Genomic DNA, 57,671 nt, shown 5'->3' with positions numbered 1-57,671 from the left:
GGAACATCGACAGGTACGTCAGCCACTGCATCCGCAGCGGGTGGCCGGCCGTGGACAACAGCACCGCCACGATGACCGTCACCCACCAGTGCCGACGGGTGATGGCCGCGATCGAGACGAACAGCGGCAGCAGCAGGGAGAAGGCAACCTCCCACGTGAGCGACCAGAGCGGGCTGTTGAGGCGCGTCGGTGCCAGCAACGTCAGGTCGCCGGCGAGACCGTGCAGGGTCAGGGGCTCGGCGTGCCGGAGCACCCAGGCGGACTGCCCGGCTTCGGGCGTCCGGGGGATCAGGAGGTACAGCGCCAGCGCGAGCACCACCGAGGCGACCACCGGCAGGTAGAGGCGGACGAACCGGCTGGGGAAGTACGCGACCCAGTCCTGTGTGCGGCGGAGTGCGGGCAGGGTGAGGACGAAGCCGCTGAGCACGAAGAAGACGAAGACGGCTTCGCCGCCGGCCCAGACGACGTGCAGCGGACTGTAGACGAGCCACGATCGACTGTCGGGCACCGGCAGGTGCATGTTCCCGTTCGCGAACGACGGGATCGTGAGCAGGGAGTGGTGGACCAGCACCACGGCCGCAGCGATGCCTCGCAGGCCGTCGAGCGAGCCGATCCGGCCGGCAGGACGATCGCGCATGACGTCGATCATACGGAAGGCCTGCGCACGCGGCGGGGCCGTGCCTGAGCAGTGGGCCCCGTGGGGCTCGAACCCACGACCCTCGGATTAAAAGTCCGGTGCTCTACCAACTGAGCTAGAGGCCCTCACCCGCAAGGCTACCGGCCGCGGCACCGGGAACGTCACCGGTGCCGCCTACACTGCTGCGGTGCCTCGCGATCACCACCGTCCCGTCCACTTCACCGACGCCGAGTTCGCCGCGCTGCAGGGCGGCGAGGACCCGGCGCTGGTGAACCGCGTCGCGCACGAGACCGCCAACGCGCTGCTGCACCGCGTGCGCCAGGACCCGGACCCGCAGGTCGTCGAGCGCCTGGTCACCTACACGGACGTGCACGGCATCGAGGCCGTCGCCGAGCTGTGGGCCCGCGTCGGAGCACACACGCTGCCCGGTGCGCTGTGGCGGATCTACCTGATGCGGACGGTGATCCGGCAGAACCCGGACGAGATCGCGTACTTCTTCACGCGAGGCACGGAGCGCATCGGCACGATCGACCAGGCCGTCGCGGGCGCCGAGCAGCCGACGGGCCCGGCCGAGATCCTGTCGCTGGCGGACAGCATCCTGCACGGGCTGTACACGGGCGACTTCGCGGTGGCCCTCGACCGCGGTGCTGCGTTCTGCCGACTGGCGGCCGCCGGGGCGACGAGCGTCGCCGACGACTCCGACCTGACGGCCGAGGAACGCGCGAGCGTGCTGACGGTCCGCGCCTTCCGGCTGGCGGAGCTGGCCGAGGACCTGTCGGCCGCGGCGGCGCTCTGGCGTCGCGACGCCCTGGACTGAGCAGCGGTGGAGCGCGACCCGGCAGACGGGCCGGCACCGAGCCTCCAGTCCGACAGCGGCGACGCGCCGGGAGCCAGTGGCAGACGCATCCGGGTACAGAAGCGCCGGGCCGCAGAAGCGCCTCTCGGCGCGAGGCCGCTCGAAGCGGCGAATTTTGGAGCCCGGGGCTTGCTGCGGCCCGGCGAACACGAGTCTACGAGATCGATCCCGAACGCGCTGCCGTGTTCACTCACGGTGGACACCGACCCGGCCGGGCGTGGCTGGCCCCATCCGATCCGGCAGCCCGAGCAAACCGACTGGGCAAGGGCACCGAATCATCACCGTGAGACGAACCCATGGTTCGTCACACGGCGAGGGTCATCCCGTGCGACTCGACCCGACCCGCCCGGTCGGAGTAATTCCCTGCGAGTCGTGCGGGACCCTCGTCCCACCCAGTTCCCGACGGACACACGGCGGATCGCCAGGCGTTCACCGGACCACCTGAGAACAGGAAGGAGGGAAACCTGCAATGCTTGCCATCGTGGAACGCGACACGGACCGTTGGAGCTCGACCGAGCCGCCCCCCGTGTCCGCCGACGCCCTCCTCCTCCGAGTCGCCCAGGGCGACCAGCAGGCCTTCTCCGAGCTGTACGACGAGCTCGCCGGCCGCGTCCTCGGACTCATCACACGACTCCTGCGGGACCGTGCACAGTCCGAAGAGGTCGCACAAGAGGTCTTCCTCGAGGTCTGGCAACAGGCCGCCAAGTTCGACACCGCCCGCGGCAGCGCGTCCAGCTGGGTCCTCACCATGGCCCACCGCCGTGCCGTCGACCGGGTCCGTGCCGCACAGTCCTCCCGTGACCGCGACACCAAGATCGGCATCCGTGACTTCGAGTCCGGGTTCGACCAGGTGTCCGAATCGGTCGAGATCCGCATCGAACACGAGCGGGTCAGTCGCGCCCTCGGTCGTCTGACCGAGTTCCAGCGCCAGGCAGTCCAACTGTCCTACTACGGCGGCTACTCGCACAGCGAGATGGCCGAGATGCTCGGGGTGCCGATCGGCACCGTGAAGACCCGTCTCCGCGACGGGATGATCCGTCTGCGCGACGAGATGGGGGTGACGTCATGACCCAACGACACGACGACCCCGCACTGCTGACCGGCTCCTGGGCCACGGACGCCCTGTCCGAGGACGAGCGCCGCGAGTTCGAGGCCGCCCTCGCCGAATCCCCCGACCTGCGTGCCGAGGCCGACTCGCTCGCCGAGACCGCCCGGGCCCTGGCCTACGCGGTCGAGTCCGTCGCACCGCCCGCGTCGCTCAAGGCCTCGCTGATGGCCGCGATCCAGACGACGCCCCAGGCCCCGGCGGCTCCGGTCGCTCCGGCCCGGCACGTCGCCGAACCGTCCGAACCCGTCCAGGAGGCCCCACTCGCCTCGGTCACGTCCGTCACCACCGGTGGTGGTGCGGCCAGTGCCGCGGCTCGCCGCCGGTGGTTCCAGCGTCCGGCAGCGTTCCTCGGTGCCGTCGCGGCGGTCGGTGTGGTCTGCGTCTCGATCGGGCTCGGTGCCGGTGGTGCCCTGTTCGGCACCGGATCCGGCCCCGGACCGAGCACCTCGCAGGCAGCATCGGGCCTCGACCAGATCTACGCAGCGCCCGACTTCGCCCGCAAGAGCGCCTCGGTCTCCGGCGGTGGCAAGGCCACGGTCGTGTGGTCGGACCAGCTCGGCAAGTCGGCCGTGATCCTCGACGGTGTCAAGGCCGCGCCGAAGGACAAGACCTACGAGCTCTGGTACATCGGCTCCGGTGGCACGATCGAGTCCGCTGGTCTCATGAACGACGTCGACGGCGGCGTGCGCTCGGCGGTGCTGAGTGGCTCGAAGTCGAGTGGTGCGACCATCGGCATCACGGTCGAGCCGGCCGGCGGGTCGAAGCAGCCGACGACGACACCGATCGTCGCGGTCCCCACCGGGTCGGCGTAGACCGCTCCCGCACGAACCAGTACGACGAAGCCGCTGTCTCCGGACGGCGGCTTCGTCGCGTGCGGGGTTCTGGGCGGCGCGGCCTGCCGGCGGGGCGACAGGGACGTTGTCGTACGACGTCGGACTCGTCGCGGGCGGCGCGGCCTGCCGGTGGGGCGACAGGAACGTTGTCGTACGACGTCGGACTCGTCGCCCGAGGTGGCGGCCGCAACCACGGGAGGCCCGGTGCGGTCCGTGACGGACGTGCACCGGGCCTCCAGGCGGTCCGTCAGCAGACGGACCGGGCGCCGATCAACCGAAGCGACCCGAGACGTAGTCCTCGGTGGCCTGGACGGACGGGTTCGAGAACATCGTCGCGGTGTCGTCGTACTCGATGAGCTTGCCCGGAGCGCCCGTGCCCGCGATGTTGAAGAACGCGGTCCGGTCGCTGACGCGCGAGGCCTGCTGCATGTTGTGCGTCACGATGACGATCGTGAAGTCCTTCTTGAGCTCACCGATCAGGTCCTCGATGGCCAGCGTGGAGATCGGATCGAGCGCCGAGCAGGGCTCGTCCATCAGCAGCACGTCGGGCTGCACGGCGATGGCGCGGGCGATGCACAGACGCTGCTGCTGCCCACCGGACAGGCCCATCCCGGGCTTGTCCAGGCGGTCCTTGACCTCGTTCCACAGGTTCGCACCCTGCAGCGACCGCTCGACGATGTCCTCGGACTCCGAGCGGCTGATGCGCTTGTTGTTGAGCTTGACGCCCGCCAGCACGTTGTCCTTGATGGACATCGTGGGGAACGGGTTCGGGCGCTGGAACACCATGCCGACCTGACGGCGGACGATGACCGGGTCGACGCCCGGGGCGTACAGGTCGTCGCCGTCCACCTTGACCGAGCCCTCGACGTAGGCGCCGGGGATGACCTCGTGCATGCGGTTGAGCGTGCGGAGGAAGGTCGACTTGCCGCAGCCGGACGGGCCGATGAAGGCCGTGACCGTGCGGGGCTCGATGATCATGTCGACGCCCTCGACGGCGCGGAACTTCGAGTAGTAGACGTTGAGGCCGTCGACCTCGATGCGCTTGGACACGGTGATCCTTACTGTGTTCGGGTGACTCGCGCTAGCGCGAGAGCTTGGGGGCGAAGAGGCGGGTGATGAAGCGGGCCAGCAGGTTCAGCAGCATCACGATCAGGATGAGCACGAGCGCGGCGGTCCAGGCCCGGTCGACGAACGGCACCGGGTTGGCGCCCTGCTGCGAGTACTGCGTGTACGCGAACACCGGCAGGGTCATCATCGGGTTGCCGAACAGGTCGTAGTTCATGCTCGACGTGAAGCCCGCGGTGACCAGCAGCGGAGCGGTCTCACCGATGACGCGGGCGATGGCGAGCATGACACCCGTGGTGATGCCGGCGAGCGACGTCGGCAGGACGATCTTCACGATCGTCAGCCACTTCGGCACACCGAGGGCGTAGGACGCTTCGCGGAGTTCCATCGGGACGATCTTCAGGACCTCTTCGGTGGAGCGCACGATGATCGGGATCATCAGCACCGCCAGGGCCACCGAGCCGACCAGGCCGAAGCGGGCGCCCGGGCCGAGGAACAGCGCGAACAGCGAGTACGCGAACAGACCGGCGACGATCGAGGGGATGCCCGTCATCACGTCGACGAAGAACGTGATGCCGCGGGCGAGCGCGCCGGTGCCGTACTCGACCAGGTAGATCGAGGTGAGCAGACCGATCGGGACGCTGATCACCGCCGCGAAGAGCGTGATCTCGATGGTGCCGACCAGGGCGTGCAGCGCGCCACCACCGGTCGAGATGACGCCGCGCATCGAGTACGAGAAGAACGCGACGTCGAAGCGTGCGAGGCCGTCCGCCAGCACGGTGTACAGCAGCGAGACCAGCGGCAGGACCGCGATCACGAACGCCGTGATGACCAGCGAGGTGACCAGCCGGTCGACGGCCTTGCGGCCACCCTCGACGATGCGGGAGACGACGACGATCAGGACGTCGAACAGGACCGTGCCCAGGAACAGCGCGGCGACGACGTTGAAGTCCTTGACGGCGCCGCCCGCGTTGAGCAGGGCGAAGACGAGTGCCAGGACGACCCAGCTGCCGCCGAGCAGCAACCACGGGACGGACTTGTGCAGCTTGCCGTTGGCGAAGACGTTGCCGGCGGACTGACGGAGTGCGAGGGACATCGGGGTGCGACCTCTCAGCTGACGCGCTTGCGCACGATGTACCGCGCGAGCATGTTGATGACCAGGGTGATGACGAACAGGATCAGGCCCGACGCGATCAGCGCGTTCAGGGCCGTTCCGGACGCCTCGGCGAACTGCAGGGCGATGTTCGCGGCGATGGTCGACGGGTTGAGCGACGTCAGCACCTGGAACGTGATGTTGGTGGACACCGACAGCACGAGCGCGATGGCCATGGTCTCGCCGAGGGCACGACCCATGCCGAGCATGATCGCCGAGACGATGCCGGACTTGGCGAACGGCAGGACCGACAGGCGGATCATCTCCCAGCGCGTGGCGCCGAGGGCGAGCGCGGCCTCTTCGTTGAGGGTCGGCGCCTGCAGGAAGATCTCGCGCATGATCGCGGTCATGATCGGGATGGTCATCACTGCCAGCACGATCGACGCGGTCAGGATCGTGCGCCCCGTGCCCGAGAGCGATCCGGAGAACAGCGGGATCCACGAGAAGTACTCGTTGAGGAACGCGTAGAACGGCTTCACGAAGCGCGCCAGCACGACGATGCCCCACAGGCCGTAGACGACCGACGGCACCGCGGCCAGCAGGTCGATCACGTAGCCGAGCAGCGGGGCGATGCGGCGGGGCGCGAAGTGCGAGATGAACAGCGCGATCCCGAGGGCCAGCGGGACACCCATGACGAGGGCGAGGAGCGCGGACCAGACGGTGCCGAAGACCAGCGGGCCGACGTAGGTCCAGAAGTTCGACGCGGAGTTCGGCAGCTCGCCGGCCTTCGCGGAGAAGGCGGGGATGCTCTGCCACACCAGGAAGGCCGCGACGAGCGCGAGGACCACCAGGATGAGGCCGCCGGAGATGACGGAGGCGGCGGAGAAGACACGGTCGCCGACGCGGACGACGGCCTTCGGCTTCGGTGGGGTGAGCGATGACGCTTGCTGCGCGGTCGTCATGGGGAGTGGGACTCCTGTCGGGAGACGGGGAAGTGCCCGGACGCCGGTCGGGTGGTGGGTGGACCGGCGTCCGGGCTCTCGATGAGGAGTTACTTGATGGAAGCGACCGCGGTGGCGGCCTTCTTGGCGAGGTCGCTCGACAGCGCGGCCGACTTGGCCTCGGTCGCAGCGGACTTCTGGGCGTCGTCCGAGACCACGTAGGTCAGGTACGCCTTGACCAGGTCGGCCTTGGTCGAGTCCTTGTACTCCTGGCACGCGATGGCGTAGGAGACGAGCACGAGCGGCCAGGCACCCTTGGCGGTGTCCTTGCGGTTGATGTCGATCGCGAGGTCGTTCGAGTCGCGGCCGGACACCATCTCGGAGTCGGCGACCACCGTGGCGGCACCGTCGGCGGAGATCGTGGTGGCGGAGTCGCCGACCATGAGCTTCGCCTTGTCGAGGTCACCTGCGCCGGAGTCGTCGATGTAGGTGATCGCGTTGGACGCACCGGCCATCGCCGAGGCGACACCCGAGGTCTTGGCAGCGGCGTCGCCGACCTGGAACGGGAAGGTCTGGCTCGGGTCCTTGCCCCAGACGTCGCCCGCGTTCGCGTCGAGGTACTCGGAGAAGTTCTCGGTGGTGCCCGAGTCGTCCGAGCGGTGCACGACGGTGATGCTGGCGTCGGGGAGCTTCGCGTCCTTGTTCAGGTCAGCGATCTCCGAGTCGTTCCACTTGGTGATCTTGCCGGAGAAGATGCCCGCGATGGTCTTGGCATCGAGCGTCAGGTCCTTCACGCCGTCGATCTTGTACGCGATCGCGATCGGCGAGATGTAGACGGGGATGTCGATCGCCTTGGAGTCCGCGGCGCAGTTGCCGAACGTGCCCTTGAGCTCGTCGTCGGACAGTGCGGCGTCCGAGCCGGCGAAGTCCGCCGCGCCAGAGATGAAGTTCTTGCGGCCCGCGCCGGAGCCGTCGGGCGAGTAGTTGACCGTGACGCCGGAGGCCTGGTCCTGGAAGCCAGCGGCCCAGGTGGTCTGCGCGGTCTGCTGGGCGGAGGAGCCCGAGCCGGTGAGCGTGCCCTTGAGGTTCGAGTAGTCGACACCCGAAGCCGAGGCCGACGAGGTGCTGCCCGCGCCGCCTTCGTTTGCCGCGCACGAGGAGAGCACGACCGCGCCGGCGATCGCGATTGCCGCGACCGTGCCGATTCGCTTGATGTTCACAGGGGTCCCTTCGGGAAGTGAGTGCAGGTGGGACCGCTGTTCAGTCCCGTGGGCCGGTGCCGACCCGCGAGTGACTGTAGGGACGCGAAGTGACCGGTTTGGTTGCCGCCGGTGAACGGAAGGTGAACGAGGGGTTGTCGCGGCGCGGAGATCGCGCGGTTGCGCCGTCGCGGGAGCATGCTCGGGAGCAGCGTGCCCACCGCCGGACTGGAGGCTCGGTGCGGCCCCGGCGCGCTGGTTGCTCCGCCGAGACGGGGCCCCGGCGCGGTGGTCGCTACGCCGAGACGGGGTTGCGGTGCGTCTCGACGGCGACGAGCGTGTCGCCCGCGATGTGCATCACCGAGAAGTCGCCGACCGACAGCATCGCGGCACGACGCAGGTCGAACCGGCTGGTGTCGTCCGTGGTGTCGGAGGCGATGTGCGCGACGATGTCGGGCAGCACCGGGCCGTGCGAGCACAGCACGGCGGACTTGCCCTTGGCCAGGCGCTTGCGCACCACGCCCTTGACGTCGTCGGAGCCCTGGTCGTGGGCGTCCTGGCTGATGCCGGGCGTGCTCGAGACACCGAGTCGGGTGGCTGCCGACAGGGGCTCGACGGTCGCCAGGCACCGAGCTGCCGTGCTGCTGAGGATCTTGCGCGGACCGTACGCGGCGACCGGGGCGGAGACCGCCCTGGCCTGGGAGCGACCGACCGGCAGCAGGGGCCGGGTGGCGTCGGGGCCACGCCAGTCGGCGCCGGGCGTGGTCTTGGCGTGGCGCAGGGCGATGAGCGCGAAGGTGTCGTGCTGGCCCCGGTCGACACGCTCGGCGAACCGCTCGAGGATCTCGACGTCGCGGAAGTAGGTCAGCCGTGCACGGGCGTCCTCGATGGACACCCACTCGATCGCGGCGACCTCGTCGTTGGGGTGGAACCGACCAGCGCGTTCGTACTCCTTGGCCGACACCCGAGCCGCCCAGTAGTGCACGACCTTGTCGCGGCCGTTCGGCAGCACGTACTCGGCGACGCCGAGTGGTGCTCCGAGGTGCACCCGGTAGCCGGTCTCTTCGTCGGTCTCGCGCACGGCGGCCGTGGGGACGGCTTCGCCCGGGTCGACCTTGCCCTTGGGGAAGGAGACGTCCTTGTGGTGCTCGCGGTGGACGAGCAACACGAGCGGGACACCGTCCCGTTCACGCCAGACCACCGCGCCCGCAGCGACGACGGGCCCCGTTGGTCCGCCCTTCACCGGGTCGAGCGCTTCCGGGACGAGATCTTCCGCATGAGGACATTCTGCACGTCCTCGAGCGGGCGGCCGTCGTCGTCGGTCGAGTGCCGCGTCCACTCGCCGTCGGACTCCAGGTGCCACGAGCTGGTGGTGTCGGCCATCGCCAGGTCGAAGATCTCGGTGACCTCGCTCACGTGGGCCGGGTCGGACAGGCGCACCAGGGCCTCCACACGACGGTCGAGGTTGCGGTGCATCATGTCCGCACTGCCGATGTACACGTACGGGTCGCCCTCGTTGTGGAAGGCGAACGCGCGGGAGTGCTCGAGGTACCGGCCGACCACGCTGCGCACGCGGATGGTCTCGCTGACGCCTTCGAGCCCCGGCTTCAACGAGCAGATCCCGCGCACCAGGATGTCGATCGGCACCCCGGCCTGGCTGGCCAGGTACAGCGCGTCGATGATCTGCTCGTCGACCATCGAGTTGACCTTGATCCGGATGCCCGACGGCTTGCCGGCCAGGGCGTTGTCGGTCTCGACCTGGATCCGCTTGAGCAGGCCCTTCCGCAGGTGCAGCGGCGCGACGAGCAGCCGCTTGAACTTCTTCTCGATGGCGTAGCCCGACAGCTCGTTGAACAGGCGTGTCAGGTCCTTGCCCACGGTGTCGTCGGCGGTGAACAGGCCCATGTCCTCGTAGATGCGCGAGGTCTTCGGGTTGTAGTTGCCCGTGCCGATGTGGCTGTAGTGCTTGAGCGTGCCGCCCTCTTGCCGGATGACGAGCACGAGCTTGGAGTGCGTCTTCAACCCGACCAGGCCGTACACCACGTGCACGCCGGCCTTCTCGAGCTTGCGCGCCCAGGTGATGTTGTTCTGCTCGTCGAAGCGCGCCTTGATCTCGACCAGTGCCAGCACCTGCTTGCCCGCGGCGGCGGCGTCGATCAGGGCCTCGACGATGGGGGAGTCGCCCGAGGTGCGGTAGAGCGTCTGCTTGATCGCGAGCACGTGCGGGTCGGCGGCTGCCTGTTCGAGGAACGCCTGCACGCTCGTGGCGAAGGACTCGTACGGGTGGTGCACCAGCACGTCGCGCGTGGCGATCGCGCGGAACAGGTCGGGCTTGGTGTTCGGCTCGCCTGGCTGGAACTGCACGGGCGTGGTCGGCACGTGCTTGGGGTAGTGCAGGTCGGGCCGGCTGATCTTGGCGATCTCGAACAGGCACGCCAGGTCGAGCGGCGACGGCAGCCGGTAGACCTCTTGTTCGGTGATGTCGAGTTCGCGCACCAGCAGGCCGAGCGTGACCGGGTCCATGTCCTCGGTGATCTCGAGGCGGATGGGCGGGCCGAACCGGCGGCGCAGGAGTTCGCGCTCGAGGGCCTGGATGAGGTTCTCGGCCTCGTCCTCTTCGATCTCGACGTCCTCGTTGCGGGTGACCCGGAACACGTGGTGCTCGAGGACCTCCATCCCCGGGAACAGGTCGCCGAGGTGGTTCGCGATCAGGTCTTCGAGCGGGATGAAGCGCATCCGCCCGGAGTTGTCGTCGGGCAGCTTGATCAGTCGCGCGAAGTTCTGCGGGACCTTGAGCCGCGCGAACTCCTGCCGCTGTGACTTGGGGTTGCGGACCCGCACGGCCAGGTTCAGCGACAGCCCGGAGATGTAGGGGAACGGGTGCGCCGGGTCGACCGCCAGCGGCATCAGGACCGGGAAGATCTGCTCGGCGAAGTAGTCGCGCATGGTCAGGCGGTCGGCCTCGGCCAGGTCGGACCAGTGTTCGATGTGGATGCCCGCCGCGTCCATGTCCGGCTTGAGCGAGTCGATGAAGGCACGGGCGTGCCGGTCCTGCAGCTCGTGCGCCTTGTTCGCGATGTCGCGCAGGACGTCGCTGGGCGCGCGGCCCACGTTCGTCGGCACGGCGATGCCGGTGTCGATGCGGCGCTTCAGCCCGGCGACGCGGACCATGAAGAACTCGTCGAGGTTCGACGCGAAGATCGCCAGGAAGTTCGCGCGTTCGAGCAGCGGGACCGTGCGGTCCTCGCCCAGTTCGAGCACGCGCTGGTTGAACCGCAGCCAGCTGATCTCGCGGTCGGAGTAGCGGTCCGTGGGCAGCGACTCGTGCTCGATCTCGACGACCTCGTCGAAGTCGTCGAGGTCGTGCGAGACGGAGTCCCCGTCGAGCTGCGGTTCGGTGTCCATGCCCCACATCCTGCCACCAGCGGGTGTCCGGCAAGCGGCCGTTCGGGGGAACTGTGGATGACCCCCGAAATGGGGGATGGATCAACACGATATACAGCCGGTGACATCTGCCCCGGAATCCGGCTAAGGTGAACCCGTCAGAGCCTCCGGGGGGATTCCACTGCGCGGGGGTGCAGCTACGAAATGAAAGAGGTTCACCATGTCACGTGTGCTCTCCACTGAGCAGGCCAAGTCGGCCATCCGCCAGATCCAGTCGATCGTCAACGGTGGGTTCACCGACCAGATCTCCCAGCTCGACGCGCAGGGCCGGATCCTGTCCGACTCCAACGTCTGGGACGGCCCGCTCGCGTCGACCTTCCGTGGGTCGACCTGGCCGGAGACCAAGTCCGCCCTCGACAAGGCGAAGACCGAGCTCGAGCAACTGCGCACGCAGCTCGACAAGATCTCGCAGGACATCTTCACCGCTGGTGGCGGCGCGTAAGCACCGAGCCATCGCCCGGGTCGTCGGAGACGACGGCCCGGGCGTCCGCGGTCCGGGGCGGACCGCACCACGCACGACCAGCAGCATCCTCGGGGGGAACGACCATGGCGCAGATCCACGCCAACACCGACGACATCGCGTTCGACGACGCCACAGCCGCCGCGCTGAAGACCGCGTTGACGACGTCCGCCGACGCGATCACCAGCCAGTCAGGGTCGCGCCAGTCGTACGTGTCGACGGCATCGCAGGAGTTCCGCGGTCGGTTCGCCGACCTCTTCACGCAGAACGCAGCGACCGCCAAGAGCGACGCGCAGTCCATCGCCGACGCCATGACCACGGTCGCGGGCTGGGTCCAGCAGATGCGGGACGCCGCCACCAAGGAGCGCGCTCGCCGCAAGACCGCCCGCGAGTGGCAGGAGCGCGAAGACGAGCGCAACGGCCTGCAGGACTGGTGGAACGACACGTTCCACTACGACCCAATGCCGGACGTCAAGAACGAGAAGGCGCCGTCGTTCCCGTCGCCCGACGTCAGGGCCGGCACCCGTCAGACCCCGAACCCCGGAACGGGCGGCGGTGGCGGTGGCGGGACGTCCTCGGCACGACCGACCGACCTCCGCTCGTTCGCCACCGGTTCGTCCACGCTGAACCGCGAGCTCGACGGCAAACCCGCGGCGCTCCGGGGCAAGCTCGCCGACTTCGCGGCGCAGTGCTCGTGGGGCCACATCGACGCCGGTGGGCTGGTGACGGCGTTCGAGCAGTGGCTCGCCGCCAACGACCAGGACGTCACGTGGGCCACCACGATCGCCGACGCCTTCGCCGCCGCCGGGGGTGACGGCACCGTGTCGAGCGTCGCCGACTCGGCGCTGGCCGCAGCACTCGCGGCCGCCGGTGTCTCGCAGAGCCGGCAGGACATCGAGTTCGACCCGCCCACCGCGTACGGCGCCCAGCCGACGACGGGCTTCTCGATGGACCCGGTCAACACCGGCACGGGCAACTTCCTCGAGCCCGAGCTCGACCTCGCGTTCACGGGCGCGTCCGCTTCGCTCCGGGTCACGCGGATGTACAACTCCCTCGACGACCACGTGGGGCTGTTCGGCCCCGGGTGGTCCTCGGTCCTCGAGACCCGGCTCGTCCTCGACGACGAGGGAGCGACCTTCGTGGGTGGCGACGGCCGTCAGATCCGCTTCCCCCGTGCTGCCGACGGCTGGGCGCGCGGCGTCGGCGAGAACCGTTGGCTCGCGGCCGAGGGTGACCAGCTGGTCGTCCGCGACAACGCAGGCGAGCGCATCGCGTTCACGCCGTCCGGTCTGTGGACCGGGCAGCGCGGTGGCACGGGCACCGGCGTGCAGGTCGTCCGTGACGCCGACGACACCATCGTCCGACTCGTCCACGAGCACGGTCGTTCCGTCGACGTCGACCACGTCGACGGTCGGGTCGCGGTGCTCCGCGCATCCGACGGTCGTCGTGTCGAGTACGGCTACGACGACCGCGGCCGACTCACCACGGTCACCGACCCGGTCGGCACCAGGACCTACGGCTGGAACGACGACGACCTGATCACGACGGTCACCAGTGCTGCCGGCGTCGTCGAGGTCGACAACACCTACGACGATCGCCGCCGCGTCGTCGAGCAGGTCAGTCCGCACGGTCGGCGGGTGCGGTTCGCGTACCTGCCCGGGCGGGTCACCGTGGTGTCCGACCAGGACGGCACCCGGTCGAACTCCTACATCGCGGACACCAAGGGGCGGCTGGTCGGGGTCGTCGACTCGGACGACCACCGCCAGTCGATGAGCTACGACCCCCACGGCAACCTGGTGTCAGCGACCGAGCGCGACGGTTCGGTGACGGTCCACGCGTACGACGACCGCGGCCGCAAGGTCCGGACGGTGACCCCGGCCGGCGCGGACATCACCTACGGGTACGACGACCACGACCGTCCGGTCACCGTCGTGACCGAAGGTGGTGCGGTCGTCACCTACGAGTACTCCGGCGACGACCACGACCCCTCGGTCGTCGTCGACCCGGTCGGCGGTCGGACGGAACTGACGTGGCAGGGCGGTGTGCTGACCCGTGTCGTCGACCCGACCGGTGTCAGCGCCACGCTCGAGCACGACGCGTTCGGCGAACTGGTCGCCATGACGAACGCCGTCGGCGACACGCTCCGCATCGAGCGCGACGCCGCCGGTCGACCGGTCGTCGCCACGAGTCCCTCGGGAGCGCGCACCGAGTACCGCTACGACGCGGCCGGCCAGCTCGTCGCTCGCCAGGACCCGGACGGGGCGGTCTGGCACTTCGAGCACACCGTCGGCGGCCGGATCAGTGCCGTCGTCGATCCGCTCGGCGCGCGCACGACATTCGACCACGGGCCCGACGGCGAGCTGCGCACCACGACCGACCCGCTCGGCCGCACCACGACGCAGACGTACGACGACCAAGCCAACCTGGCACGGATTGAGCTGCCGGGCGGCGCGGACTGGACGTTCGTGCACGACGCCTTGTCGCGCCTCCAGGCCGTCACCGACCCCACCGGCGCGACGTGGCAGCGGGAGTACGACGTCAACGGCGGCCTGTCCGCCGTCGTCGATCCGACCGGTGTACGGCAGGAGTGCTCCGAGGACCCGCGGACCGGAGTCGCGACCCTGCGCGACGCGTTCAGCGCCGCGACGGTGCGCTTCGACGCGTACGGGCGGCCCGTCGAGACGACCTCCGACGAAGCGGGATCCGAGCTCGTCGTCTACGACGCTGCCGGCAGACCTGTCGAACTCGTCGACGGTGAAGGCGGCCTGACCCGGCTGGTGCGTGACCTGGCCGGCCGCGTCACCGCCGTCACCACCCCGTCCGGCGCGCGATCGACGTACGAGTACGACGCCTGCGGCCGCCCGTTCGCGGCCACCGACGCCACCGGCGCGCGCACCACCCTGACCTACGACGCCGATTCCCGGGTCGTGGCGCGCACCCTGCCCACGGGCGAGGTCGAGCGGGTCACGTACGACCTGGTCGGCCGGGTGGTCGCACAGACGAGTCCGGGCGCCGGCACCGCGCGGTTCTGCTACGACCTGGCCGGCAGGCTCGTCTCGAGTCATGACGTCCGCTTCGGTCAGCGGCGTTTCCGGTACGACGTAGCGGGGCAGCTGACGCAGGTCGTCAACGGCCTGGGCGGAGTCACGTCGTTCTCGTACGACGACCGCGGACGGCTGACCACGATCGCCGACGCCGCGGGCGGGGTCACCCGACACGAGTACGACGACGCCGACCGTGTCGTCGCGGTCACCGACCCGCTCGGTCGCCGAACCACCGCCACGTACGACGCCGCTGGTCGGCAGCTGAGCCAGACCGACCCGGAACGACACACCACCACGTGGACGTACGACGCTGCTGGGCGCGAGCACCAGGTCCTCGTCGACGGCACGCTGCAGTCCGAGGTCCACCGCGACCCGCGCGAGCGCACTGTCGTCGTCACCGACCACACGCGGGGCGCGGGTCTGGCCGTCGAGCACGAGTTGCAGTACGACCGTCGCGGACTGCTGGTCCGGCGTACCCGTGCCGGGTCGGCGCTCCGCTGGGAGTACGACGCCGACGGACGTCGCACGGCGCGGATCGACCCGAACGGCACCCGGACGACCTACCGTCACGACGCGGCTGGCCATGTCGTCGGCGTCGAGCGTGACGGGCTCGGCACGGGCACGTTCGCCTACGACGCCTCGGGCCGGATCGTTCAGGCCGCCACGGGTGATGTGGTGCAGTCGTGGTCGTACCGAGCGGGATCGCTCGTCGCACACACGGCGACCACCCCGGATGGTGTCTCGACCACCACGATCGACCGCGATGCCGACGGTCGCATCACGGCAGTCGAGGCGTCGTCCGGTCGTGTCGCGTACGAGTACGACGCTGCTGGGCAGCTCGTGCGCGCGGGTACGTCCACCTGGCAGTACGACGACGGCGGGAGGCTCGTCCGACAGGTCGTCGACGGCGTCGAGACCACGCTCGAGTACGACGTCGCCGGCCAGCTGGTCGCGAGCGTTCGGGACGGTGCCCGCACCGAGTACCTGCACGACGGGCTCGGTCGACGCGTTCGTCGGACGGCTGCTGACGGATCGACGACCGAGTACGGCTGGTCGGCACTCGGCTCCCTGTCCGCGATCGTCGACCGTGACGACGCCTACACCGAGACGGGCCGTCTGGACGTCTGGGCGGATGCGCTCGGTGAGCTGGCCGAGGTCGGTGGCGTGGCGACCTGGTTCGACTCAGCGTCGAGCGTGCCCTCGCTGGTGGACATCGGCGGGACGTCGTTGCTCGACCTGCCCGGCGGAGTGCTGGCGATCGGCGATGCCTGGACGCAGCCGGGGTGGCGGACTGCCCGGGCGACCGATGCGGCCGACCCGTGGGCGGTGCTGGCTGCGGCGAACGACCTCGCGTTGCCCGCGGGGGTTGCGCTGACCGGTTCCGGCGGCCTGTCCATCGGTGGGTTGGAGTGGCTCGGGGCGCGCGTCTACGACCCGGCGGCGCGGGGGTTCCTGTCCGTCGACCCGCTTGCGCCGGTCGTGGGGGCGGCGTGGGCGGGGAACCCGTACTCGTACGCGGGGAACGACCCGCTGCAGGCGCTTGACCCGCTGGGGTTGCGGCCTGCGACGGACAAGGACATGCAGGCGTACCGGGATGCGCACCAGGGGATGTTCGGAGATCTGCGGGACTGGGCGGATGAGCACGCGGATGCCATCTCACGAGTCGCGGTCGTCGTAGGCACCCTGGCGACAGTGGCTGCGATGTTCACGCCTGTCGGTCCCGTGCTGGCAATAGCGCTGCTAGCCGGAGGAGGCGCCGCATTGGCAGGGGGGATGTCAATTCAGTCGAACAAGGGTAAAAACGGCGATGTCGATTGGGGCGCGGTGGGGCTCGATTCTCTCATCGGTGGAGTCGCAGGGGCTGTCGGAGGAGGGACGTCCCTGGGTCTGTCCAAGGCGGTGCCAGCGCTTGCGAGGTCCTCTGTGAGTTGGATGGCCAAAGCGGGAGGATCGCGTTTGCTAGGCAAAGCAGGTCAAGCAGCGATTTCGAGTGGCATCCAAAATGCTGGGTCAAACATGGCGCTGTACGGGACGAAGGCAGGCAGCGACGCAAATCCCATGGGCTATGCGCAAGCCGCGGGCGTTGGCGTCGTCACTGGCGCCGGGTCGAGCGCACTTTCGAGTGCTGTTTCACCGAGAGTCGGTGGCTATTTCGCATCCCGCCTCGGACTCGACGACAGTCTGCTTTCCCTCGGGCGCCACGTTGATTCGACTGCGACGCCGGTGACCCAGCAGACGGTGGGGTTCATTGCCACAAAGACTTTGGACTCCATTGGCGGAGGCGTCGGCTCAGTGGTCAACGAGATGGCGCGTCCGGGCAGCGACGCCAGCAGGGAGAACCTCGTGCGAACATTCTGGAATGGATTCATCAGCGGTGCAGAGGGGCCCGACGTTCACTCGCCCACCGGACGTCACTCAGGGTAGTCTTTGAATATGAAACAGTCGCCGCCGGCAGTCAGCATGGCTGATAGTAGCAAGAAGATTCGCAGACGCGTTTGGCGAAAACGCATAGTCGCACTGTCAATCGCTTTGGTAGTCGTGGGGGTGCCAATAACCATCTTCGGATTCGGCTCCTTGATACTTGGCGCATATGACGATAGTCACCGAATCTCACTCATCTGCAACGTCGATTCCGTTGAATCAGGTACCGCTTCCTCCCAGTCAACGAAGGGAATCGGTAGCTCGCAACCTCAAGTGCTCTTCCACACCGACTGCGGAAATTTGATTCTGATCAAGGGGGTTTATAGAGACAATATGGACACGATTGCGGATCGGATTGAGCAGGGGCAGAAATACAGATTCGAGATTGGCGACGGATCGTACAATATTCGCGGATTCTTGAAGATATTCAAAGTCGCTCCAACTATTTACAACTATCGCAAATTGTAACTACCGTGAATTTCCGCGCAAATCCGGGATCATGCAGGTGACGCTTTCCCCATTGAGCCGTCGTTGATGCGGGGGTAGATGTGGTCCGCGATCTAGTGATAGGTGCGTTTGGACTGTGAAGTGAAGAAACGAGCGCGAGTGTATAGCCCCCTCAGTCGAGTAGGCGTCTTCGGTAATGTGGTCTTGATCGCCCTCGCTATTTCGGTTGGGTTGTTCTTCGGTCTGAACCAGTTGAGCTTTCAAGTTGCTCTGACGAACGTTCTCGTAGCGGTCGTCATTGCTGGTGCCCTGGGGCTGGTTGGCTCCGGCTGGGCGATGGTTGGTCTTGCGACGGTGTTCTTCCTAGGCCCACTAATGACGCGATTCCTGCTGACCGGCGCGGAACTATCAATCAGGGCATGGTTCATGGGTCTGCTCGCCGGGTGGGTGCTCGGCGCGCTTGTTCGGCGACGTTTGGATAAGAACCTACCTGCGCAACGGCGAACCGCGGGTCCTGTCTTGCGGTGGTGGGTGAAAGGCAAACAGTTTGAGCAAGAGTCGCCCACGGCAGCGCAGGTGGAGGCGAAGATCCGAGCCCTCGATGGAGTGCGTCGGACGCTGGTGATGGTGATTCACGATAAACGCGAGATCGATGTGTGTGGAAATGCGAACGACCGCCTCATCGTCTTTCGTACCGAAGATTCAACCGATGAGAATGCGTGGGAGCTACCACATTCGGATGTCTTGCGATCGGGTGAATCCGTTGAGATCGCAATGGGAAACGTGAGTGCGCCCGTATCACGCGGGCTTACCCTAGACCCCCAGTCAGCAATACGCGCAGCTGATACTTTCCTCACGGGAAAGAAGTCTTTGGGGGAGGATTTGGTTCAACGTGGTGTCGACGTCTTGCGGGTCCGACCTTCGTTGCCTTGACGTACGATCCCGAGGCGATACGACTCCCCTAAGTCCGAAAGGGGCAGACCTCGAATATCGCTCCACGTGGGATCAACCACGACGATCTACGAGTATCGAGAGACATGAAGAAGCGCGAGATCAACCACAAGCTCGACCGGTCGCTGCTCCTGGGGTACTTGACACTCCTCGTTGTGGTGCTCTTCTCAGCTGCCGCCTGGGTGACGATCGGACTCGCTCGATCGGCTGTGTTCATTGCGGCATGCGTTGCGGCTGTGGGGCTTGTCGTCGGACTGTTGACCGCGCGGGTGTCGATGAAGTGGGCCTGGCCGGTTGGTATGGTCCTCATCCTGGGAATGCTGCTCGTGCTGGCATCGATTTCCGGTCCGGGCCACTCCTACCAGTTCGCGTGGCTCTTTCCGGCGATCGCTGGCCTGCTTCTGGCAAAGCCGGTGTGGCCCTGGTGGCATCAACGAGACGGACGTGCACCGATGACCAGCAACCGTGGGAGGTCGGATGGCGAGGCCTGAACGGAATCGGGGTGGGACTCCGCAGCCTGTTGGTGTGCTGGTCTCCGCCGTGGTGGTTGCCGCAGTTGGCGTGATCATCCCCGTGTCGATCGGCGCGGAGGTCGGTAACGCGGTCGGAGTGCTGCCATTTGCTCTGTTCGGTTCAGCTCTTGGAGGCCTCGTCGGCGGTCTCGCCCTCCGCTCCACGCCGGCGAGTGTGGGCGTGCCGGTGATGGTGCTGGCTCTGTTCTCGTTCATCCTCGTCGTCTCCGGTGTCGGAGGACCGTGGCGGCTCGCAACGAACGCATACGCGCTTGCCACGTTCGCCGGGTCCTGCATCGGATCCCATCTGCGGTATCGAGCCTGGAGCAAGAGGCAGCCGCATCAGCGTGGGAGCCGTACAGGCCAGTGACGGTTCATCCCCGCGCCGTTGATGCTGATCGTCGTCGACGCACTCCAGGCCTCCGGTCTGCTGCCCGCTCCCACGCGCGGGCAGCGGCCTCATTGTGCGACCTGGGCGCCCGACATCGGCAACTGCTCCATCCAGCGGGTGAACTAGTCGAGCTCAGCGTCGCGCAAGACCGCGGCGGGTCTGGGCAACTCCCCGATGAGCAGCGCGAGCACGCCCGTCGGCAACCCGTTCATCGCCTGGCCGGCCGGTGAGTCAGGTGACGCACTGCCCGAACGGCACAGGTACGCCTCCGGCTCCCAGAGCGACTCCGCGACCTGCAGCCGGCCGCGGGCGAGTTCCCGGACCTCGGCGAGGTGCAGTGCCACGTCGCCCGCGTCGGAGTGGATCCGGATGACGGGCTGCGGCCCGCGCCGCGAGCCGAGCGCGAGGAGCGTCCAGTCCGCAGCGATCCCGGCGCCGCGCCAGGTGGGGACGGCGTACCCGTTCGGGCCCGGGGCGGCTGGCGCCGTGCGTCGCGGCTCGACGACGCGCTCGGCGAGGAACTGTTCGAACTCCGCGTACCCGAGTGCCAGGCCCATCACGGTGAAGAGTCGCCTGCCGTCGGCATCGCGTGCATCGATCCCGCCGTACGCGTTCGCGAGCGGGCGGACAGCGGCGATCGAAGCGATGGGCACCGTCCGCTCTGCACGGAGCCCCTGGCGCATCAGCACGGCGTCGGGAGTCGCCGTGATCCGGGTCCGCCGGAGCGAACGTGCGAGCACGAGTGCTCCGACGCCGGCCAGCAGGATCGCGACGGCGGCGATGGTCGGCGCGGGGTCGTCGGACGGCTCGGTGCCGAGGACGCTCACGATCGAGTAGAAGCCACCGACGATGACGAACAGGGCCCCGAGGACACGCCAGACCACCCACTGCCAGGTGCGCAGGCGGACGACGAGAGGCCCGTCCTCCGGGCGGTTGGATGGGCGCTGCGCGGCGCGACGGAGGTCGTTGCGACGCACCGTGGTGCGGACGAGCAGTGGGATGCAGAGTGCTGCGACGCCGGCGATGCCGACGGACATAATCGTGGTCCACATGATGGTGGTTCCCCCGGAAGACGGCACATGCGCATTGGATCGCATGTCGCGTGCAACGTATCAGAACCGCGTGGGGTGAGGTCCTGCGGCCCGAACGGGGGCCATCGGATCCATCCACAGCCCGTTCTGGGCCGTATTTCAGCGGTAGCATCGATGTGCTCGTGAACGCGGGGTGCTTGTGAACAACCTGGGGGAAGAACGTGATGACTCTGCGCGCCGCAACGGCCGGAGCTCGACTGCACAACGGACGGACCATCGGGGTGGTGGCCGTCGCGGGGATCTTGGCGCTCGTGCTGTCCGGGTGCACGTCTGACGACCAGAAGGTCACCGATCCGTCCCGGGTCCTGCAGACCGTCGACACGCACCTGGCGGCCGACGGCTCGATCACGTCGATCTCGGACACGGCCATCTCGGTCGGCAGCAACCGGTCGTCGTCCGCCACCACCGACCACGACCCGGCGAAGGCCGCCGGCGACCTGCCGCTCCGCATCACGACCCAGTACTCCACCAAGAAGAAGACGGGGACGGACCTGGCCGACCTGGCCGGGTACTCCGGGCGGGTGCAGATCGACGTCACCGTCGAGAACCTGACGGTGACGTCGAAGGACCTGACCTACGACGTCGCCGGATCGTCACGCACGACCCCAGCGCTGGTGGGGGCGCCGTTCAGCATCGCCGCCTCGACCGTGCTGGCCGGTACCGGCGCGAACCGGATCGTCACGGACTCGGCCGACGCCGGCGGCGCCGCGACGGACGGCGTGGTGAGCACGAACGCCGACGGCGACGCTGTGGTGCAGTGGGGCCGTCTGCTCGCTCCGCCGACCTCGGGAGCCAGCAGCACCCTGCACCTGGTGGCCGACGTCAAGGACTTCTCGGCACCGTCGTTCGACATCGCCGCGCAGCCCGGCATCTCGACGGACCTGTCGACGTCGGGCGTGATGAACGCCGCGTTCGGGTCCGGCACGAACTCCGAACTCGCGCTGCAGCGACGGACGATCGACCTGGTGGCGCAGGTCAACGAAGTGCTCGCCCGCGCTGGCGGCACCATCACCGAGGTCCGTTCGAACCTCGAGACGACGTCGAAGACCCTCGGGGTCAGCACCGCCGAGCGCCTCAAGGAGAGCAGCACCCAGCTCGCCGGCACGATGCGGTCGCTGTCCGGTGAGCTCGGGTCCCTGAACGACGACCTCGGCGCCACCGTCAAGACCACGCAGTCGACGGTGCTGCAGCAGCTGCAGCAGACGACCACCAGCCTGGACGGGCTGCTCGGCGACACCTCGGCGACGGCTCCCGCCCCGACGCTCGACGGCGCGGGGTGCGCGGCCACGCCGCAGGCCGGCGCAACCGGCTCGAGCGTGTACGGCAACCTGCTCCGGGTGTCGTCCCAGCTGACCGGCTACGCCGATGCGAGCGAGTCCTGCAAACAGCAGGTGAGCGCGCAGCTCACCGCGGCAGTCGGTCCGGCCACGCCGGATGCGACGACGTGCGCCGCCCAGGAGGCCCGTGGTTCGTTGACCTGTGCGCTCTGGGACTCCTCCAGTGCGGTCAGCGCTTCGCTGGTCGGCCTGGTCGCCAAGGGGCAGCAGCTGGCAGACCAGCTGAACCCCGACCTGGCGGACGAGGCGATCGACCGTTCGAAGGACGTCGATGCGCAGCTCGCGTCCATCGGCCAGGTGCTCGACGGACTGCAGAGCGACGGTTCCGGCCAGGTGGCCGCGTCGCTGCAGTCGCTGCAGGACCAGGTCGGCACGTCGACGAGCGACGTCACCGGTGTGCGCGACGCGCTGGCGACGGTGAACCGGCAGGCGAGCGCCGCACGCGCACTGCTCGGCAACGTCGGTGACGGACTGCTGAGCACGTCGATGCAGGCGCAGAACTCCGCGGTGGCCAACCAGATCTGTGCGCTCGCTGCGCTGGGGAAGCTCGACGACGCCACAGCGGCGGAGCTGCGGGGCTACCTCACGGCGACGACCTGCGACGGCAGTGACACCTCGCTGCGACCCGGCGGTCTGTTCTCGACGCCGATGGACCAGCGGTTGACCGACCAGGCCGCACGCTGGGACGCCGTCATCGCCGCGACCGACCCGAACGCTTCCGACGGTGTGGGTGGTGCGCTCACCACGCTCACCAAGGACCTCGGTGCTGTCGCCACCGCGGTGAGCGCGGTCCGTCAGGCGATCCAGAACGACGACGGATCGGTGGACGGCGCCGCGCAGCGACTGCGGGTCCTGCTCGGCAACGCCACCGCGTCGAGTGCCGTCGTGGGAGACCGTCTCACGAAGGTCCGCGATCAGCAGTCCACCCTGCAGGACGCCGTGCGGGACGCGTTCGCGCAGGCGTCCGACCAGTCCTCGAAGGACGTCACGGCGATCATCGACCAGCAGGTCCGGCAGGTGAGCGACACCGCCGGCAAGAGCCGTGACGCGGTCGTCAAGGCGTTCGACTCGTCGATCGCCGGGCTCCGGTCCACCGCCGACGACGTCACGAGCGGGTCGAAGGGCACGATCGACCAGCAGAAGGGGAAGCTCGAGCAGCAGAACAGCGCCCTCGCGTCGTCGGTCGACTCCCAGACCGCGTCGAGCCTGCAGCGCATCCAGACCAGCACGTCGGAGTCCACGCGCGACGTCGAGGGGGCGTCGACCCTGCTGACGGGGGACCTGAACCGGGTGATGCTCGACCTGGGCGACCGCAAGGTCAACGGGTCCGGCATCCTCGGCGCGATGGCCACCAGCGCCGCGAAGTCCGACTCCGCCGACTACCAGCTGGCCCTGGCGTCGCAGAACGCCGCGGGCTACGCCAACGTCCGCGCCGAGGACGTCGCCGGCATCCTGTTGCAGCAGGAGCAGTTCCGTGCGTCGCTCGCGGCAGCGACGTCCCTGCCCGCGTTCCGGATGCACGTGCCCTCGAGCGCCACCGCGACCACGCTGTACACCTTCGAGATCGGGGCGGGACGATGACCGACGACACCGTCACGCACGACACCACCACGGATCCGAACCCGGATCCGACAACGCCCGACCAGGCCGTCGCGAACGGCCGTCGGGGGCGTCGGGTCCTGCTGATCACGGCGGTCGCGGTCGTCGTCGTCGCGGCGGTCGCTGCCGTGGTGACGGTGCGGTCGCTCAGCGCCGCACCGGGCGAGGCCGTCCCCGCCACCGTGCCCGTCGCGATCTCCGTCGGCCACGTGCCCACGGCCACGAAGATCGGCGTCGTCATCACCCTCGGTGACGGCGAGGGCTCGGAGTGGGACCAGGCCGCGCAGGGCGCCCGCGTCGCCGAGCGTCGACTGGCACTCGGCGGGACGCACGTCGAACTCGTCACGCGCAACGACGGCGGCACGACCGACGGCGCCCGCGCGGCGGTGCAGGCCCTCGTCGACGTCGGCGTGTCCGGCATCGTGGTCGCGTCGTCCGGCGCCCACGTCTCGGGCGCGACCGCGGCCGCGGCGAAGGCGGGCGTGCCCGTCGTGCTGCCGTACGCGGCGAGCTCGCAGGACGCGTGGTCGACCGCGCCCTCGGACCGGTCCGTCGCCGCGGCGATGACCACGGCGCTCGGCGGTGCGCGGTCACCGCTGCTCGTCGACCTGGGCGGGGGTGCGCCGAGCGGGCTCCGTCTGGCGCACGTCCTCGACGCAGCCGACTCGACCGACACCGCGGCCCTCGCGAGCACCATCGCCACGCGGACCGGAGCGACGCCGACGAACGGCGCGACGGCCGACGCCCAGGCCTCGGCGGACGCTGCGCCGACGGCCGACTCGGATGCGGTGGTGGTCAGCGGCTCGGCCGCACGACAGGGTGCGCTCGTCGCCGCACTGCAGGCCGCCGACGTCTCCGTGCCGGTCGTCCTGACGCCCGACGCCACCAGTCCGGCGTTCGGCTCGGCGCTCGCCACGGCGGGCGGCAGCCTGAGCGGCACGTTCCGCACGGTCGGTGTCGCGGCGGACGATGCCCGTGCGTTGACGTCCGACGCCGAGGGGCGCGCGATGTCGGCCTTCCTCGGCGGTGTCCGGGTGCTGGCGAACGACGGCGATGCCGAGAACCTCACGGGGGACCAGCCCTTCGCCGCGGTGGCCGGGGCCGCGGACGCACGCAGCCACGACGCGGTCGTCGCGCTCGTGCGTGCCGTCGGCGCAGCGCGGAGCACCACGCCGGCGAAGGTCACCGATGCCCTTGCTCGGCAGGACCTCGACGCGGCCGACGGGATCGCCGGTCCCGCACTGGACTTCCGGCGGCAGTCCGCTCTGTCGACCCCGGCGACGGTGCTCGCCGCGTCGTCACAGCCGCTCGGCCTCCGCCCGACCAGCACGAGCGACGACACCGCGTCGCTGGTCTGGTTCGCGGACTCCGCCGAGCGCTGACCCCGGAACCGGCCGGGCGACACGACACCACACGGACAGGGAGCAGGCAGATGCGGGTGCTGATCGAACTCGACGACCGGTCCGAGGCGGTCGAGGTCGACGGCTGGTCCGGGGCCTCGACCCTGGGTGAACTCCTGGGTGCGGCTCTCGGGCCGTCTCCCGAACCGGGCACGACGCTCGCCGTCGACGGGCACCGGACCAGCACCGACACCCCGCTGCGCGACCTGGTGCTGCTCGAGGGATCGCGCATCGCCCGGACCCCCGAGGACCGCCCGTCCGTCGTCGACGGGTGGAGTGTCACCCTGGCCGGTGGCCTCGACGCAGGACGGGTCGTGTCCGTGCCCCGCGGCCGACCGCTCGTGGTCGGACGGGCACCGCAGGCCGACGTGGTCCTGGCGACCGAGAGCGCGTCGTGGGAGCACTGCACGCTCGAGCACGAAGCCGACGGCATCCGTGTCCGCGACTCGGGTTCGACCAACGGCACGGTGATCGCGGGGGAGCGGATCTCCGACGAGGGGGTCCTGCTCACCGGCAGCACGAGCGTCATCGTCGGCGGCGCGGTCCTGCTCGTCCGTCCGGCGCTCGACGAGACCCCGGTGGCACCCGCCGGGTCCGCCGCCAACCTGACTCCGGCGTCGACGGCACCGTTCAACCGTCCGCCGCGTGCAGGTCGCAGCACCGAGACCGATGCGGTCGTGCCGCCGACCCGCAAGGACGTCCCGCCCGCGTCGAAGTTCAGCTGGATCACGGTCGCTGCGCCGCTCGTGCTCGCGGGTGCGATGGTGCTGCTGCTCGGCGACGCCCGCTTCGCCCTGTTCGCACTCCTCAGCCCCGTGACCGCGATCGGCATGTGGTTCGAGCAGAAGCACCGCCGCGCCCGCAACCTGAAGGACGAGGAAACCCGCTTCGCCGGGGCGGTCGACGCGTTCCGGGGCGAGATCACCGATGCTGCGGCGGTCGAAGCGGCACGCCGGCAGGAACTCGTGCCGGACCCGGCGACCGTCATCCGTCGCGCCCTGCTGCCGACGACACTCCTGTGGCAGCGCCGGTCCGACGACCTGGACTTCCTGAGCCTGCACGCGGGCACCGGCGACGCGCCGTGGCGACCCGAGGTGGACCAGCGGGGTTCGTCGGTCAAGCTCGACGACGCCGTGAAGACCGTGGTCGACGACAGCCGGTTGACGGCCGCCCCGGTGGTGGCCGACCTGTCCGATGCCGGTGTCGTCGGGATCGTCGGCGACCGGGACGGCGCGCTCGCGCTGGCCCGGAGCCTCCTCGCCCAGGCGACCGTGCACTGCGGACCAGCCGACCTGACCGTCGGGGTGTTCTGCGACCGGGGCCGCGAGACGGACTGGAGCTGGGCCTCCTGGCTGCCCCACGCCCGCGTCGCGGGCAGCAGCACCGGCGCACGCTGGATGGCGGCCCAGCGCGACCAGAGCGCATCGATGCTCCGTGGGCTGCACGATGCGCTCGACGACCTGCCGACCCCGAACCTGCTCGTGGTCATCGACTCCGAGGTCCTGACAGAGGGGCGGGACGCCCCCGCCCGGAACCTGCTCGGCCAGGGGCGTACCGTTCCCGGACAGTCCCTCCGCCCCGGCGAACGACGCCGACGGGTGAGCGGGATCGTCATCGCGACGAACGAGCAGCAGTTGCCGGCCGCGTGCACCTCGATCATCACGGTCGCCCCGGACGCCGCGGCCACGGTGTACCGGCCCGAGGACCGCACCCGGGTCGAGGACGTCGTGCTCGCGGGGCTGAGCGCCGCGACCGCGGAGCGGGCGGCACGGAGCATCGCCCACTTCGACGACCCGGAACTGACGGTGCCCGGTGCGTCGCTGCCGTCCCTGGTCCGCCTGCCGGACCTGCTCGGTGGCAGGACACCGGACGCGATCCGCGCCGCATGGGACGCCCCGACGGGTGTCTCGACGCCGATCGGCGCGTCGGAGACCGGCGTGCTCGAGATCGACCTGGTCCGGGACGGCCCCCACGGTCTGGTCGGTGGGACCACCGGCTCGGGCAAGAGCGAGTTCCTGCGGTCGCTGGTGGCAGGGCTCGCGGCCCGGACCGCGCCGACCCACCTCAACTTCCTGCTCGTCGACTTCAAGGGTGGGGCAGCGTTCGCCGCGTGCGAGCGTCTGCCCCACACGATCGGCACGATCAGCAACCTCGACGAGCAGCTCGCCGACCGGGCGATCCGCGCGCTCGAGGCCGAACTCGAACGGCGGCAGCGGGTCTTCGCCGCCGCCGGTGCCGACATTGACAACCTCGATGCGTACCTGGCGACGCGCCCCGCCGAGCCGATGCCCCGACTGCTGCTGGTCGTCGACGAGTTCGCCATGCTCGCCAAGGACTTCCCCGACGTCCTCACCTCGCTCGTCAGCGTCGCCGCCGTGGGCCGCACGCTCGGGGTGCACATGATCCTGGCGACCCAGCGTCCCGCCGGCGTCGTGAGCGAGGACATCCTGGCGAACACCAACATGCGCGTCGCGCTCCGGGTGCAGAGCCGCGAGGACTCCACGAACGTCATCGGCGTGCCCGCAGCAGCCGGCATCGGTCGGCAGCAGACCGGTCGCGCCTACGTGAAGCTCGGCCAGGACGACATCACCCCGGTCCAGACCGCCCTGGTCACGGGGCGAGCGCGGGACGAGCGCGCCGAGCGGCCCGTGACCGTCCGCCCGACCGACGTGTTCGGCGTGCCCGCACGGCCCGCCGCGCCGGTTCCGAGCGCGAGCGACGACACCGAGCTCGACCTGCTCATCGAGGCCATCGGCCAGGCGAACACCGCTGCCGGGCACGCGGCTCCGCGACCGATCTGGCCGGAGGCGCTCGGCGAGCGGGTCGACCTCGACGCGCTGACCGACGTCGACGGCCGGGTCGTGCCCGTGGCGATCGCCGACGACCCCGACCACCAGCGACAGGTGACGACGGGCTGGGACCTGGACGAGGGCAACCTCATGCTCATGGGCATCCCGGGCAGCGGCACCAGCACCGCCCTGGCGACGATCGCCCTGCAGGCAGCCGCGTCCGCCAGCCCGGACGAACTCGACCTGCTGGTGCTCGACATGGGGCCGGGGGACCTCGCGCCGCTGGCGACGCTGCCGCACACCACCGCGTACGTGGGGTCCGGCAGCGGCTCGGTCGAGCTGCGTGCACGGTTCCTGCGACACCTGCGCACCGAACTCGACCGGCGCCGAGCCTCGCCCGGTGGACGCCGTGCCGTCGTGCTGATCGACGGACTGGCGGCACTCCGCGACGAGTACCAGGACTTCGAGGGGCAGCTGCTGCTCGACGCCCTGTACCGCGTGTACGCCGAGGGGCCGGCGCTCGGCATCTCGTTCGCCGTCTCGACGACGCGCGCGAAGGCCGTGCCCTCGGCGATGGACGAGGTGACCACGCAGAAGTGGCTGTTCCGCCTGGCCGACCCGTACGACTACGCATCGATCGGCGTCCGCCCGAAGAACGTCCCGCCGGCCGTGCCGGGTCGGTTCATCGGCTCGACCGATCGACTGCAGGCCCACGTCGCCACGCCGGGCCTGCCGCTCGACCAGGCGGTCGGCGCGGTCGCGGCGCGGTGGCCGGACGCGACGCCCAAGCCGCAGTCGGTCGGACGACTGCCGGAGACCGTCCCGATCGCGAGCCTGGGCACCGGCGCGTCGTTCGACACCGAGCCCTGGCGCCTGCCGGTCGGCATCGCGGAGGACGACCTGGGGGTCGCCGCACTCGAGGTGTACGACGGCGAGCACGTCCTGGTCGCCGGACCCGCGCGGTCGGGCAAGTCGACGATGCTGCTGACGATCGGTGAACTCGCGCGCTCGGCGTCGGGCACGCGTCCGGCGGTGTGGGCGATCTGCGACCGACGGTCCCCCCTCGCTGCTGCCGGGTTCGACCGGGTCGCGGTCGGCCCGGACGAGGTCCCGGCGCTGCTGGCGGGCATCCGACTCGAACGTGGGCCGGTGCTGCTGTTGATCGACGACGCCGAACGGTTCGACGACGGCGATCAGGCGATCAGCTCGTTCCTGGCCACCGAGCGGCCCGGACTGTGCGTCGTGGCGGCCGGTCGTGCGGCAGACCTGCGCTCGATCTACAGCCACTGGACGAAGACGGTCCGCAAGGCACGGTGCGGCGTGCTCCTGCAGCCGGACGTCGACTACGACGGTGAACTGCTCGGGGTGACCCTGCCCCGACGTTCGCCCGTGGCGATGACCGTCGGCCGGGGGTACGCGGCATCCGGTGGTGCGGTCCGACTCGTCCAGACGGCGTCGGCCGGCGCCTGACGCGGCACCCGGAACCGGCACCCGGACCCCGCACCCCGGCTCCCGACAACCGCCGCCGTCAGTCGCGCGTCGTGATCCCGAACGGTGAACTCTGCAGGTTCGTGAAGTTCCCCACCGTCGCCAGCACGGTGCACGACGGCGCCACGGACAGCGCCGTCACGACGAGCCCGTCCGACGACACCGCCAGCGCCCCGGAGCACCCGTCGGCGAACCGCACGCCGGCCTCGCCACCGGCGACGTCGACCAGCATCTGCGACGGCGTCCCCGTGCTCGGACTGCGGTACAGCGGGTTCAGTTCGTCAGCGCCACTCGGCCACACCGGCACGATCGTCACCGGCAGCGTCGTCTGGCTCACCGTCCGGTCGGGCGTGCGCACCTCGACACCCTGCAGCCGCTGCACGGGGTACGCGGTCCCGGTGACCGACTGGTCCGTGACCGCTGCGGTCGTGGCCGAGCCGACCCCGTCGAGCCACGTCTGCAGTGCGGCGGCGTCGGTCACGGACGGCAGCGCGACGGCAGCCTGCACGGTGACGTCCTGACCGGCGGGCACCTGCAGGCCGGACAGCGTCCAGGCGCACGCCGTGTCGACGCCCGTCAGTGAGGGCTGGTTCCGCTTCGCCCGGAGACCGTCGCCCGTCCAGGTGACCGCGGGGCACGTCGAGCCGCGCTGGGCGCCAGGGACCACCTCGAGCAGGTCGCCCCGCAGCGCGACGTCCTGCGCCGAGTACGTCACGCTGAGCGTCACGGTGCGGCGCTGCGGGTCGATCGTGGCCTTGCGCGTGGTCGCGAGTCCCGTGGGCAGTGGTCGGTCCTGCTGGTAGGCGCTGGCGGCCTGGGCGGTCGCGGCCGCACCGGGCGTCTTCCGGAGGGCTCCTGGAAGCCAGACGATGCCGCCGACGACGAGCGCAGCCACGAGTACGACGCCGAGGGCCCCGAACACGACGGCCCGGTTCGTCAGCCACGACGGGCGACGACGCCACCAGGGGCCCTCGGAGGCCGAAGCCGCTGACGCCGCTGACGCCGTCGAGGACCCCGGTGGCGCGATGCGTGGCTGCCGGGACATCGGCCGGATGACGGTCTGCGACCCCGCGGGACCGAGCTCGGGGACCGGACCGACCGTACCGGCGTCGGACCCGGAGCCGACCACACCGGAGTCGCCCACACCGGAGCCGGCGGAGCTGCCCGCAGCAGCCCCGCCCGAAGCAGCCCCGCCACCGGCGGCAGCCCCGCGCACCACGGTCGCCGGCCGCTCGACCTCGTCGAACGCCTCCGGGTCACCCGTCGGCGCGAGTGCCGGGGCGTCGGACACCGCCCGCGCCACCCGACGCAGCGTCGCCGCCGCGTCGACGGCACTCGGCCGCGCACCCGGGTCCTTCGCGAGCATCGACGACAGCGCGGCCCAGAGCGCGGGAGCCACGTCGAGCACGGGCGGCGTCGACGTGACGTGTCGGTACGCGACGGCGAAGTCGGTGCCCGGACCGGCGAAGGGCGTCCGTCCGGCGAGCAGTTCGTAGAGCATCACCCCGGCGCCGTAGACGTCGGCGGCGGGATCGGACCGGCCGTGGCTGATCGACTCCGGCGCCATGTACTGCGGCGTGCCGAGCAACCCGGTGGTCGTACGTTCGCGGTCTGCGACGACGGACGCGATGCCGAAGTCCGTCACGCGGACGTCCCCGACCGCACCCGATGCCCACGGCGCGGCGAGCAGCACGTTGTCGGGCTTGACGTCGCGGTGGGTGACGTCCTGCTCGTGCGCCGCGGCCAGCGCATCGAGCGTCTCCGCGGTGATCGTCAAGGCGTCGCGGGGCCGGAGGGTGCCGGACGTGGCGAGGAGGTCGCGCACGGATCCGCCGCGGACCAGGTCCATCACGATCGCCAGGCGGTCCCCTTCGACCACCAGGTCGCGGACCCGGACGATCGACGGGTGCTGCAGGGCGAGCAACACCGACCGTTCGCGGACGAACCGCTCGACGATGCCGGGATCCGCAGCGAGTTCGGCGCGCAGCAGCTTCGCGGCGAACTCGTCGCCGGTCGCGGTGTGTCCGACGCGCCAGACCTCGCCCGTGGCGCCGGTGCCCAGCAACTCGACCAGTCGGTACGCCGCACCGAGCGGTTCGCCCGCGCCGTACTGCGCCCGGATGTGCTCCGTCACGGATCCCCCGACTCGAAGTGACCGACCCCTCGCCGGCCCTCTCATGTTACCGGCCGGGCAGGTGCTCCGGTGCCGCGTACTGCACGTCGATCGCATGCTGTGTGAACCCGGACCGTCGGTACAGTGCCAGCGCCGGCTCGTTGTCCCCCTCGACGTAGAGCGCCTGCGCCTGCAGCCCCCGTCCGACCAGTCGCGCCGACCCGGCACGCATCAGCACGCCGCCGAGTCCCCGACCCTGCTGGTCCGGGCGCACCGCCACCGCGTAGAACTCGCCGACGCCGTCGTCGACCTTGAGCCAGCACGACCCCACGAGCGCCCCGGATGCGTCACGGAGCAGCAGCAGGTCGTCGCCGGAGAACCACGGTTCTGCCTCGCGCGCCCGCAGGTCGTCGAGCGTCATCGAGCCCTGCTCCGGGTGATGCGCGAACGCGGCGCCGTTCAGGGCGAGCCAGTCGGTCTCGTCCGCCGACGGCGCGTCGGTGCCGATGAGGGCTCCGGAGAGCGTGTGTCCGGCCGGGAGGCCCGGGTCGGCCTCGGCATCCGGCACCGGTGCGCGCAGCTGCAGCAGCGTGCGCGTGGCCGCCCAGCCGTACCGGGTCGCGATCGCGCGTGCCGCGGGACCGTCGCCGTGCGCCCAGGCCAGCCGCGGTGCGACCCCGTCGCCCAGGGTGAGCGCCTGCTCCACGAGCCGTGTGCCGATGCCGTTCCCCCGGGCCTCCAGGCGGACCACCAGCTCCAGCTCGCGATCGCGCACGACGGCCACGCCGTCGGCCGGACCCTCGGCCGGTTCCTGCACCACGACCGCACGGCCGGCGCGGACGTCGACCAGGGTCTGGTCCGAGAACGGCGGCGCTTCGCCGGGGACGGTGAACGGCGACAGGTCGGTCACGACTGGCCGGTCAGGCGCTCGGCCTCGTCGTCGTAGACGTTGAAGCGGTAGCCGACGTTGCGGACCGTGCCGATGAGCGACTCCAGGTCGCCGAGCTTGGCGCGCAGCCGTCGGACGTGCACGTCGACGGTGCGGGTGCCGCCGAAGTAGTCGTAGCCCCAGACTTCGCTCAGCAGCTGCTCGCGGGTGAACACGCGCGAGGGGTGGGTGGCGAAGAACCGCAGGAGCTCGAACTCCTTGAACGTCAGGTCGAGCGGTTTGCCGCGCACCTTCGCCGAGTAGCTGGCCTCGTCGATGACCACGCCGGACGCCTGGATCTTGGTGCCCGTCGAGTTCTTGGCGGCGCGCCCCGAACTCAGGCGGATGCGCGCGTCGACCTCGGCCGGGCCGGCGGTCTCGAGCACGACGTCGTCGACGTTCCACTCGCTCGTGACGGCGGTCAGCCCGCCCTCGGTCACGACGAGCACGATCGGCGTGGTCGAGCCCGAGGTCGACAGGATCTTGCACAGGGCCTTGGCGCTCACCAGGTCGGTGCGGGCGTCGACGAACATCAGGTCGCACTGCGGGGCGTTCACGAGCTGGGCCGCCTCGGCCGGGACGTGGCGGATCCGGTGGCTCAACAGGCCGAGGCTGGGCAGGACGTCGCCGGGCGCGGCCGAGGTGAGTACCAGGAGCTGTGCCACAGGACCTCCAGAACGGATGAGACGTCTGCGGGACATCCTAGTGATGCTCGGGAAGCGCCCGATCCGCACCTGACATGATGGGGACGTGACCGAGCCCGTCCCGCCCGCCGACCAGCGTCGACTCAAGCTGACGTCGGTGCTCCCCGTCTGGCTGCTGTCGATCCTGGGCGCGGTCCTGGTGCTGACGCTGAGCGAGCGGGACTCGTTCGCGTGGCTGCTGCTGGTGTTCGTGGCCTCGGTGATGGTCAGCTTCGTGCTGCAGCTGATCACCGCGACCAAGGACGGCCTGGTCGAGCGGATCAGCATCGCGTCGTCGGGTTCGTTCGTCGTGGTGCTCGTCACCGCCGTGGTGCTCCTGGCGCGTTGAGCCGCGCCGCGTAGACTCCGGGGCATGGATTCGCTGCTTGCCCTCGAGCTCTTCTACGTCGGTCTGCTGGGCCTGGCGTCGCTCGCGATCGCCTTCGTGTCGGTCACCGTCGTCGTGAAACTGTTCAAGGGCCAGCGTTGATCGAACTGCCCGAGGGCCTGGCCCCGGAACTCGTGCCCCTGTCCTGGCTCGTCGGCGTCTGGGAAGGCACCGGCGTCGTCGAGTACCCCGTCGGCGAAGGCGACGAGCCCGACGTCGAGAACTACGAGTTCGGCCAGCGCGTGAGCTTCAGCCACGACGGCCTGCCCTACCTCAACTACTCGTCGACGACCTGGCTGCTCGACGACGCGAACACGCCGCTCGCCGCCGAGATGGGGTACTGGCGACTCGACCGTCCGTCCGAACCGGGCGACCGCGGCCCAGCGATGCTGCTCGGTGACGGCGTCGTGCCGTTCGGCACCACCCAGAGCGTCGAGACGTTGCGCAACACCAACGACGGCTTCGACATCGAAGCGGCGATCATCCACCCCACGGGCGTCAACGAGCTCTACGTCGGGCAGGTCCGCAAGGGCCGCATCGACCTGGCCACCGACGCCGTGATGCGCTCCGCCAACGCCAAGGACTACGCCGCAGCGACGCGCATCTACGGCCTGGTCGAGGGCAAGCTCTTCTGGGCGTGGGACATCGCCGCACTCGGCCGTGCCCTGACCTCGCACGCCTCGGGGCAGCTCGCGAAGGTCGACTGATGGCCGTCTCCGTGTTCGCCGATCGCCCCGCCTTCGTCGCGTCGGACGCCGGCCCCGCCGCCCACTTCGGCAACCCGCTCGGTGAACAGCGCGCGCTGGCCGACGGTCGCGCGGTCGTCGAGCTCGGCCTGGGCGTCGTGACGGTGACCGGCCCGGACCGGCTGTCCTGGCTCAACTCGATCACGTCGCAGCTGCTGCTCGGTCTCGCGCCCGGCACCAGCACCGAGACGCTGGTGCTCGACCAGTCCGGCCGGGTCGAGCACGCGGCCCGCGTGGTCGACGACGGCGGGACCACGTGGCTGCTCACCGAACCCGGCGACGCCGAGCCGCTCGCGGCCTGGTTGTCGTCGATGCGGTTCATGCTGCGCGTCGAGGTCACCGACCGGTCCGCCGAGTTCGTCACGATCGGCGCGTTCGCCGACGGCCTGGTCCCCGACGCGGTCGTCGCGTGGGTCGACCCGTGGGCGTCCGTCACGCTGGGCGGGTGGAGCTACGCCAGCCAGGAGGCCCACCCCGGCTCCGACTGGACGCTGCGGATCGCGGTCCTCACCACCGACGCCGCGGCCGCGCTCGCCGCGTCCGACCGGCCCGTCGCGGGGCTGCTGGCGGTCGAGGCCCTGCGCATCGCCGCGTGGCGTCCGGTCCTGACCGACGTCGACGAGCGGACGATCCCGCACGAACTCGACTGGCTGCGTTCCGCCGTGCACCTGAGCAAGGGGTGCTACCGCGGGCAGGAGACCGTCGCCAAGGTCCACAACCTCGGACATCCGCCGCGGCGTGTGGTGATGCTGCACCTGGACGGCTCCGACGCGGTCCTGCCGGCGCCGGGGTCCCCTGTGCTGCTCGACGACGTCGTGGTCGGGCGGCTGGCGGCGTCGGCGGTGCACCACGAGCTCGGGCCGATCGGACTGGCGGTGGTCAAGCGCTCGCTCGACCCGGCTGCGGTGCTGACGCTGACCGCGGACGACGTGGTGGTGACGGCAGCGCAGGAGACCATCGTGCCGCCCGGGGCCGGTGCGACGGCGAACGTGCCGCGGCTGCCCCGGCTCGGCGCGGTCAAGCGCTCCTGAGCCGCGCGCGCTGCCCGGCGCGCGCCGAGTCTCGGCTCCGCGGACAGTTTCGCGCGGTCGCGACGTCGAATGTGTCCGCCGGGCCGAGACTCGGCGTCGCAGGGACGGCGGGCGGCGGGCACGGGTGTCGCGTCAGCGCGGTGCGACGGCCGACCACGGCAGGCTGAGCTCGCCGAGCCGCCAGCGGGTCGTCCCGTGCAACACCGGCCAGCCCCGGTCGCGCATGCCCGCCACGGCGGCGAGCCACCGCTGCCGTGGCCCGTACGTGCCGAGCGGCGCCGCCACCGCCCATGCCAGGTCGAGGTCACGCAGGAACGCGTGCACCCGCTCGCCGGGGACGTTCCGGTGGATCAGGGCCTTCGGCAGCCGCTCGGCCACGACCGACGGCACGTCGAGTCCCGCCAGTCGCAACGAGACGGTGAAGGTCTGCGGCGCCCGGTCGTCGAGCGTCACCCACGACGCCACCCGGCCGACCTCGTTGCACGTGCCCTCGACGAGTACGCCGCCCGGTTGCAGACGGTCCTGCATGATGCGCCACGACGCGGCGACATCGGACTCGTCGTACTGCCGCAGCACGTTGAACGCGCGGATCACCACGGGCCGGCGTCCATCGGGCGTGGGGGTCTCGAACCCGCCGAGCCGGAACGTGACGCCGTCGCGCGTCCCCGCGTTCGCCAGTGTCACGCGGGACGGTTCGATCTCGATGCCCGTCACCTGGACGTCCGGTCGCACCAGCGCCAGGCGGTCGCGGAGCTCGAGCGTGGTGGTCGGGCTCGCGCCGTAGCCGACGTCGGCCACGAGCGGGTCGGCAGCCCGTCGGAACGCCGGCTGCGATGCGATCCACCGGTCGACGCGGCGCAGCCGGTTGTGCCCGGTCGTCCCGCGCGTGACGTTCCCGATCGGCATGCCACCAGGCTACGGGGAGCGGGCCGCTCGGTAGACTTCGGCCATGACCTCCACGCTCGTCCTGCTCCGTCACGGCAACAGTGACTGGAACCAGAAGAACCTGTTCACCGGTTGGGTCGACGTCCGGCTCTCCGAGCTGGGCGAGAAGGAGGCGAAGCGCGCCGGCGAGCTCATCGCCGGGTCCGGCATCGTCCCCGACGTCCTGTACACCTCGCTGCTGACCCGCGCGATCCAGACGGCCGACATCGCCCTGCTCGAAGCCGACCTGGCCTGGCTGCCGGTCAAGCGCGACTGGCGCCTCAACGAGCGCCACTACGGCGACCTGCAGGGCAAGGACAAGGCCCAGACGCTCGAGCAGTACGGCGAGCAGCAGTTCATGGAGTGGCGCCGCTCGTTCGACGTGCCGCCGCCCCCCATCGCCGACGACGCCGAGTGGTCGCAGTACGGCGACCGCCGCTACGCCGACCTGGGCGAGGACCTGCCCCGCACCGAGTCGCTCGCACTCGTCATCGAGCGCCTGCTGCCGTACTGGGAGTCGGACATCACCAAGGACCTGGCGCAGGGCAAGACCGTGCTGGTGACCGCGCACGGCAACTCGCTGCGCGCGCTGGTGAAGCACCTCGACGGCATCTCCGACGACGACATCGCGGGGCTCAACATCCCGACGGGCATCCCGCTGGTGTACGAGCTCGACGACGACTTCCGTCCGACCGCTCCCTCGCGCTACCTCGACCCCGAGGCCGCCGCTGCCGGTGCCGCCGCCGTGGCCGCCCAGGGCGCCAAGAAGTAGCCACCCAACGCATCACCGGTACGACGACCGACGGCCCCGGACTCCGACAGGAGCCCGGGGCCGTCGTCGTCGATCAGGTCAGTCGGCGACCGGCGCCACCGCGACCGTCGACGACTTCGCGGTCTTGTCGACCTGGTAGATCGTCCATCCGCGCGCGGAGTCGGCGACGTCGACCTTCCACGTGCCGTCGGCCTGCACCTTGGTGAAGATCCCGCCGCCGTACGAGAACTCGACGTCCAGGTACAGCCCCGGCGTGCCGGTGCCGGCCAGGTGGACCGAGTTCGGACCGAGCCGCTTGGACTCCGTGAGCGTCGGCGCTGCCGGGATCGCCGGGGGCGGCGTGACCTCGCCCGCCGGCACTGCCGGGTCACCGGTCATCCAGACGACGTCGAGCGACTGCGAGCCGTTGGCGTTCTGGTAGATGCGGTAGCCCGTGTTCGGCTGCACGGCGATCCGCCAGGTGCCGTCGTCCTGCACGAACGCGTACCTGTTCGATCCGCCGGTGATGCTGATGCCGCCACCGCGGACCCCGGTGCCACTCAGGTACGAGACACCGTCGACGACCTCGATGCCGTTCACACCCGGGGTGGGCGTCCGGGCCTTGGGGGCCTCGGGGGTGACCTGGCCGGCGGGGACGGCGGGGCTGCCGGTCGCCCAGTAGATCGGGAGTGACTTCGCGGAGCCGGTCGCCTGCAGCATGCTGAACCCCGACGCGGGTTCGACCTGGATGCGCCAGGTGCCGTCGGCGCCCACGGTCGTGTGCATCAGGGTGCGGCCGCTGATGGTGAGCTCGGCGCCGGGCACGCCGGTGCCGTGGAGGTACGAGATGCCGTCGACGACGTCGATCCCGTTCACCCCGGGCGTCGGAACCGAACCGGACTTCGTGGACGTGGCTGACGCGGTGGACACGGACGGGCCGGTTCCGGTGGCAGCGGTGGCGGGCAGGGCAGCGCCGAGGGTGAGCGCGCCGGCGAGTGCGGCACCGGCGGCGGCCACCGCGATGCGACGGGTGGGGGTGGTCATGGGTGTGCTCCTTCGTGATGCCCGCGGGGGACGGGCATCGAGCAGCATCGCAGGGTCAACCACAAAGTATTCAGAATGTGATGTTCACACGAAGTGCGATGCGATCTCCTGCACGAGGTCGCCGACGTCGTAGGAGGACGTCGTGTCCACCCGGACGACGGGGCCGACCTGCATCGGGCCGGCGGCCTGACCGTGCTCGTCCCAGAACGCCCGGATGTCCGCCAAGTCGCCGTGCACCGGGTGCCGCAGGGGCGAGCCGGGGTCGTACCGGTCCGCCAGCCGTTCCTCGGCCGTCAGGCGGTCGACGTCGCACCACACCTCGACGACGCGCGGGGACCCTGCGGTGGTGAGTCCGGCCTCCAGGAAGGCACGGTCGCGGACGGGCAGCCAGACGGCGTCGAGCACCACGCCGTTCTCGACGGCTCCAGCCATCTGCCACATGGTGCCCATCGCGATGGCGCCGAGCTCGCGAGACGGGATCATCGGGCCGGCGATGTCGGCCAGGGGCTCCTTGATCCGGTCCTTCGACAGGAACGGACAGCCGAGCACCTCGGCGAGGGCTGCTCCGATCGTGCTCTTGCCCGACGCGGGCATGCCGTTGACGATGATCGCGACCTGGGCCATGTCCACGATCCTCGCAGACCGACGGGCCCCGCCCGTCGCACGAACGACCGACCCCGCCCGACGCACGAACGACCGGCACCGCCCGACGCACGAACGGCCGACCCCGCCGGAAGCGGGGTCGGCCGTTCGGTGACGGGACTCAGGGGTTGGTCGAACCGACCCAGTCGCCGGTCGCCAGGTACTCGACCTTCTTCGCGATCGACACCGCGTGGTCGGCGAAGCGCTCGTGGTAGCGCGAGGCCAGCGTGGCGTCGACCGTGTCGATCGGTGCGCCCTTCCACGTCTCGCCGAGCACGAAGTCGAACACGCTGGCGTGCAGCTCGTCGATGGCGTCGTCCTCGTCGCGGATCTCCGATGCCAGGGCGATGTCCTCGGTCGCCAGCAGCCGCGTGAGCTTCTGCGCCATGGCGACGTCGAGCTGCCCCATCTTCTTGAAGGTGCCGCGCAGGCCCTTCGGGACGACCTTCTCGGGGAAGCGCTGGCGGGTGAGCTGCGCGATGTGCTCGGCCATGTCGCCCATCCGCTCGAGCGACGAGCTGACGCGCAGGGCGGTCACGACGACACGCAGGTCGCGGGCGACGGGGGCCTGGCGGGCGAGGATGTCGATCGCGATCTCGTCCAGGCTCGAGGCGGCGTCGTCGATCTTCGCGTCGTCCGCGATCACCTCTTCGGCGAGGGCGACGTCGGACTCGGTGAACGACTGCGTTGCCCGGGTGATGGCGGACTCGACGAGCCCGGCGATCTCGGCGAGACGCTCTTGGACGTCCTGGAGTTCCTGTTGGAAGACTTCGCGCATGGGGGATGGCCTCTCTCTGCGTACCGGGAGAGTGTCGTCAGCCCAGGTGAACGGTCGGTGTCTCGGGCCTGAACGCTTCGCGATCCGGCCTGAGAACGGGGGTGAACGGTGTCGGAACCCCGCATGACCACTCCTACACTGACCACATGGACAACGCGTGGCTCGTGCCACTGTCGATGCTCCTCGGCGGGGTCTTCGGCGCGGGCGTCGTCGGGCTCATCATCACCGCCGAGCGCACGGCACGGGCAGCCGACGTCGCCGAGCGCACCCTGCCGGACGGCGTTGCCGCGGTCATCGCCACGATGCACAACCCGGCCGTGGTCGTCGACCCGTCGAACACCGTGGTCGCCGCGTCACCCCAGGCGCTCACGATCGGCCTGGTCGTGCGCCGGCGCCTGGTGCACGACGAGCTGCGCTCCCTGGTCGACCGCGTCCGCGCCAGCGGTGAGATGGGGTCCGAGGACATGGAGCTGCCGCGTGGACGACGCGGTGAGCTCGTGGGCTACCTCAGTTTCCGCGCCGCGCAGCTCGGCAACCGCTACGTGCTGGTCACCGCGGACGACCTGACCGAGTCCCGGCGCATCGACGAGGTCCGCCGTGACTTCGTCGCGAACATCTCGCACGAGCTGAAGACCCCGATCGGTGCGATCGGTCTGCTGTCCGAGACCCTCATCGCCGCCGCGGACGACCCGGTGCACGTGCGGAAGTTCGCCGCGCAGCTGGTGACCGAGTCGGAGCGGCTGGGTGCCCTGACGAAGGACATCATCGAGCTGTCCCGCCTGCAGTCGGTCGACACGCTCGAGTCCAGCGAGGACATGTCCATCGACAAGGTCGTCTCCGCGGCGATCGACGCCAACGAGGTCGTTGCCCGTGCCCGGGGCATCGAGCTGGTCCGCGCGAAGAAGTCGAAGCTGCGGGTGATGGGGAACCCGTCGTTGCTGCAGGTCGCGGTGTCGAACCTCATCGCGAACGCGGTCAAGTACTCCCCGGACCACACCCGTGTCGGTGTCGGCGTCCGGAGCAGCAAGGGATTCGTCGAGATCGCGGTGACCGACCAGGGCGTCGGCATCCCCGAGGCCGATCTCGACCGGGTGTTCGAACGCTTCTACCGCGTCGACCCCGCACGGTCGCGGGCCACAGGAGGCACGGGCCTCGGTCTCGCGATTGTGAAGCACGTCGTCGGCAACCACGGCGGCGACGTGCGCGTGTGGTCGCAGTCCGGCAAGGGCTCGACCTTCACGATCCGCCTGCCCGAGGCGGACACCGAACTGACAACAGCACTCGAAGAGCAACTGGAAGAGCAGCCATCGTGACCAAGATCCTCATCGTCGACGACGAGCCGGCCCTGAGCGAGCCCCTGGAGTTCCTGCTGCAGCGTGAGGGGTACGAGACCTCCGTCGCTGCGGACGGCGTGACCGCCCTGTCGAAGTTCGACAGCGAGAACCCGGACCTCGTCTTGCTGGACCTGATGCTGCCGGGCCTGTCCGGCACCGAGGTCTGTCGACAGATCCGCACGCGGTCGAACGCGCCGATCATCATGTTGACCGCCAAGGACTCCGAGGTGGACATCGTCGTCGGGCTCGAGCTCGGCGCCGACGACTACGTGACGAAGCCGTACTCGACCCGCGAACTGCTCGCGCGCATCCGTGCGGTGCTGCGTCGACGCACCGAGGACGACCCGGCGGACAGCGGCATCCTGCAGGTCGGCGGCATCCGGATGGACGTCGAGCGCCACACGGTGTCGGTCGACGGGTCCGAGACGCCGATGCCGCTCAAGGAGTTCGAGCTGCTCGAGCTGCTGCTCCGGAACGCCGGTCGGGTGCTGACCCGCGGGCAGCTCATCGACCGGGTGTGGGGCTCGGACTATTTCGGAGACACGAAGACCCTCGACGTGCACATCAAGCGCATCCGCTCGAAGATCGAGCGCGTTCCCTCGACGCCCGAGGTGCTGGTCACCGTGCGTGGGCTCGGGTACCGGATCGAAGCCTGAGACCGCAACCGACAGGAGGCCCGGTGCCGGTCCCTGGGACCGGCACCGGGCCTCCTGTCGGTACGTCTGGTGCGTCTGGTGCGGCTGGTGCTGCTGGCGCGGCCGTCGGTGCGCCCGTCGGATGCGTCCGGACTCAGCCGGCCGGCGTCGCCGTCGGGGTGTCGGTCGGCTCGGAGGTCTCGCCGGACTCGGCCGTGCGGGTCGGGGTCGGCGTGGAGGTCGGCGCCAGGGTGTTGTACTCCTCGAGCGCGCTGGTCAGGACCGGCACGTTGGCGGAGACGCCCTCGGCACCGGCGTACGAGAAGTACACCTTGACGAGCGATCCGGGCGTCACGTCGGCGCCGCGGAACACGACGGCGTCCGTGCCGGCGGCGCGGGTGCCCTGCGTCTCGGCGCCGCTCTGGACGCTCGACTCGGCGCTGGCAGCGGTGCCCGACGACGGGTCGACGTGCGAGTTGGCCGGGACGACCACGGTCTGGGCGACGCTGGCGACCTCGATGGTCAGCGTGATGTCGTCGGCGCTGGTGTTGACGATGGTGCCGACGAACCGGGCGTTCTTGCCCGAGTCGGAGATGAGCAGCGCGTTGCGGACGTCGACCTTGCCCGTCGAGACGTTCACGCCGTCGGTGATCTGCCGGATCTCGCCGGTGGACGCCGGCGACATGAACTCACAGCCGGTCGCGCCGAGCGCGATGGTTGCCGCAACGGCGACGGACACGAGTACCCGAGCTCGCAAGAGATTCCTCCGAAGATCACGATGCGAACGGCCGTTCGGTCCGACGCGCCTCCATCCTAGCGATCACCCGGTGGGGCTTCCCGTCACGAACCCCGTGGTTGCTGGGCCCCTGTGGTAAACTGAGTGACGCGGAACGGAGCTTCACACATGCAATTCGAAGTCGGCGAAACCGTCGTCTACCCCCATCACGGGGCGGCAACCATCTCAGAAGTCAAGACCCGGGTCATCAAGGGCGAGGAAAAGGTCTACCTGAAGTTGCGGGTCACCCAGGGTGACCTGACGATCGAGGTGCCGGCGGACAACGTCGACCTGGTCGGTGTGCGTGACGTGATCGGCAAGGAAGGCCTCGACAAGGTCTTCGAGGTCCTGCGTGCACCGTTCACCGAAGAGCCCACGAACTGGTCCCGTCGGTACAAGGCGAACCTCGAGAAGCTCGCGTCCGGTGACGTCATCAAGGTGTCCGAGGTCGTCCGCGACCTGTGGCGCCGTGACCAGGACCGCGGCCTGTCCGCGGGCGAGAAGCGGATGCTGGCCAAGGCCCGGCAGATCCTGATCTCCGAGCTGGCACTCGCCGAGAAGACCGACGAGGACAAGGCATCGACCGTCCTCGACGAGGTCCTCGCCTCCTGAGCTGACCAGGGCGTGCCCGACACCATCACGACGACCCCACCGACCGATCCGGTCCGTGGGGTCGTCGTCGTTGCGGCAGGGTCCGGCACGCGGTTGGGGCTCGGCACGGCGAAGGCGTTCGTGCCGGTCGCCGGACGGGTGATGCTCGAGCGGGCACTGTCGCCGCTGTTCACGCTGCCGGACCCGGTGTTCGTCGTCGTCGTGGCACCGGCCGACCGCGTCGACGAGTGTCGAGCGCTCGTGGCGTCCGTCGCCGACGTCGCTGTCGGGTACACCGCGGTGGTCGCCGGCGGGGACGACCGCCACGCGTCGGTGCAGGCCGGGCTCGCATCGCTGCCGTCGTCGGTGCAGACGGTGCTGGTCCACGACGCCGCGCGCTGCCTGACCCCCGCGGCGCAGTTCCAGGCCGTGTTCGACGCCGTCGACCAGCACGCGTGCGGCATCGTCCCCGCGCTGCCCGTCACCGACACCGTCAAGCAGGTGTCCGGCGACGTCGTGGTGGGCACGGTCGACCGGTCCGCGCTGGTCGGGGTGCAGACGCCCCAGGGCTTCCCACTCGCTGCGCTGCGCCGGGCGTACGTCGTGTCGATCCAGTCGGAGACCGACGATGCCGGGGTGTTCCAGGCCGCCGGCGGCACCGTGCGGTTCGTCCCGGGGGACGCCGACGCGTTCAAGATCACGACCGCGTGGGACCTGCGGCGCGCGTCCGCGGTCGTCGCCGAGCGCACCCGGTCGGACCTGCCTGCCGCTCTCCGCATGGACGTGCGGATGGGGCTCGGCATCGACGTGCACGCCTTCGACGCGGGCGCCGTGTGCCGTGTCGGCCTGCTCGAGTTCCCGGGTCAGGACGGCCTGGCGGGACACAGCGACGGGGACGCGGTGGCCCACGCGGTCTGCGACGCCCTGCTCTCCGCTGGCGGACTCGGCGACATCGGTGGACGGTTCGGCACCTCTGACCCCGCCTACGCCGGCGCGACCGGCGACGTCTTCGTGCGCGGCGCCGTGCAGGCACTGGCAGCGGCCGGCCTCGCGCCGACCTCCGTCACCGTGCAGGTGATCGGCAACCGCCCGCGCATCGGATCCCGGCGCACCGAGATGGAAGCGGCCCTGTCGGCGGTCGTCGGCGCCCCGGTCGCGGTGTCCGGCACGACCACGGACGGGCTCGGGTTCACCGGACGCGACGAGGGGCTCGCGGCGATCGCGACGGCCCTGGTCGTGCCGGTCGCCCCGTCCTCCTGAAACAGCGGCCACGCGCCGATTAGGGTTGGGGCGTGACCGTTCGCCTCTACGACTCCCGTGCCGCAGACGTCGTCGACCTCGTCCCCCTGGTCGACGGACAGGTCAGCATGTACGTGTGCGGTCCGACGGTGCAGTCGTCGCCGCACGTCGGACACCTGCGGTCCGCCCTGGTCTACGACATCTGGCGCCGCTGGCTGACCCACCGCGGGTACCACGTGACGCTCGTGCGGAACGTCACGGACATCGACGACAAGGTGCTCGACCTGGCCGCTGCCGCGGACGAACCCTGGTGGGCACGGGCGTACCGCGTCGAGCTCGAGTTCAGTGCCGGCTACGCCGCGCTCGGCATCCTGCCGCCCACGTACGAGCCCCGCGCCACGGCGAGCATCCCCGAGATGCAGGCCATCATCGCCACGCTCGTCGACCGCGGGCACGCGTACCCCGCGGCCGACGGATCGGGTGACGTCTACTTCGACACCGGCAGCTGGGACGCCTACGGTGCGCTGACCCGGCAGCGCCGCGACGACATGGTCGAGGCCGCCGACGCCGATCCGCGCGGCAAGCGCGACGCCCGCGACTTCGCGCTGTGGAAGGGCACCAAGGCGGGCGAACCGACCACCGCCTCGTGGGACTCCCCGTGGGGCGCCGGTCGCCCGGGGTGGCACATCGAGTGCTCGGCGATGTCGAAGCGCTACCTCGGCCCGGCGTTCGACATCCACGGCGGCGGACTCGACCTGCGCTTCCCGCACCACGAGAACGAGCTCGCGCAGTCGACCGCGGCCGGCGACGGGTTCGCGTCGTACTGGCTGCACAACGGCCTGGTGCACGTCGACGGCCAGAAGATGTCGAAGTCGCTCGGCAACTCCATCTTCGCGGCCGACATGCTCGGCAGTGCTCGTCCGATCGTCGTCCGGTACTTCCTGGGCGCAGCGCACTACCGCTCGACGATCGACCACCACGACGGGTCCCTGGCCGAGGCCGAGGCAGCGCTCGACCGCATCGCCGGGTTCCTGGAGCGCGGTGCCGCCGCACTCGAAGGGGTCGTGCTGACGGACGCTCCTGGGGTCCCCGACGCGTTCGCCGCCGCGATGGACGACGACCTGTCGGTCCCCCAGGCGCTGGCCGTCCTGCACGACACGGTGCGCGCCGGCAACGCCGCGATGGACTCCGGCGATGCGGAAGCGCTCGGGGTCGCGTACCATCAGGTGGCTGCGATGGTGGAGGTGCTCGGCATCGACCCGCGGGCGTCTCACTGGTCAGGTGCCGGTCACGACGCCGCCGCGGCACCGCTGGCCGCACTGGTCGACCGCCTCGTGCAGGAGCGGTCCGACGCCAGGGCGAACCGGGACTTCGCCACGGCCGACCGTGTGCGCGACGACCTCGCCGCAGCGGGCATCACGATCGAGGACACCTCGGCCGGAACACGTTGGAGCATCGCGTAGTCGCGACGCACCGCCGCGGACTCGCGGCACCGAAGTCGCGCAGGCGGCGCCGAAGGAGCAGACCATGAAGAACATCTCGGGGAACAAGAAGGGCCGTCCCGGTGCCGTCCGGTCCGGGCGCAAGGGCAACAAGCAGGTCGGCTCCGGTGGTCAGGGCGCCCAGGCGCTCGAGGGGCGCAAGCCGACCCCCAAGGCCGAGGACCGTCCGTACCACCCCGCCGGCAAGCGCAAGGCGGCGAAGGAGCGCTTCGACGCGGCACGCACGCGCCACGGCGCCTCGAGCTCGACGGGCAACCGCACCGGCCGTCCGCCGCAGCGCAAGAGCGACGACTCCGAGCTGGTCACCGGCCGCAACTCGGTGCTCGAGGCCCTGCGCACCAAGACCCCGTCGACCACGCTGTACATCGCCGCGCGCATCGAGGTCGACGACCGCGTCAAGGAGATCCTGGCGCTGGCGAACCACCGCGGCGTGCCGATCATCGAGATGATGCGCCCCGAGCTCGACCGCATCACGGGGCACGACAGCGTGCACCAGGGCGTCGCGCTCAAGGTGCCCGCGTACGAGTACGCGGTCTCCGAGGACATCGTCGAGCGCGCGTTCGCCCGCGACCAGGTACCGCTCCTGGTCGCGCTCGACGGCATCACCGACCCGCGCAACCTCGGCGCGATCATCCGCTCGACGGCGGCGTTCGGCGGCCACGGCGTGATCGTCCCGCAGCGTCGGTCGGTCGGGGTCACCGCCTCGGCGTGGAAGACCTCGGCCGGAGCCGCCGCGCGCACCCCCGTCGCGATGGCGCCGAACCTGACGCAGACCCTGAAGTCGCTCAAGTCGATGGGCCTGTTCGTGCTCGGGCTCGACGGCGACGGTGACGTCCAGCTCGACGCGCTGGAGCTCGCCGACCGGCCGATCGTGATCGTCGTCGGCTCCGAGGGCAAGGGCCTGTCCCGTCTGGTCACCGAGACCTGCGACGCGATCGTGTCGATCCCGATCTCGTCGGCGACCGAGTCGCTCAACGCGGGCATCGCGGCCAGCGTGACCCTGTGGGAGGTCGCGCGCCGCCGTCGCGCGGAGTAGTCGCAACCGCCAGGAGGCCCGGTGCCGGTCCGTTGGACCGGCACCGGGCCTCCAGTGCGTCTCGGGGCCGTACCCGGGGTGGCTGCGTGGGGTGCGACTCGTCGCGAACCCCCGCGTGCGTTCCCCCGAGCGGTCGCAGATCGTCGTTCGCCGCGCCTCCGACCGACAACTCGCGACCGGTCGGCGGACATGAGCGGGGTGTTGCGACCGGTCAGCGCAGGACATGACGGGACGCAGACGGCGCGGCAGTCGCGGACGTTGCGACCGCCCGTCAGACGTTCGCGCGCCAGTCCTCGACGTCCTCGGCCTCGTCGACGTCGGCGTCGTTGTCGACCAGCGGGATCGGCAGGGTCAACGACGACGTGGGCGGGTTGATCAGCAGCCGTTCGTCGCGGCGGTGGCGCAGCACGTCGTTGATGTAGGCGGTCGTGGCCTCGGGCAGCGAGACGGACCGCTCCTCTTCCTGCGACATGAACCACCGGTGCTCCAGCAGCTCGTGGAAGACCTCGGCCGGTTCGAGCCGGCCGCGCAGGTCACGCGGGATCGAGCGGATCACCGGCTCGAACACCTTCGAGACCCACTCGTGGGCGACCATCTCCTCGTCGAGCTGGTCGCGACCGTTGCGCGCGCGGTAGGCGTCGAGGTCGTTGAGCAGCCGTCGTGCCTGGTTCTCGCCGGCGTCCAGCCCGGTCAGCCGCAGCAGTCGGCGCTGGTGGTGCCCGGCGTCGACGACCTTCGGCTGGATGCGGACCTGCGAGCCGCCCTCGGTCGTGTGGATCGACAGCTCTTCGATGTCGAAGCCGAGCGCGTTGAGCCGCTCGACACGGTCGTTGATGCGCCAGCGTTCGCGGACGTCGAACTGCTCGGTGCCCGTCAGCTCCGTCCAGAGCGTCCGGTACTGCGCGACGATCCGGTTCGAGACGTCGACCGGGTCGGCGTTCTCGTCCAGACGCCCGCCTGCCTCGAGGTCCAGCAGCTCGCCCGCGATGTTCACGCGCGCGACCTCGAGGTCGTTCTCGCGCTGCCCGTTCGACAGGCCGCCCGGGTAGAGCTTGCCGGTCTCGGCGTCGACCAGGTACGCGGCGAACGAGCCGGCGTCGCGACGGAACAGCGTGTTCGAGAGCGACACGTCGCCCCAGTAGAAGCCGATGACGTGCAGGCGGACGAGCAGCAGCGCCAGGGCATCGACCAGACGCGTGGCGGTGTCCGGCCGCAGGGTCTGCGAGTACAGCGCGCGGTACGGCAACGAGAAGCGCAGGTGACGGGTCACGAGCACCGGGTGCAGGGGCTCGCCGTCAGCCGACGCGCGGTTCGTGATGACCGCGACCGGGTCGACGCAGGGCACGTCCATGCGCTGCAGGGTGCGGAGCATGTCGTACTCGGAACGCGCCACCTCTTCGCCGGTCTCCTTCACCGCGGCGACGTACCCGCTCAGGTGCACGAACCGCACCAGGTGCCGCGAGATGCCCTTCGGCAGGGCGACGATGGTCTCGTCCGGCCAGGCGTCGAGTGGCAGGTCCCACGGCAGGTCGAGCAACCCGGGGTCGACGGTGGCGGCGGTGATGGCGAGGGAGTCGGGCACGGTTGCTCCTGTGGTGCGGTGTGCAAGACGGGAGGCTCGTGGCGGCGTCGCCACGGACCTCCCGTCCGGTGGGTGGAACGACGGGAGCCCGCCACCCGCCCTTGTGAGGCGGGCGCGGGCTCCCGGGTGGTGCTGGGTGTCAGGCGCTGACGACGGCCTTGTCGTCGAGACGCTCGCCCGACTCGGCGTCGAACATGTGCACGTGGCCCTGCTTCGGGCTCACGACGATCGTGTCGCCGATCGACGGGTGGCTGCGGCCGTCGACGCGGGTGACGATGTCGGTGCGGGTGCCGTTGACGTCGGCGTGACCGTAGAGGTATCCGTCGGCGCCGAGCTCTTCGACGACGTCGACCGTGACGGGGAGACCCTCGCCACCCTGCGACACGATGATGTCCTCGGGGCGGACACCGACGGTGACCTGCTTGGAGCGGGCGTTGCTGAGGGTGTCACGGTCGACCGGGTGGTTGAGCGTGCCGAAGCTGATGCCGCCCTCGAGGACCGAGGCGGGCAGCAGGTTCATGGCGGGCGAGCCGATGAAGCCGGCGACGAACACGTTGTTCGGCTTCTCGTACAGGTCACGCGGGGTGCCGACCTGCTGCAGGATGCCGTCCTTGAGCACCGCGATGCGGTCACCCATCGTCAGGGCCTCGGTCTGGTCGTGCGTGACGTACACCGTGGTGACGCCGAGACGACGCTGCAGCGACGCGATCTGCGTACGGGTCTGGACGCGGAGCTTGGCGTCGAGGTTCGACAGCGGCTCGTCCATGAGGAACACCTGCGGCTGACGGACGATCGCACGGCCCATCGCGACGCGCTGACGCTGACCACCCGAGAGGGCCTTCGGCTTGCGGCCGAGGTACTGCTCGAGGTCGAGGAGCTTGGCGGCTTCCTGCACGCGGGTGGCGCGCTCTTCCTTGCCGATGCCGGCGATCTTGAGCGCGAAGCCCATGTTCTCGGCGACGGTCATGTGCGGGTACAGCGCGTAGTTCTGGAACACCATCGCGATGTCGCGGTCCTTCGGCGGGACGTCGGTGACGTCGCGGTCGCCGATGCGGATCGCGCCCGAGTTCACTTCCTCGAGCCCCGCGAGCATGCGGAGCGAGGTCGACTTGCCACAGCCCGACGGGCCGACGAGGACCAGGAACTCGCCGTCGGCGACGTCCAGGTCGAGGGAGTCCACCGCGGGGCGGTTGCCTCCGGGGTACAGACGGGTTGCCTTGTCATAGGTGACGGACGCCATGAGCGTTCGGTCCTTTCTCCACCGGCAGGTACGTGCCGGACGATCCGAGTGAAGCGGTGTCCCCGAGGGGAACCCGGTTGGTCGTCGTCGACCAACGGTGCTCATACAACACGGTTTCCCCGGGCAGCGCCAGTGCTCTGTCCCCTTCTTGCGGGGTGGTCGGCGCACTCCCAGCACCGATTGGGCGCTTCCCAGAGCCCCCCACTACGATCGACCGGGTCTGTCCGCCGCGCTCGGGGGTGAACGCGGTCGGACCCCGATCAGGAGGACGACCCACGAATGACGAACCGCCCCGAGGGTGATGCCCGCGCCGAGCGGAACCAGCGCCGAGCAGCAGCCCGCGAGCGCGCCCAGCGTGCCCGGACCCAGCAGAAGCGCCGACAGCGGGGCGTCCGGATCGGCCTGCAGGTCGGCCTGGGGGTCGTGCTCATCGCCGCCGCGACGGTCGTCACGCTCGTGCTCATCGACTCGACGAAGCCCGCCGGGCCCGGCCCGTCATCGATGTCCCGCGGTGGCATCACGATCGGGCAGGACCTGAAGGCCGTCTCCGGCGCGTCCGCGTCCTCGAGTCCCTCGGCGAGTGCGACGGACTCCGCCGAGCCGGTGCGCATCACGATGTACGTCGACTACAACTGCCCCGAGTGCGCCGCGTTCGAGAAGACCAACCGCACCTACCTCGAGGGACTCGTCGACTCCGGAGCGGCGACGGTCGACATCCACCCCGTGGCCACGCTGTCGAACCGCTCGCAGGGCACGAAGTACTCACTCCGTGCGGCCAACGCCGCCGCGTGCGTGGCCGAGTCGTCGCCGGACTCGTTCTGGGCCGTCAACCGGGCGCTGTTCGCAGCGCAGCCCGAGCAGGGCACTGCGGGGCTGACGGACGCCCAGCTGCAGCGCATCGTCCACCGTGTCGACGGGATCCGCGACACCGGCACCATCGACTCGTGCATCACGGACCAGCGCTACGGCAAGTGGGTGGACGAGCGGACGAGCGCCGTCACGGGCGGGGACGTCGCCGGCACGACGCTGAACGAGTTCCCCGGGGTGCCGCTCGTGCTGGTCAACGGGCAGCGGTACGAGTACTCGCAGCCGTTCACGAACGAGGAGTTCCGGACGTTCGTCATCACGGCCGCGGGTGCGGGCGACGAGACGCCGACGCCGACCCCGACTCGCACCCCCACGCCGACCCCCAGCGCCTCGGCGTCTCCCAGCGCTTCCTGACCGGTCGCAACACCCCGTCGGCGTGCCGCCGACCGGTCGCCGGTCGTCGCTGCGCGCCGGCCCGGCCGACGTTTCGTGACCACTCGGCGGACGTGAGCGGGGTGTCGTGACCGCCCGGGGTGCGTCCCGGGTGCGCGTCGGGGGTCCTGGAGCCGCCCGTCTGGAGGCCCGGTGGCGGTCCGGCGGGCGTGCTCCGGGCCTCCAGGCAGTCGCGTCGGCCCGCGCCACCGGTCGCAACACCCCGTCGGCGGGCCGCCGACCGGTCGCCGGTCGTCGCTGCGCGCCGGCCCGGCCGACGCTTCGTGACCACTCGGCGGACGTGAGCGGGGTGTCGTGACCGCCCGGGGTGCGTGGCAGCGCGTGTGCGGTCGGTCAGAGCGCGGACGCGGGCACGCTCAGCGTGTCGCACGTGCCGGCACCCTGCTCGTAGCCGCGGGTGAACCAGCGCTGCCGCTGCTCGCTCGTGCCGTGCGTGAACGAGTCCGGGTCGACCTGGCCGCTCGAACGCCGCTGGATGCTGTCGTCCCCGACCGCGCTCGCCGCGGACAGCGCATCGGCGATCTGCGCCCGGGTGAACGGCTCGAAGAACGTCGTGCCGTTGGCGGACTGCGTCGTCGCGGCGTCCCCGGCCCAGGCGCCCGCGTAGCAGTCGGCCTGCAGCTCGACGCGGACGCTGCCCGACGACGCCCCGGAGCCACTGCGGTCGGTGTCGGCGAACGTGCCCTGCAGCTGCTGCACGTGGTGCCCCCACTCGTGCGCCACGACGTACATCTGGGCCAGCGGTCCCCCCGACGAGCCGTACGTCGTCTGCAGGTCGTCGTAGAAGGCGGTGTCCAGGTAGATCGCGCGGTCCGGCGGGCAGTAGAACGGCCCCGTCGACGCCGAGGCCGTCCCGCACGCGGTGTCCGTCGAACCGTCGAACAGGAAGAAGTCGGGCGTGGAGTACGGGACGCCGAGCTGCCGGCTCTCGGACGTCCAGTACGCGTCGAGCGACTCGGCAGCGCCCTCCATCCGGCAGTCGATGCTGGCGTTGGCGTCCCGGCCCGTGCGGCACTCGGCCACCGGGGTTGCCTGCCCGCCGTCCTGCTGGATCGGTGTGAGGCCATTGCCGTCACCGACGACACCGCTCAGGTCGACGCCGGTGAACTGGGCGATCAGGAACACCACGATCGCGACCACGCCGACCCCGCCCCCGGCGATGCCCGCGGTCCGCCCGCGCCGCTTGACCTTGCCGCCGCCGAGCTGCGAGTCGTCGTTGAACGTCATGGTCCGAGGGTACGGACGAGCGGCTCCACCGTCGCCAGGTCGTCCGCGATGCCGACGTCGACCAGTCCGATCCGCCCGGCGAGCGTGGCGCCGGGGCCCCGCAGCAGTCCCGCCTTCACCCCGCCGAAGGTGACGGTGACGTCCGCCTGCAGCACGTGGTCGTCCGCCACGGCGCCGGTGTCGACGTCGATGCCGCTCGGCACGTCCACGGCGACGACGAACGGCGCCCGCTGGTCGCGGGCGAGCTCACGGATCGCCTGCACGACCTCGCGTGCGGGGGAACGGAGCGCGGACGCGCCGTGCACGCCGATGCCGAGGACCGCGTCGAGCACCAGGTCGGCGCCGAGCGCCGCGTCGGTCACGACCTGCTCCGGCGGACCGTCCAGGAGGACCGCACCGGCTCCCAGCGCCGCTGCCAGGCCCGCCTCGTGGACCCGTGAGCCGACGCGCAGCACTGCCACGTGCCTCCCGTCGGCTGCCAGGTGCGCACCCGCGAACAGGGCGTCACCGCCGTTGTCGCCGCTGCCCACCAGCAGCAGGACCGATCCCGGTCCGTCGCCCGGCCGTTCGGCGGGGTCGTCGAGCAGCCGGCCGACGATCGTCGCCAGTCCGGCCGCCGCCCGCTGCATGAGGGGTTCCCCCGCGTCCAGGTGCGGCCGCTCCGCCGCCCGGACCTGATCACCGCCGTAGCCGTCCATGGCCGCCACAGTGCCCCGCTAGCCTGGGAGGTCATGTCACTCGTCCCCGCCGCGCCCCTGCCCCGCGCCGTCATGTCGCCCGACGGTCGGCGCATCGCCACGTACGACTTCGGCGACCCCGACGCGCCCGCCGTGGTGGCCGTGCACGGGTTCGCCTCGGCGGCGATCCTGAACTGGCACGCCTCCGGCTGGACACGCGACCTGGTCCGCGCCGGCTACCGGGTCGTCGCGCTCGACCAGCGCGGCCACGGTGCCTCCGCCAAGCCGCACGAGCCCGACGCGTACTCGATGGACCTGCTGGTGGCCGACGTGACCACGGTCATCGACACCTACCTGCTCGACGACGTCGCGTTCCTCGGGTACTCGCTCGGCGCGCGCGTCGGGTGGCACACCGCCGAGCGGATCCCGGACCGGATCACCCGCGCGGTGTTCGGCGGGATCCCCGACGCCGACCCGATGCGCCGCGTGCGGGTCGACCAGGCACGGGCGTACCTGACCGACGGCACCCCGATCGAGGACCGCGTGACGAACGGGTACCTGACGATGGCGGGCAACGTCGAGGGCAACGACCTCCGGGCCCTCGTGGCGATGGTCGAAGGGATGCGGAACAGCATCGAGCCGACGCCGGCGAACGCCCCCGCGCAGCCGATCCTGATGGCGGCGGGCAGCGAGGACGGCATCCGCGACAGTGCCGTCCGGCTGGCCGAGGCCGCGCCGAACGCCGAGTTCTTCGAGATCCCGGGACGGAACCACTTCAATGCCCCGACGTCGCGGGCGTTCCGCCAGGCGGCGATCGCGTTCTTCGGACAAGCGGGCTGACCGGTACTCGCAGGGCCTCTCGCCGCGCAGCCCGTGCGGCGTAGCGTCCGGCGCATGGAACACAGACTCCTCGGGAACAGCGGGACAGCGGTGTCCTCCCTCACCCTCGGCACCATGACCTTCGGCAGCGAAGCCGACGAAGCCACCTCGCACCAGATGCTCGACACCTTCGTCGCAGCCGGCGGCACGCTCGTCGACACGGCGGACGTGTACTCCGGCAACGAGTCGGAGCGCATCATCGGACGGTGGCTCGCAGCCCACCCCACCGAAGCCCAGCAGGTCGTCATCGCGACCAAGGGGCGGTTCCCCCAGGGGGACGGCCCGAACGACCTGGGCCTGTCCCGGCGGCACCTGCGCGTGGCCCTCGACGCCTCGCTCGAACGGCTCGGCGTCGACCACATCGACCTGTACCAGATGCACGCGTGGGACGCGCTGACCCCGATCGAGGAGACCCTGCGCTTCCTCGACGACGCCGTCACCGCGGGCAAGATCGGCTCGTACGGTTTCTCGAACTACCTCGGGTACCAGATCACCAAGGCCGTGTACGAGGCGAAGGCCCACGGGTGGGTGCCGCCCGTGACCCTGCAGCCGCAGTACAACCTGCTCGTGCGCGACATCGAGCACGAGATCGTCCCCGCCTGCCTGGACGCCGGCATGGGGATGCTGCCCTGGTCGCCCCTGGCGGGCGGCTGGCTGTCGGGCAAGTACCAGCGCGACGAGGCCCCGACCGGGTCGACTCGTCTGGGGGAGAACCCCGAGCGCGGCATGGAGGCGTGGGAGGCCCGCAACGGCGACGAGCGCACGTGGCAGGTGCTCGACGCCGTGTCCGCGGTGGCCGACGCGCACGGTGCCTCGAAGTCGCAGGTCGCCCTCGCCTGGCTGCTCGCGCGTCCGGCGGTCACGAGTGTCATCCTCGGTGCACGGACGATCTCCCAGCTGCAGGACAACCTCGGCGCGGCCGACCTCGTGCTGACCGACGACGAGCTGCAGCGCCTCACCGACGCCAGCGCACCGCGGATCGACGACTACCCCTACGGCACCGCCGGTGTCGCGCAACGAGAGCGCAAGATCCAGGGCGGTCGCTGACGATTCCTTGCGGGAACCCGCGAGGTCGGGCAGGAACCCTGGACGAGCCCCTCCCCGGGATGTCAGGATCCCGGTACGGCCGGCTGGTTACCGTGCTGAGCGCCAGGAACACTCCTGATCCGTGTTCCACCTGCGCCGAGAGCCCCGAGCGACCACGTCGCTCGGGGCTCTCGCCGTCCGGGGTGCTCACCGCCCGGGATGCTCACCGTCCGGAGTGTTGGGGCCAGCAGCGGGACTTGAACCCGCAACCCCCGTATTACAAGTACGGTGCGCTACCAATTGCGCCATGCTGGCTGACCCGCCCATCTTAGCGATGCGCGGATCAGGATCTGCGTGCTACTCGGCCGGGGTCTTCTCGGTGAAGTTCAGCGACAGCGAGTTCATGCAGTACCGGTCACCGGTGGGGGTGCCGAACCCGTCGGGGAACACGTGGCCCAGGTGCGAACCGCAGTTCGCGCACCGGACCTCGGTCCGGACCATGCCCATCGACTTGTCCTCGATGAGCGTGACGGCCTGGGGGTCCACCGACTCGTAGAACGACGGCCAGCCGCAGCCGGAGTCGAACTTCGTGCCGCTCTTGAACAGCTCGGCGTTGCACGCCGCACACGTGTAGATGCCGGCACGTTCCTCGTCCAGCAGTTCGCCGGTCCACGGCCGCTCGGTACCGGCCTGACGGAGGACGGCGTACTGCTCCGGGGAGAGCTCTTCGCGCCACTCGGCGTCGGTCTTCTCGACGTTGTGTGCCATGGGTTCCTCCTTGCTTCCGGCCGGGGTCGTCGGCCACCTTCAGTAAACTCGCCGCGATGTCCAGACATTCCGTGCACCGCGCTCGATGGACCCGCCTGACGACGGACGAACTGTACGGCATCGTCCGTCTGCGCAACCGCGTCTTCGCACTCGAACAGCGGGTCACCGACGAGGACTTCGACGGCCGCGACCGCGAGCCGGAGACCGAGCACTGGTGGTTCGGGACCGACGACGCCGCCGTCGGGTACCTGCGCCTGATCCGGCCCGCCCCGGCCGAGACGCACCCTGCCGACAGTGCACCCCCGGCGTGGGTGATCGGCCGGGTCGCCACGCACCCCGAGCACCGCGGCACCGGGATCGCCGGGGGACTGGTCGCGGCGGTGCTGCAGGAGCACGGTGACGAGCCGGTCGTCCTGCACGCGCAGCAGTACGTCGCCGCGCTGTACGAGCGGCACGGATTCGTCCGGTTCGGCGACCCCTACGTCGAGGCCGGCATCACCCACGTCGGGATGTACCGCCCGGCAGACGGATGAGCACCCGCGAGCGGTACGCGGCCTACGCCGACCGCATCGCCGCCGTGTCGCCGGCCTACGCTGCGTGGGCGCGGTCGCTCGACGACGACCTGGTCGCGATGCTCGAGCAGCTCCCGCCGACCCAGCGGCAGCCGGAGCTGCTGTTCGCGGTCGCACGGTCGCTCGGCGCCGACCCGTCGGACCCGGCAGCGCTGCGCGCCCTCGGACAGGAGGCCCGGCCCGCGCTGGTCACGGCCCTCGCCACCGCCACGGTGCAGGCCAACGACCCGCGGCGGCTCGGTCCCGTCGTGCCGGTCGTCGCGATGGTCGCCAGGTCCGTCGACCGGCCGCTCGGCCTGGTGGACGTCGGCGCGTCCGCGGGCCTGTGCTCGATCCCGGACCGCGTGACCCTGGACTACCGCGTCGCAGACGGCGCCGACCCCGATCGCACCCCTCTCGCGACATCGCACCCCGGTGCGCGGGGGCGCGACGTCCGGCAGGGGGTGCGACACCGCACCGTCCGGATGCACACCGCGCCCGCGGACCCGTCGATCCACCTGGTCGCCGACGCCTGGGGAGCGCTGCCGGCGCCGGCCACGGCGCCGATCCGCATCGCCGCGCGGGTCGCCCTCGACCCCCACCCCATCGACCCGGCCGCGCCGGACGCCCTCGACCGGCTGGTGCAGGCGGTGCCGCCCGAGGCCCTGGACCGCATCGCCCTGATGCGATCGGCGATGTCGGCGACGCTCGCCGTGCCTCCTGTCCGCATCACCGGCCGTGTGCCGGACGACCTCGACGCCGCGATCGACGCGCTGCCCGATGGCTGCGAGCCCCTCGTCCTGACCACCGGCACCCTGGTCTACGTGCCGGGAGCCGAACGGCAACGGTTCGTCGACCGGATCCGCGAGCGCGGCGTGCGGTGGATCGCGCTCGAGCGCACCGGCATCCTGCGCGACGTGGCGGCCACACTGCCCGACGACGTCGACCCCGCCGACCCGGACGCCTTCGCGACGCTCTCGCTCGACGGCGTCGCGGTCGCGGTGTCCGACGCGTTCGGCACACGCGTGCGGTGGATCCGCGCGGTCTGAGAACCCCCAGGGCCGATTCCGCGACAGTCCAGGGCCATGCCAGGGTCGGCATCGACCGCGCCCCTACGATGTGCGAGACCTGTTCCCCGAACGCGATCGGACCCGTCGTGACCACCATGCCCGCGGACGAGCTCAGCGAGCTCGCCAAGCACGTGCTCGCGTTCGAGCACGAACGGGCACGGCACGACCGGACGAAAGAGGCGGAGATCCGGGTCGAGTTCGACATGTCGCCGGCGCGCTACTACCAGGTGCTCAACCGCGTGATCGACTCGCCGGCCGCGCTCGCCCACGACCCGCAGCTCGTCGGACGCCTGCAGCGGCTGCGCCGGTCGCGCACCGCGGCGCGTGCGGCGCGCAGCTTCGCCCTGCCGGGTGCCAACGGAACCGAAGAGGAACGATGACGAGATTCCCCCATGACCGTTTCGACGACGTGACCGACGGTCCGCGTGTCGGGGCGCACCGTGGCATGCACCGTCGTGGTCGCGGATGGATCGCGTTCGCCTGGGCCGCCCTGGCCACCGGGGTGCTGGTCGGCATCGGCGTGCTGGTGCTGGCGCTGCTGAACGGCAGCTACTCGTTCTCGGGGTCGGACGCGTCGTCCTCACCGTCGGCGTCCTCGTCCGCGTCGGCATCGGCGTCCCCCTCGGAGTCGTCGTCGCCGTCGACCCCCGCAGCGGCCACGCCGGCCGACCAGGGCAGCACGACGCTCGTCGTCCTGAACGGCACCTCGACCGCGGGACTCGCGGCGAAGGGCACGAGCACGCTGACCACGGCGGGGTGGAAGGTCACGTCGAGCGGCAACGCGGGCACGACCGGCACGGCGTCGACCATCGTGTACTACCAGCAGGAGTCACAGAAGGCCCTCGCCGAAGGGATCGCGAAGTCCCTCGGAACGACCGCGGTGGAACAGTCCGCTGCATTCCCGAACGCAGACGTCAGTGTCGTGCTGGGGGCTGACTACACCGGTTGATCCGTGGCAGTCGGCGCATTCGGGACCGCATTTGTGACGATCGTGTTTCCGGCACGTTGAGTTCCGGCGGCGGGTACCGGAAATGTCCGTCACACCGCTTGCCCGTGGGCTGTTCCTGATTAGAGTCACAAGTGGTCACCGGAGTGATCGCAATGTCGTCGGACCTCGGTACGCACGATGCGCACCACCCTGGACC

General features: G+C 70.4%; 49 protein-coding genes and 2 tRNA genes (1 of these 51 only partly in view). 28 read left to right on the top strand and 23 right to left on the bottom strand.

Annotated features, from left to right (window positions below):
- Window positions 1-637, bottom strand: the 5' portion of a protein-coding gene (locus ACLBWP_RS17000) for an acyltransferase family protein (protein WP_447656033.1). The gene continues 506 nt to the left of window position 1, outside the view; the window shows 637 of its 1,143 coding nt (coding positions 1-637); its start codon is at window positions 635-637; the stop codon falls past the left edge of the window.
- 52 nt (window positions 638-689) lie between these two features.
- Window positions 690-762 (bottom strand) — tRNA-Lys (locus tag ACLBWP_RS16995).
- A 62-nt stretch (window positions 763-824) separates the two neighbouring features.
- Here ACLBWP_RS16995 and ACLBWP_RS16990 point away from each other — a divergent pair.
- From ACLBWP_RS16990 to ACLBWP_RS16980, 3 genes are all read left to right on the top strand, one after another.
- On the top strand, window positions 825-1,454 hold the full coding sequence (locus ACLBWP_RS16990; protein ID WP_243562957.1) for a DNA-directed RNA polymerase subunit beta: 630 nt from the start codon (window positions 825-827) through the stop codon (window positions 1,452-1,454).
- Between the two features lie 508 nt (window positions 1,455-1,962).
- Window positions 1,963-2,562, top strand: a complete 600-nt coding sequence (locus tag ACLBWP_RS16985) for a sigma-70 family RNA polymerase sigma factor (RefSeq protein WP_243562956.1) — start codon at window positions 1,963-1,965, stop codon at window positions 2,560-2,562.
- Window positions 2,559-3,413, top strand: coding sequence for an anti-sigma factor (locus ACLBWP_RS16980; RefSeq protein ID WP_447656032.1), 855 nt, complete (start codon window positions 2,559-2,561; stop codon window positions 3,411-3,413). The genes ACLBWP_RS16985 and ACLBWP_RS16980 overlap by 4 nt, the downstream gene beginning before the upstream one ends.
- Before the next feature lie 291 nt (window positions 3,414-3,704).
- Here ACLBWP_RS16980 and pstB read toward each other — a convergent pair whose 3' ends face one another.
- The 6 genes from pstB to ACLBWP_RS16950 all read right to left on the bottom strand — a co-directional run bounded on the left by pstB (window position 3,705) and on the right by ACLBWP_RS16950 (window position 11,137).
- Complete coding sequence (gene pstB / locus ACLBWP_RS16975) at window positions 3,705-4,484, bottom strand: phosphate ABC transporter ATP-binding protein PstB (protein WP_243562954.1); 780 nt, start codon at window positions 4,482-4,484, stop codon at window positions 3,705-3,707.
- 31 nt (window positions 4,485-4,515) lie between these two features.
- Window positions 4,516-5,595: a phosphate ABC transporter permease PstA gene (pstA, locus tag ACLBWP_RS16970; protein ID WP_243562953.1), complete on the bottom strand. Its 1,080-nt coding sequence runs from the start codon at window positions 5,593-5,595 to the stop codon at window positions 4,516-4,518.
- Window positions 5,596-5,609: 14 nt separating this feature from the next.
- Complete coding sequence (pstC, locus tag ACLBWP_RS16965; protein ID WP_447656031.1) at window positions 5,610-6,554, bottom strand: phosphate ABC transporter permease subunit PstC; 945 nt, start codon at window positions 6,552-6,554, stop codon at window positions 5,610-5,612.
- Window positions 6,555-6,643: 89 nt separating this feature from the next.
- A complete protein-coding gene (locus ACLBWP_RS16960) occupies window positions 6,644-7,753 on the bottom strand; it encodes a phosphate ABC transporter substrate-binding protein PstS (RefSeq protein WP_243562951.1) in 1,110 nt (369 codons plus the stop codon).
- A gap of 274 nt (window positions 7,754-8,027) precedes the next feature.
- The gene (locus ACLBWP_RS16955) at window positions 8,028-8,975 is read right to left on the bottom strand and encodes an NUDIX hydrolase (protein ID WP_447656030.1); all 948 of its coding nucleotides are present in this window, start codon (window positions 8,973-8,975) and stop codon (window positions 8,028-8,030) included.
- Window positions 8,972-11,137 (bottom strand): RNA degradosome polyphosphate kinase, encoded by a 2,166-nt coding sequence (locus ACLBWP_RS16950; protein ID WP_447656029.1) that lies wholly within the window; start codon window positions 11,135-11,137, stop codon window positions 8,972-8,974. The genes ACLBWP_RS16955 and ACLBWP_RS16950 overlap by 4 nt, the downstream gene beginning before the upstream one ends.
- A 199-nt stretch (window positions 11,138-11,336) precedes the next feature.
- Here ACLBWP_RS16950 and ACLBWP_RS16945 point away from each other — a divergent pair, with 199 nt between their 5' ends.
- The 5 genes from ACLBWP_RS16945 (at window position 11,337) to ACLBWP_RS16925 (ending at window position 19,381) form a co-directional block, all read left to right on the top strand.
- The gene (locus tag ACLBWP_RS16945; protein WP_243562948.1) at window positions 11,337-11,618 is read left to right on the top strand and encodes a pyrophosphorylase; all 282 of its coding nucleotides are present in this window, start codon (window positions 11,337-11,339) and stop codon (window positions 11,616-11,618) included.
- A gap of 104 nt (window positions 11,619-11,722) precedes the next feature.
- Window positions 11,723-17,104, top strand: coding sequence for a DUF6531 domain-containing protein (locus tag ACLBWP_RS16940; RefSeq protein WP_447656028.1), 5,382 nt, complete (start codon window positions 11,723-11,725; stop codon window positions 17,102-17,104).
- A 648-nt stretch (window positions 17,105-17,752) separates the two neighbouring features.
- A complete protein-coding gene (locus ACLBWP_RS16935) occupies window positions 17,753-18,481 on the top strand; it encodes a hypothetical protein (protein ID WP_447656027.1) in 729 nt (242 codons plus the stop codon).
- Between the two features lie 104 nt (window positions 18,482-18,585).
- Window positions 18,586-18,990, top strand: coding sequence for a hypothetical protein (locus ACLBWP_RS16930; protein WP_447656026.1), 405 nt, complete (start codon window positions 18,586-18,588; stop codon window positions 18,988-18,990).
- A 34-nt stretch (window positions 18,991-19,024) separates the two neighbouring features.
- Window positions 19,025-19,381, top strand: coding sequence for a hypothetical protein (locus ACLBWP_RS16925; RefSeq protein WP_447656025.1), 357 nt, complete (start codon window positions 19,025-19,027; stop codon window positions 19,379-19,381).
- A 143-nt stretch (window positions 19,382-19,524) separates the two neighbouring features.
- On the opposite strand, the gene ACLBWP_RS16920 is transcribed toward ACLBWP_RS16925, so the two are convergent.
- Window positions 19,525-20,454, bottom strand: coding sequence for a hypothetical protein (locus ACLBWP_RS16920; RefSeq protein ID WP_447656024.1), 930 nt, complete (start codon window positions 20,452-20,454; stop codon window positions 19,525-19,527).
- A gap of 203 nt (window positions 20,455-20,657) precedes the next feature.
- Between ACLBWP_RS16920 and ACLBWP_RS16915 the strand changes: the two genes are divergently transcribed.
- The 3 genes from ACLBWP_RS16915 to ACLBWP_RS16905 are packed head-to-tail and all read left to right on the top strand — an operon-like array spanning window position 20,658 to window position 29,088.
- Window positions 20,658-23,411, top strand: a complete 2,754-nt coding sequence (locus ACLBWP_RS16915) for a hypothetical protein (RefSeq protein WP_447656023.1) — start codon at window positions 20,658-20,660, stop codon at window positions 23,409-23,411.
- A complete protein-coding gene (locus ACLBWP_RS16910; protein WP_447656022.1) occupies window positions 23,408-24,811 on the top strand; it encodes a hypothetical protein in 1,404 nt (467 codons plus the stop codon). The genes ACLBWP_RS16915 and ACLBWP_RS16910 overlap by 4 nt, the downstream gene beginning before the upstream one ends.
- Window positions 24,812-24,861: 50 nt before the next feature.
- A complete protein-coding gene (locus ACLBWP_RS16905; RefSeq protein WP_447656021.1) occupies window positions 24,862-29,088 on the top strand; it encodes an FtsK/SpoIIIE domain-containing protein in 4,227 nt (1,408 codons plus the stop codon).
- Between the two features lie 58 nt (window positions 29,089-29,146).
- Here the strand turns inward: ACLBWP_RS16905 and ACLBWP_RS16900 are convergent, their stop codons facing one another.
- From ACLBWP_RS16900 to ACLBWP_RS16890, 3 genes are read right to left on the bottom strand one after another with little or no spacing between them, the layout of a single operon-like run.
- Complete coding sequence (locus tag ACLBWP_RS16900) at window positions 29,147-31,240, bottom strand: serine/threonine-protein kinase (protein WP_447656020.1); 2,094 nt, start codon at window positions 31,238-31,240, stop codon at window positions 29,147-29,149.
- A gap of 46 nt (window positions 31,241-31,286) precedes the next feature.
- Entirely contained in the window at window positions 31,287-32,129 is an 843-nt protein-coding gene (gene mshD / locus ACLBWP_RS16895) for a mycothiol synthase (RefSeq protein ID WP_447656019.1), read from the bottom strand.
- Window positions 32,126-32,812, bottom strand: coding sequence for a response regulator transcription factor (locus ACLBWP_RS16890; RefSeq protein WP_243562937.1), 687 nt, complete (start codon window positions 32,810-32,812; stop codon window positions 32,126-32,128). The genes mshD and ACLBWP_RS16890 overlap by 4 nt, the downstream gene beginning before the upstream one ends.
- Window positions 32,813-32,897: 85 nt before the next feature.
- Between ACLBWP_RS16890 and ACLBWP_RS16885 the strand changes: the two genes are divergently transcribed.
- The 3 genes from ACLBWP_RS16885 to ygfZ all read left to right on the top strand — a co-directional run bounded on the left by ACLBWP_RS16885 (window position 32,898) and on the right by ygfZ (window position 34,995).
- Complete coding sequence (locus tag ACLBWP_RS16885; RefSeq protein ID WP_243562936.1) at window positions 32,898-33,179, top strand: hypothetical protein; 282 nt, start codon at window positions 32,898-32,900, stop codon at window positions 33,177-33,179.
- A gap of 137 nt (window positions 33,180-33,316) precedes the next feature.
- Window positions 33,317-33,925, top strand: a complete 609-nt coding sequence (locus tag ACLBWP_RS16880; protein ID WP_243562935.1) for an FABP family protein — start codon at window positions 33,317-33,319, stop codon at window positions 33,923-33,925.
- Window positions 33,925-34,995 carry a CAF17-like 4Fe-4S cluster assembly/insertion protein YgfZ gene (ygfZ, locus tag ACLBWP_RS16875; RefSeq protein ID WP_447656018.1) on the top strand — a complete coding sequence of 357 codons (1,071 nt, stop codon included), beginning with the start codon at window positions 33,925-33,927 and terminating at the stop codon, window positions 34,993-34,995. Before ACLBWP_RS16880 ends, ygfZ begins: the two co-directional genes overlap by 1 nt.
- A 132-nt stretch (window positions 34,996-35,127) precedes the next feature.
- Here ygfZ and ACLBWP_RS16870 read toward each other — a convergent pair whose 3' ends face one another.
- Entirely contained in the window at window positions 35,128-35,901 is a 774-nt protein-coding gene (locus ACLBWP_RS16870; protein WP_447656017.1) for a class I SAM-dependent methyltransferase, read from the bottom strand.
- 43 nt (window positions 35,902-35,944) lie between these two features.
- On the opposite strand from ACLBWP_RS16870, the gene ACLBWP_RS16865 reads away from it, so the two are divergent.
- The gene (locus ACLBWP_RS16865) at window positions 35,945-36,691 is read left to right on the top strand and encodes a phosphoglyceromutase (protein WP_447656016.1); all 747 of its coding nucleotides are present in this window, start codon (window positions 35,945-35,947) and stop codon (window positions 36,689-36,691) included.
- 78 nt (window positions 36,692-36,769) lie between these two features.
- Here the strand turns inward: ACLBWP_RS16865 and ACLBWP_RS16860 are convergent, their stop codons facing one another.
- The 3 genes from ACLBWP_RS16860 to phoU form a co-directional block, all read right to left on the bottom strand.
- Window positions 36,770-37,714 carry a hypothetical protein gene (locus ACLBWP_RS16860; protein WP_447656015.1) on the bottom strand — a complete coding sequence of 315 codons (945 nt, stop codon included), beginning with the start codon at window positions 37,712-37,714 and terminating at the stop codon, window positions 36,770-36,772.
- Window positions 37,715-37,798: 84 nt separating this feature from the next.
- Complete coding sequence (locus ACLBWP_RS16855; protein WP_447656014.1) at window positions 37,799-38,338, bottom strand: AAA family ATPase; 540 nt, start codon at window positions 38,336-38,338, stop codon at window positions 37,799-37,801.
- A gap of 139 nt (window positions 38,339-38,477) precedes the next feature.
- Entirely contained in the window at window positions 38,478-39,134 is a 657-nt protein-coding gene (gene phoU / locus ACLBWP_RS16850) for a phosphate signaling complex protein PhoU (RefSeq protein WP_243562929.1), read from the bottom strand.
- Window positions 39,135-39,280: 146 nt separating this feature from the next.
- Between phoU and ACLBWP_RS16845 the strand changes: the two genes are divergently transcribed.
- Window positions 39,281-40,447 (top strand): sensor histidine kinase, encoded by a 1,167-nt coding sequence (locus tag ACLBWP_RS16845; RefSeq protein WP_243562928.1) that lies wholly within the window; start codon window positions 39,281-39,283, stop codon window positions 40,445-40,447.
- Window positions 40,444-41,124 carry a response regulator transcription factor gene (locus ACLBWP_RS16840; RefSeq protein ID WP_243562927.1) on the top strand — a complete coding sequence of 227 codons (681 nt, stop codon included), beginning with the start codon at window positions 40,444-40,446 and terminating at the stop codon, window positions 41,122-41,124. The genes ACLBWP_RS16845 and ACLBWP_RS16840 overlap by 4 nt, the downstream gene beginning before the upstream one ends.
- 133 nt (window positions 41,125-41,257) lie before the next feature.
- On the opposite strand, the gene ACLBWP_RS16835 is transcribed toward ACLBWP_RS16840, so the two are convergent.
- Entirely contained in the window at window positions 41,258-41,842 is a 585-nt protein-coding gene (locus tag ACLBWP_RS16835) for a hypothetical protein (protein ID WP_243562926.1), read from the bottom strand.
- A 165-nt stretch (window positions 41,843-42,007) separates the two neighbouring features.
- On the opposite strand from ACLBWP_RS16835, the gene ACLBWP_RS16830 reads away from it, so the two are divergent.
- From ACLBWP_RS16830 to rlmB, 4 genes are all read left to right on the top strand, one after another.
- Window positions 42,008-42,490 (top strand): CarD family transcriptional regulator, encoded by a 483-nt coding sequence (locus tag ACLBWP_RS16830; protein WP_017888066.1) that lies wholly within the window; start codon window positions 42,008-42,010, stop codon window positions 42,488-42,490.
- 12 nt (window positions 42,491-42,502) lie between these two features.
- Complete coding sequence (gene ispD / locus ACLBWP_RS16825; protein ID WP_447656013.1) at window positions 42,503-43,729, top strand: 2-C-methyl-D-erythritol 4-phosphate cytidylyltransferase; 1,227 nt, start codon at window positions 42,503-42,505, stop codon at window positions 43,727-43,729.
- A 32-nt stretch (window positions 43,730-43,761) separates the two neighbouring features.
- A complete protein-coding gene (gene cysS / locus ACLBWP_RS16820; RefSeq protein WP_447656012.1) occupies window positions 43,762-45,171 on the top strand; it encodes a cysteine--tRNA ligase in 1,410 nt (469 codons plus the stop codon).
- 64 nt (window positions 45,172-45,235) lie between these two features.
- Window positions 45,236-46,246 (top strand): 23S rRNA (guanosine(2251)-2'-O)-methyltransferase RlmB, encoded by a 1,011-nt coding sequence (gene rlmB, locus ACLBWP_RS16815; protein WP_447656011.1) that lies wholly within the window; start codon window positions 45,236-45,238, stop codon window positions 46,244-46,246.
- A 271-nt stretch (window positions 46,247-46,517) separates the two neighbouring features.
- Here the strand turns inward: rlmB and ACLBWP_RS16810 are convergent, their stop codons facing one another.
- Window positions 46,518-47,828: a DUF4032 domain-containing protein gene (locus tag ACLBWP_RS16810; protein ID WP_243562922.1), complete on the bottom strand. Its 1,311-nt coding sequence runs from the start codon at window positions 47,826-47,828 to the stop codon at window positions 46,518-46,520.
- A 139-nt stretch (window positions 47,829-47,967) separates the two neighbouring features.
- Window positions 47,968-49,068 (bottom strand): ABC transporter ATP-binding protein, encoded by a 1,101-nt coding sequence (locus ACLBWP_RS16805; RefSeq protein ID WP_243562921.1) that lies wholly within the window; start codon window positions 49,066-49,068, stop codon window positions 47,968-47,970.
- Window positions 49,069-49,347: 279 nt separating this feature from the next.
- Here ACLBWP_RS16805 and ACLBWP_RS16800 point away from each other — a divergent pair, with 279 nt between their 5' ends.
- Window positions 49,348-50,289, top strand: a complete 942-nt coding sequence (locus tag ACLBWP_RS16800; RefSeq protein ID WP_447656010.1) for a DsbA family protein — start codon at window positions 49,348-49,350, stop codon at window positions 50,287-50,289.
- A gap of 372 nt (window positions 50,290-50,661) precedes the next feature.
- Here the strand turns inward: ACLBWP_RS16800 and ypfJ are convergent, their stop codons facing one another.
- A complete protein-coding gene (gene ypfJ, locus ACLBWP_RS16795) occupies window positions 50,662-51,555 on the bottom strand; it encodes a KPN_02809 family neutral zinc metallopeptidase (RefSeq protein WP_447656009.1) in 894 nt (297 codons plus the stop codon).
- Entirely contained in the window at window positions 51,552-52,253 is a 702-nt protein-coding gene (locus ACLBWP_RS16790) for an NAD(P)H-hydrate epimerase (RefSeq protein WP_447656008.1), read from the bottom strand. Before ACLBWP_RS16790 ends, ypfJ begins: the two co-directional genes overlap by 4 nt.
- A gap of 33 nt (window positions 52,254-52,286) precedes the next feature.
- Here ACLBWP_RS16790 and ACLBWP_RS16785 point away from each other — a divergent pair, with 33 nt between their 5' ends.
- The gene (locus ACLBWP_RS16785) at window positions 52,287-53,072 is read left to right on the top strand and encodes an alpha/beta fold hydrolase (RefSeq protein ID WP_447656007.1); all 786 of its coding nucleotides are present in this window, start codon (window positions 52,287-52,289) and stop codon (window positions 53,070-53,072) included.
- A 54-nt stretch (window positions 53,073-53,126) separates the two neighbouring features.
- Window positions 53,127-54,158, top strand: a complete 1,032-nt coding sequence (locus ACLBWP_RS16780) for an aldo/keto reductase (protein ID WP_447656006.1) — start codon at window positions 53,127-53,129, stop codon at window positions 54,156-54,158.
- A 218-nt stretch (window positions 54,159-54,376) separates the two neighbouring features.
- On the opposite strand, the gene ACLBWP_RS16775 is transcribed toward ACLBWP_RS16780, so the two are convergent.
- Together ACLBWP_RS16775 and msrB are read right to left on the bottom strand one after the other, a co-directional pair.
- A tRNA-Thr gene (locus ACLBWP_RS16775) sits at window positions 54,377-54,452 on the bottom strand.
- Between the two features lie 42 nt (window positions 54,453-54,494).
- Window positions 54,495-54,905, bottom strand: a complete 411-nt coding sequence (msrB, locus tag ACLBWP_RS16770) for a peptide-methionine (R)-S-oxide reductase MsrB (protein ID WP_243562915.1) — start codon at window positions 54,903-54,905, stop codon at window positions 54,495-54,497.
- Window positions 54,906-54,961: 56 nt separating this feature from the next.
- Here msrB and ACLBWP_RS16765 point away from each other — a divergent pair, with 56 nt between their 5' ends.
- The 4 genes from ACLBWP_RS16765 to ACLBWP_RS16750 all read left to right on the top strand — a co-directional run bounded on the left by ACLBWP_RS16765 (window position 54,962) and on the right by ACLBWP_RS16750 (window position 57,475).
- Window positions 54,962-55,438, top strand: a complete 477-nt coding sequence (locus ACLBWP_RS16765; RefSeq protein ID WP_447656005.1) for a GNAT family N-acetyltransferase — start codon at window positions 54,962-54,964, stop codon at window positions 55,436-55,438.
- Entirely contained in the window at window positions 55,435-56,505 is a 1,071-nt protein-coding gene (locus tag ACLBWP_RS16760) for a DUF2332 family protein (RefSeq protein ID WP_447656004.1), read from the top strand. Before ACLBWP_RS16765 ends, ACLBWP_RS16760 begins: the two co-directional genes overlap by 4 nt.
- Before the next feature lie 116 nt (window positions 56,506-56,621).
- On the top strand, window positions 56,622-56,906 hold the full coding sequence (locus tag ACLBWP_RS16755; protein WP_447656061.1) for a DUF3263 domain-containing protein: 285 nt from the start codon (window positions 56,622-56,624) through the stop codon (window positions 56,904-56,906).
- 29 nt (window positions 56,907-56,935) lie between these two features.
- Window positions 56,936-57,475, top strand: a complete 540-nt coding sequence (locus ACLBWP_RS16750) for a LytR C-terminal domain-containing protein (RefSeq protein ID WP_447656003.1) — start codon at window positions 56,936-56,938, stop codon at window positions 57,473-57,475.
- Window positions 57,476-57,671: the final 196 nt, after the last annotated feature.

The sequence above is a fragment of the Microbacterium sp. M1A1_1b genome, assembly GCF_053345565.1.
The sequence above is the reverse complement of the archived record's forward strand: the minus strand, read 5'-3'. Positions and strand labels throughout refer to the sequence as shown.

Coding starts and splice junctions, on each gene's coding strand:
- ACLBWP_RS16865 (WP_447656016.1), top strand. CDS start 35,945: ATGACCTCCACGCTCGTCCTGCTCCGTCACGGCAACAGTGACTGGAAC.
- ygfZ (WP_447656018.1), top strand. CDS start 33,925: ATGGCCGTCTCCGTGTTCGCCGATCGCCCCGCCTTCGTCGCGTCGGAC.
- ACLBWP_RS16860 (WP_447656015.1), bottom strand. CDS start 37,714: ATGACCACCCCCACCCGTCGCATCGCGGTGGCCGCCGCCGGTGCCGCA.
- ACLBWP_RS16855 (WP_447656014.1), bottom strand. CDS start 38,338: ATGGCCCAGGTCGCGATCATCGTCAACGGCATGCCCGCGTCGGGCAAG.
- ACLBWP_RS16980 (WP_447656032.1), top strand. CDS start 2,559: ATGACCCAACGACACGACGACCCCGCACTGCTGACCGGCTCCTGGGCC.
- msrB (WP_243562915.1), bottom strand. CDS start 54,905: ATGGCACACAACGTCGAGAAGACCGACGCCGAGTGGCGCGAAGAGCTC.
- ACLBWP_RS16870 (WP_447656017.1), bottom strand. CDS start 35,901: ATGCCGATCGGGAACGTCACGCGCGGGACGACCGGGCACAACCGGCTG.
- ACLBWP_RS16950 (WP_447656029.1), bottom strand. CDS start 11,137: ATGGACACCGAACCGCAGCTCGACGGGGACTCCGTCTCGCACGACCTC.
- ACLBWP_RS16790 (WP_447656008.1), bottom strand. CDS start 52,253: ATGGACGGCTACGGCGGTGATCAGGTCCGGGCGGCGGAGCGGCCGCAC.
- ACLBWP_RS16805 (WP_243562921.1), bottom strand. CDS start 49,068: ATGGCGTCCGTCACCTATGACAAGGCAACCCGTCTGTACCCCGGAGGC.
- ACLBWP_RS16780 (WP_447656006.1), top strand. CDS start 53,127: ATGGAACACAGACTCCTCGGGAACAGCGGGACAGCGGTGTCCTCCCTC.
- ACLBWP_RS16985 (WP_243562956.1), top strand. CDS start 1,963: ATGCTTGCCATCGTGGAACGCGACACGGACCGTTGGAGCTCGACCGAG.
- ACLBWP_RS16845 (WP_243562928.1), top strand. CDS start 39,281: ATGGACAACGCGTGGCTCGTGCCACTGTCGATGCTCCTCGGCGGGGTC.
- ypfJ (WP_447656009.1), bottom strand. CDS start 51,555: ATGACGTTCAACGACGACTCGCAGCTCGGCGGCGGCAAGGTCAAGCGG.
- ACLBWP_RS16905 (WP_447656021.1), top strand. CDS start 24,862: ATGCGGGTGCTGATCGAACTCGACGACCGGTCCGAGGCGGTCGAGGTC.
- pstA (WP_243562953.1), bottom strand. CDS start 5,595: ATGTCCCTCGCACTCCGTCAGTCCGCCGGCAACGTCTTCGCCAACGGC.
- ACLBWP_RS16930 (WP_447656026.1), top strand. CDS start 18,586: ATGAAGAAGCGCGAGATCAACCACAAGCTCGACCGGTCGCTGCTCCTG.
- ACLBWP_RS16800 (WP_447656010.1), top strand. CDS start 49,348: ATGACGAACCGCCCCGAGGGTGATGCCCGCGCCGAGCGGAACCAGCGC.
- ACLBWP_RS16760 (WP_447656004.1), top strand. CDS start 55,435: ATGAGCACCCGCGAGCGGTACGCGGCCTACGCCGACCGCATCGCCGCC.
- ACLBWP_RS16915 (WP_447656023.1), top strand. CDS start 20,658: ATGACTCTGCGCGCCGCAACGGCCGGAGCTCGACTGCACAACGGACGG.
- ACLBWP_RS16940 (WP_447656028.1), top strand. CDS start 11,723: ATGGCGCAGATCCACGCCAACACCGACGACATCGCGTTCGACGACGCC.
- ACLBWP_RS16755 (WP_447656061.1), top strand. CDS start 56,622: ATGCCCGCGGACGAGCTCAGCGAGCTCGCCAAGCACGTGCTCGCGTTC.
- ACLBWP_RS16920 (WP_447656024.1), bottom strand. CDS start 20,454: ATGTGGACCACGATTATGTCCGTCGGCATCGCCGGCGTCGCAGCACTC.
- ACLBWP_RS16945 (WP_243562948.1), top strand. CDS start 11,337: ATGTCACGTGTGCTCTCCACTGAGCAGGCCAAGTCGGCCATCCGCCAG.
- ACLBWP_RS16765 (WP_447656005.1), top strand. CDS start 54,962: ATGTCCAGACATTCCGTGCACCGCGCTCGATGGACCCGCCTGACGACG.
- pstC (WP_447656031.1), bottom strand. CDS start 6,554: ATGACGACCGCGCAGCAAGCGTCATCGCTCACCCCACCGAAGCCGAAG.
- rlmB (WP_447656011.1), top strand. CDS start 45,236: ATGAAGAACATCTCGGGGAACAAGAAGGGCCGTCCCGGTGCCGTCCGG.
- ACLBWP_RS16910 (WP_447656022.1), top strand. CDS start 23,408: ATGACCGACGACACCGTCACGCACGACACCACCACGGATCCGAACCCG.
- phoU (WP_243562929.1), bottom strand. CDS start 39,134: ATGCGCGAAGTCTTCCAACAGGAACTCCAGGACGTCCAAGAGCGTCTC.
- ACLBWP_RS16785 (WP_447656007.1), top strand. CDS start 52,287: ATGTCACTCGTCCCCGCCGCGCCCCTGCCCCGCGCCGTCATGTCGCCC.
- ACLBWP_RS16830 (WP_017888066.1), top strand. CDS start 42,008: ATGCAATTCGAAGTCGGCGAAACCGTCGTCTACCCCCATCACGGGGCG.